The sequence below is a fragment of the Nevskia sp. genome (assembly GCF_021732705.1).
Taxonomy (GTDB): domain Bacteria; phylum Pseudomonadota; class Gammaproteobacteria; order Nevskiales; family Nevskiaceae; genus Nevskia.
This window is the reverse complement of record NZ_JAKFUM010000019.1, coordinates 1-57,133: the sequence shown is the minus strand read 5'-3', so window position 1 is coordinate 57,133 and position 57,133 is coordinate 1. Positions and strand designations below refer to the sequence as shown.

At 64.2% G+C, this 57,133-nt stretch carries 50 protein-coding genes (1 of these 50 cut by a window edge); 15 read left to right on the top strand and 35 right to left on the bottom strand.

Translation table 11 applies throughout. The annotated features are described in order from the left end of the window. Together QZ951_RS18530 and QZ951_RS18525 are read right to left on the bottom strand one after the other, a co-directional pair. Nucleotides 1–420, bottom strand: the 5' portion of a protein-coding gene (locus QZ951_RS18530; protein WP_293003317.1) for a ribulose bisphosphate carboxylase small subunit. 15 nt of this gene lie to the left of the window's left edge; only the first 420 of its 435 coding nucleotides appear in the window; its start codon is at nt 418–420; the stop codon falls past the left edge of the window. 28 nt (nt 421–448) lie between these two features. Then, nucleotides 449–1,930: a ribulose-bisphosphate carboxylase large subunit gene (locus tag QZ951_RS18525; protein WP_366943985.1), complete on the bottom strand. Its 1,482-nt coding sequence runs from the start codon at nt 1,928–1,930 to the stop codon at nt 449–451. Between the two features lie 131 nt (nt 1,931–2,061). Between QZ951_RS18525 and QZ951_RS18520 the strand changes: the two genes are divergently transcribed. Further along, a complete protein-coding gene (locus tag QZ951_RS18520; RefSeq protein WP_293003313.1) occupies nt 2,062–2,985 on the top strand; it encodes a LysR family transcriptional regulator in 924 nt (307 codons plus the stop codon). Nucleotides 2,986–3,008: 23 nt separating this feature from the next. Here QZ951_RS18520 and QZ951_RS18515 read toward each other — a convergent pair whose 3' ends face one another. Next, nucleotides 3,009–3,935, bottom strand: coding sequence for an MBL fold metallo-hydrolase (locus tag QZ951_RS18515; protein ID WP_293003311.1), 927 nt, complete (start codon nt 3,933–3,935; stop codon nt 3,009–3,011). Between the two features lie 159 nt (nt 3,936–4,094). Here QZ951_RS18515 and QZ951_RS18510 point away from each other — a divergent pair, with 159 nt between their 5' ends. Continuing rightward, nucleotides 4,095–4,619 carry a DUF3280 domain-containing protein gene (locus QZ951_RS18510; RefSeq protein ID WP_293003309.1) on the top strand — a complete coding sequence of 175 codons (525 nt, stop codon included), beginning with the start codon at nt 4,095–4,097 and terminating at the stop codon, nt 4,617–4,619. 45 nt (nt 4,620–4,664) lie between these two features. On the opposite strand, the gene QZ951_RS18505 is transcribed toward QZ951_RS18510, so the two are convergent. From QZ951_RS18505 to QZ951_RS18455, 11 genes are all read right to left on the bottom strand, one after another. Continuing rightward, nucleotides 4,665–5,525, bottom strand: coding sequence for a quinoprotein dehydrogenase-associated SoxYZ-like carrier (locus QZ951_RS18505; protein WP_293003307.1), 861 nt, complete (start codon nt 5,523–5,525; stop codon nt 4,665–4,667). A 5-nt stretch (nt 5,526–5,530) separates the two neighbouring features. Continuing rightward, on the bottom strand, nt 5,531–6,466 hold the full coding sequence (locus QZ951_RS18500; RefSeq protein WP_293003305.1) for a quinoprotein relay system zinc metallohydrolase 2: 936 nt from the start codon (nt 6,464–6,466) through the stop codon (nt 5,531–5,533). Nucleotides 6,467–6,473: 7 nt separating this feature from the next. Then, a complete protein-coding gene (locus tag QZ951_RS18495) occupies nt 6,474–6,851 on the bottom strand; it encodes a hypothetical protein (RefSeq protein ID WP_293003303.1) in 378 nt (125 codons plus the stop codon). A 111-nt stretch (nt 6,852–6,962) separates the two neighbouring features. After that, nucleotides 6,963–7,913 carry a quinoprotein dehydrogenase-associated putative ABC transporter substrate-binding protein gene (locus QZ951_RS18490; RefSeq protein WP_293003301.1) on the bottom strand — a complete coding sequence of 317 codons (951 nt, stop codon included), beginning with the start codon at nt 7,911–7,913 and terminating at the stop codon, nt 6,963–6,965. A gap of 214 nt (nt 7,914–8,127) precedes the next feature. Beyond that, nucleotides 8,128–8,472, bottom strand: coding sequence for a cytochrome c (locus tag QZ951_RS18485; protein ID WP_293003299.1), 345 nt, complete (start codon nt 8,470–8,472; stop codon nt 8,128–8,130). A 236-nt stretch (nt 8,473–8,708) separates the two neighbouring features. Further along, nucleotides 8,709–9,560 (bottom strand): S-formylglutathione hydrolase, encoded by an 852-nt coding sequence (fghA, locus tag QZ951_RS18480; protein WP_293003297.1) that lies wholly within the window; start codon nt 9,558–9,560, stop codon nt 8,709–8,711. Next, complete coding sequence (locus QZ951_RS18475; RefSeq protein WP_293003295.1) at nt 9,560–10,669, bottom strand: S-(hydroxymethyl)glutathione dehydrogenase/class III alcohol dehydrogenase; 1,110 nt, start codon at nt 10,667–10,669, stop codon at nt 9,560–9,562. The genes fghA and QZ951_RS18475 overlap by 1 nt, the downstream gene beginning before the upstream one ends. Nucleotides 10,670–10,933: 264 nt before the next feature. Continuing rightward, the gene (locus QZ951_RS18470; protein ID WP_293003292.1) at nt 10,934–12,994 is read right to left on the bottom strand and encodes a sigma-54-dependent Fis family transcriptional regulator; all 2,061 of its coding nucleotides are present in this window, start codon (nt 12,992–12,994) and stop codon (nt 10,934–10,936) included. A gap of 946 nt (nt 12,995–13,940) precedes the next feature. Then, nucleotides 13,941–14,612, bottom strand: coding sequence for a hypothetical protein (locus QZ951_RS18465; protein WP_293003290.1), 672 nt, complete (start codon nt 14,610–14,612; stop codon nt 13,941–13,943). Between the two features lie 80 nt (nt 14,613–14,692). Further along, the gene (locus QZ951_RS18460; protein ID WP_293003288.1) at nt 14,693–15,784 is read right to left on the bottom strand and encodes a serine protease; all 1,092 of its coding nucleotides are present in this window, start codon (nt 15,782–15,784) and stop codon (nt 14,693–14,695) included. Nucleotides 15,785–16,063: 279 nt separating this feature from the next. Continuing rightward, nucleotides 16,064–17,839, bottom strand: coding sequence for a methanol/ethanol family PQQ-dependent dehydrogenase (locus tag QZ951_RS18455; RefSeq protein ID WP_366943984.1), 1,776 nt, complete (start codon nt 17,837–17,839; stop codon nt 16,064–16,066). A 691-nt stretch (nt 17,840–18,530) separates the two neighbouring features. On the opposite strand from QZ951_RS18455, the gene QZ951_RS18450 reads away from it, so the two are divergent. After that, nucleotides 18,531–20,603: a S46 family peptidase gene (locus QZ951_RS18450; RefSeq protein WP_293003286.1), complete on the top strand. Its 2,073-nt coding sequence runs from the start codon at nt 18,531–18,533 to the stop codon at nt 20,601–20,603. Between the two features lie 103 nt (nt 20,604–20,706). Here the strand turns inward: QZ951_RS18450 and QZ951_RS18445 are convergent, their stop codons facing one another. The 6 genes from QZ951_RS18445 to QZ951_RS18420 form a co-directional block, all read right to left on the bottom strand. After that, nucleotides 20,707–21,456: a sialate O-acetylesterase gene (locus QZ951_RS18445; RefSeq protein ID WP_293003284.1), complete on the bottom strand. Its 750-nt coding sequence runs from the start codon at nt 21,454–21,456 to the stop codon at nt 20,707–20,709. Nucleotides 21,457–21,734: 278 nt separating this feature from the next. Then, nucleotides 21,735–22,754 carry a hypothetical protein gene (locus tag QZ951_RS18440; protein ID WP_293003282.1) on the bottom strand — a complete coding sequence of 340 codons (1,020 nt, stop codon included), beginning with the start codon at nt 22,752–22,754 and terminating at the stop codon, nt 21,735–21,737. Beyond that, nucleotides 22,741–24,165 carry an MBOAT family O-acyltransferase gene (locus QZ951_RS18435; RefSeq protein ID WP_293003280.1) on the bottom strand — a complete coding sequence of 475 codons (1,425 nt, stop codon included), beginning with the start codon at nt 24,163–24,165 and terminating at the stop codon, nt 22,741–22,743. The genes QZ951_RS18440 and QZ951_RS18435 overlap by 14 nt, the downstream gene beginning before the upstream one ends. Before the next feature lie 491 nt (nt 24,166–24,656). Then, on the bottom strand, nt 24,657–25,853 hold the full coding sequence (locus QZ951_RS18430) for an acetyl-CoA C-acyltransferase (RefSeq protein ID WP_293003278.1): 1,197 nt from the start codon (nt 25,851–25,853) through the stop codon (nt 24,657–24,659). Nucleotides 25,854–25,970: 117 nt separating this feature from the next. Further along, nucleotides 25,971–26,477, bottom strand: a complete 507-nt coding sequence (locus QZ951_RS18425) for a hypothetical protein (protein ID WP_293003276.1) — start codon at nt 26,475–26,477, stop codon at nt 25,971–25,973. 168 nt (nt 26,478–26,645) lie between these two features. Beyond that, on the bottom strand, nt 26,646–27,311 hold the full coding sequence (locus tag QZ951_RS18420) for a TetR/AcrR family transcriptional regulator (protein WP_293003274.1): 666 nt from the start codon (nt 27,309–27,311) through the stop codon (nt 26,646–26,648). 175 nt (nt 27,312–27,486) lie between these two features. On the opposite strand from QZ951_RS18420, the gene QZ951_RS18415 reads away from it, so the two are divergent. The 3 genes from QZ951_RS18415 to QZ951_RS18405 all read left to right on the top strand — a co-directional run bounded on the left by QZ951_RS18415 (nt 27,487) and on the right by QZ951_RS18405 (nt 30,290). Further along, the gene (locus tag QZ951_RS18415; protein WP_293003272.1) at nt 27,487–28,986 is read left to right on the top strand and encodes an NAD(P)/FAD-dependent oxidoreductase; all 1,500 of its coding nucleotides are present in this window, start codon (nt 27,487–27,489) and stop codon (nt 28,984–28,986) included. Nucleotides 28,987–29,018: 32 nt separating this feature from the next. Next, nucleotides 29,019–29,858, top strand: coding sequence for an SDR family NAD(P)-dependent oxidoreductase (locus tag QZ951_RS18410; protein ID WP_293003270.1), 840 nt, complete (start codon nt 29,019–29,021; stop codon nt 29,856–29,858). A gap of 72 nt (nt 29,859–29,930) precedes the next feature. Continuing rightward, nucleotides 29,931–30,290 (top strand): YajD family HNH nuclease, encoded by a 360-nt coding sequence (locus QZ951_RS18405; protein ID WP_293003268.1) that lies wholly within the window; start codon nt 29,931–29,933, stop codon nt 30,288–30,290. 93 nt (nt 30,291–30,383) lie between these two features. Here QZ951_RS18405 and QZ951_RS18400 read toward each other — a convergent pair whose 3' ends face one another. Next, nucleotides 30,384–33,773, bottom strand: coding sequence for a DUF2126 domain-containing protein (locus QZ951_RS18400; RefSeq protein WP_293003266.1), 3,390 nt, complete (start codon nt 33,771–33,773; stop codon nt 30,384–30,386). A 131-nt stretch (nt 33,774–33,904) separates the two neighbouring features. Here QZ951_RS18400 and QZ951_RS18395 point away from each other — a divergent pair, with 131 nt between their 5' ends. From QZ951_RS18395 to QZ951_RS18375, 5 genes are read left to right on the top strand one after another with little or no spacing between them, the layout of a single operon-like run. After that, nucleotides 33,905–34,954, top strand: a complete 1,050-nt coding sequence (locus tag QZ951_RS18395; RefSeq protein WP_293003264.1) for a Glu/Leu/Phe/Val dehydrogenase dimerization domain-containing protein — start codon at nt 33,905–33,907, stop codon at nt 34,952–34,954. 37 nt (nt 34,955–34,991) lie between these two features. Beyond that, nucleotides 34,992–35,513, top strand: a complete 522-nt coding sequence (locus QZ951_RS18390) for a CinA family protein (protein ID WP_293003262.1) — start codon at nt 34,992–34,994, stop codon at nt 35,511–35,513. Between the two features lie 55 nt (nt 35,514–35,568). After that, nucleotides 35,569–36,300, top strand: coding sequence for a bifunctional 2-polyprenyl-6-hydroxyphenol methylase/3-demethylubiquinol 3-O-methyltransferase UbiG (gene ubiG / locus QZ951_RS18385; RefSeq protein ID WP_293003260.1), 732 nt, complete (start codon nt 35,569–35,571; stop codon nt 36,298–36,300). Between the two features lie 10 nt (nt 36,301–36,310). Continuing rightward, nucleotides 36,311–36,997, top strand: a complete 687-nt coding sequence (locus QZ951_RS18380) for an HAD-IA family hydrolase (RefSeq protein WP_293003257.1) — start codon at nt 36,311–36,313, stop codon at nt 36,995–36,997. Continuing rightward, nucleotides 36,997–37,758, top strand: a complete 762-nt coding sequence (locus QZ951_RS18375; RefSeq protein ID WP_293003255.1) for an SDR family NAD(P)-dependent oxidoreductase — start codon at nt 36,997–36,999, stop codon at nt 37,756–37,758. The genes QZ951_RS18380 and QZ951_RS18375 overlap by 1 nt, the downstream gene beginning before the upstream one ends. Before the next feature lie 36 nt (nt 37,759–37,794). Here the strand turns inward: QZ951_RS18375 and xseA are convergent, their stop codons facing one another. Then, nucleotides 37,795–39,144 carry an exodeoxyribonuclease VII large subunit gene (gene xseA / locus QZ951_RS18370; protein ID WP_293003253.1) on the bottom strand — a complete coding sequence of 450 codons (1,350 nt, stop codon included), beginning with the start codon at nt 39,142–39,144 and terminating at the stop codon, nt 37,795–37,797. Nucleotides 39,145–39,356: 212 nt separating this feature from the next. Here xseA and guaB point away from each other — a divergent pair, with 212 nt between their 5' ends. Genes guaB through QZ951_RS18355 form a run of 3 tightly spaced genes read left to right on the top strand, consistent with a single transcriptional unit; the run spans nt 39,357 to nt 43,455 of the window. Then, nucleotides 39,357–40,841, top strand: coding sequence for an IMP dehydrogenase (gene guaB, locus QZ951_RS18365; RefSeq protein ID WP_293003251.1), 1,485 nt, complete (start codon nt 39,357–39,359; stop codon nt 40,839–40,841). Between the two features lie 5 nt (nt 40,842–40,846). Then, nucleotides 40,847–42,487: a glutamine-hydrolyzing GMP synthase gene (guaA, locus tag QZ951_RS18360; RefSeq protein ID WP_293003249.1), complete on the top strand. Its 1,641-nt coding sequence runs from the start codon at nt 40,847–40,849 to the stop codon at nt 42,485–42,487. A gap of 41 nt (nt 42,488–42,528) precedes the next feature. After that, a complete protein-coding gene (locus QZ951_RS18355) occupies nt 42,529–43,455 on the top strand; it encodes a carbon-nitrogen hydrolase family protein (RefSeq protein ID WP_293003247.1) in 927 nt (308 codons plus the stop codon). A gap of 29 nt (nt 43,456–43,484) precedes the next feature. Here the strand turns inward: QZ951_RS18355 and QZ951_RS18350 are convergent, their stop codons facing one another. Next, complete coding sequence (locus tag QZ951_RS18350; protein ID WP_366943983.1) at nt 43,485–43,712, bottom strand: DUF1161 domain-containing protein; 228 nt, start codon at nt 43,710–43,712, stop codon at nt 43,485–43,487. A 425-nt stretch (nt 43,713–44,137) separates the two neighbouring features. Between QZ951_RS18350 and QZ951_RS18345 the strand changes: the two genes are divergently transcribed. After that, nucleotides 44,138–45,052 (top strand): DUF4394 domain-containing protein, encoded by a 915-nt coding sequence (locus QZ951_RS18345; RefSeq protein WP_293003242.1) that lies wholly within the window; start codon nt 44,138–44,140, stop codon nt 45,050–45,052. Between the two features lie 88 nt (nt 45,053–45,140). On the opposite strand, the gene QZ951_RS18340 is transcribed toward QZ951_RS18345, so the two are convergent. The 12 genes from QZ951_RS18340 to QZ951_RS18285 form a co-directional block, all read right to left on the bottom strand. Continuing rightward, entirely contained in the window at nt 45,141–46,640 is a 1,500-nt protein-coding gene (locus tag QZ951_RS18340) for a capsule assembly Wzi family protein (RefSeq protein WP_293003239.1), read from the bottom strand. Nucleotides 46,641–46,735: 95 nt separating this feature from the next. Beyond that, nucleotides 46,736–47,641, bottom strand: a complete 906-nt coding sequence (rfbD, locus tag QZ951_RS18335) for a dTDP-4-dehydrorhamnose reductase (protein WP_293003237.1) — start codon at nt 47,639–47,641, stop codon at nt 46,736–46,738. Next, nucleotides 47,638–48,216, bottom strand: a complete 579-nt coding sequence (gene rfbC, locus QZ951_RS18330) for a dTDP-4-dehydrorhamnose 3,5-epimerase (RefSeq protein ID WP_293003235.1) — start codon at nt 48,214–48,216, stop codon at nt 47,638–47,640. Before rfbC ends, rfbD begins: the two co-directional genes overlap by 4 nt. Before the next feature lie 27 nt (nt 48,217–48,243). Then, on the bottom strand, nt 48,244–49,116 hold the full coding sequence (gene rfbA, locus QZ951_RS18325) for a glucose-1-phosphate thymidylyltransferase RfbA (RefSeq protein WP_293003233.1): 873 nt from the start codon (nt 49,114–49,116) through the stop codon (nt 48,244–48,246). Between the two features lies 1 nt (nt 49,117). After that, a complete protein-coding gene (gene rfbB / locus QZ951_RS18320) occupies nt 49,118–50,188 on the bottom strand; it encodes a dTDP-glucose 4,6-dehydratase (RefSeq protein WP_293003231.1) in 1,071 nt (356 codons plus the stop codon). Between the two features lie 31 nt (nt 50,189–50,219). After that, complete coding sequence (locus QZ951_RS18315; RefSeq protein WP_293003229.1) at nt 50,220–50,960, bottom strand: glycosyltransferase family 2 protein; 741 nt, start codon at nt 50,958–50,960, stop codon at nt 50,220–50,222. Nucleotides 50,961–50,971: 11 nt separating this feature from the next. Continuing rightward, entirely contained in the window at nt 50,972–52,276 is a 1,305-nt protein-coding gene (locus QZ951_RS18310; protein ID WP_293003227.1) for an O-antigen polymerase, read from the bottom strand. After that, complete coding sequence (locus QZ951_RS18305; protein WP_293003225.1) at nt 52,273–53,220, bottom strand: glycosyltransferase; 948 nt, start codon at nt 53,218–53,220, stop codon at nt 52,273–52,275. The genes QZ951_RS18310 and QZ951_RS18305 overlap by 4 nt, the downstream gene beginning before the upstream one ends. After that, a complete protein-coding gene (locus tag QZ951_RS18300; RefSeq protein ID WP_293003223.1) occupies nt 53,217–54,251 on the bottom strand; it encodes a class I SAM-dependent methyltransferase in 1,035 nt (344 codons plus the stop codon). The genes QZ951_RS18305 and QZ951_RS18300 overlap by 4 nt, the downstream gene beginning before the upstream one ends. Next, entirely contained in the window at nt 54,248–55,732 is a 1,485-nt protein-coding gene (locus tag QZ951_RS18295) for a flippase (protein ID WP_293003221.1), read from the bottom strand. Before QZ951_RS18295 ends, QZ951_RS18300 begins: the two co-directional genes overlap by 4 nt. A gap of 39 nt (nt 55,733–55,771) precedes the next feature. Beyond that, entirely contained in the window at nt 55,772–56,638 is an 867-nt protein-coding gene (locus tag QZ951_RS18290; protein ID WP_293003219.1) for a Wzz/FepE/Etk N-terminal domain-containing protein, read from the bottom strand. A gap of 27 nt (nt 56,639–56,665) precedes the next feature. Next, nucleotides 56,666–57,025 carry a hypothetical protein gene (locus QZ951_RS18285; RefSeq protein ID WP_293003217.1) on the bottom strand — a complete coding sequence of 120 codons (360 nt, stop codon included), beginning with the start codon at nt 57,023–57,025 and terminating at the stop codon, nt 56,666–56,668. Nucleotides 57,026–57,133: the final 108 nt, after the last annotated feature.

Genomic DNA, 57,133 nt, shown 5'->3' with positions numbered 1-57,133 from the left:
TTCCGGCTTGTCGGTGGCGTACGAGTGGACCGTGTAGCGGATCGAGCGGTTGTCCACTTCCTGACGGACGAGCCCGAAACCCGGTTCCTTCGCGGGACGGTTGACGATGTACGACATCGTCGGGGATTCGACGCCGCGCGTGGCATCGAACGCCGTGACCCGGATGTAGTGGCTCGGGAACGTCTTCCGGCAGCTGTTGATCTCCATCAGGATCCCGGCCGGGTCGCGAAGGTCGAACAATGGGTTGCCGAACATCTCCCAGTAGGTGTTGCGCGGATGCGGGTCGTCCGTGTACTCGATGCCGATCGCCCAGCCCTTCTTCAGCGCGTACTCGAGCTGGGCGGTGATCTGGGTATCGGTCAGGTCGGGCAGGAACGAGAACTGTCCCTGGGTCACTCGCTGATTGCTGTTGGTCATCATGGTCGTGGACTCCGGCTGTAGGGGCGGTTCAGACGCTGGCGGTGGCGGTCGGCGCGTAGTCCGCGGTGTCGGTGGATTCGTAGTTGAAGGTGACATCGCCCCAGACATCGAGCGCCTGCTTCAGCGGCGTGCACCACTTGGCGGCGTCGCGCAGGATCTGCGGACCCTCGTTCCAGATGTCGCGGCCTTCGTTGCGGGCCAGCACCATCGCCTCGAGTGCCACGCGGTTGGCCGTCGCACCCGCCTGGATGCCCTGCGGATGGCCGATCGTGCCGCCGCCGAACTGCAGCACCACGTCGTCGCCGAGGTAGGTCAGCAGCTGGTGCATCTGGCCGGCATGGATGCCGCCCGAGGCCACCGGCATCACCTTGTTCAGGCTCGCCCAGTCCTGCTCGAAGAACAGGCCGGTTTCGAGGCTCTGCGGGGTGTGCGTTTCGCGCAGCGTGTCGTAGAAGCCCTTGATCATCAGCGGATCGCCTTCGAGCTTGCCGACGACGGTACCGGCATGGATGTGATCGACACCGGCCATGCGCATCCACTTGCAGATCACGCGGAAATTCATGCCGTGGTTCTTCTGGCGCGAGTACGTGGAATTTCCGGCACGGTGCAAGTGCAGGATCATGTCGTTCTTGCGCGCCCACACCGCCATCGTCTGGATCGCGGTGTAGCCGATCACGAGGTCGATCATGATGATGATGGAGCCCAGGCTCTTCGCGAACTCGGCCCGGGCGATCATCTCGTCCATCGTGCCGGCGGTGACGTTCAGGTAGTGGCCCTTCACTTCACCGGTCGCGGCCGAGGCGCGGTTCACGGCTTCCATGCAGTACAGGAAGCGGTCGCGCCAGTGCATGAACGGCTGCGAGTTGATGTTCTCGTCGTCCTTCACGAAGTCCAAACCGCCCTTCAGCGCTTCATAGACCACGCGACCATAGTTGCGACCCGACAGGCCGAGCTTCGGCTTGGTCGTGGCGCCGAGCAGCGGCCGGCCGAACTTGTCGAGGCGCTCGCGCTCCACGACGATGCCGGTGGCCGGACCCTGGAAGGTCTTGAGGTAGGCAACCGGAATGCGCATGTCTTCGAGACGCAGCGCCTTCACCGCCTTGAAGCCGAACACGTTGCCGATGATCGAGGCCGTCATGTTCGCGATCGAGCCCGGCTCGAACAGGTCGAGGTCATACGCGATGTAGGCGAAGTACTGCTGTTCGGTCTTGGTGCCCGGGCCGGTGTTCGGCACCGGATCGACGCGATAGGCCTTGGCGCGATACAGCTCGCAGGCGGTCAGGCGATCGGTCCAGACCACGGTCCAGGTCGCGGTCGACGATTCGCCGGCAACGGCGGCGGCGCACTCATCGGCCGGCACACCTTCCTGAGGCGTGATGCGGAACAGCGCGATCAGATCGGTATCCTTCGGCACATAGTCGGGCTGCCAGTAGCCCATCTGCTTGTACTTGAGCACGCCGGAGGCATAACGCTTCTTGCCATCGGTGATCTGTTTGTCGTCGCTGGTCATTGCATCGTTGCTCATCGCGGCATCCTCTTGAACGTGGCTACTGATGGGGGCTGTGCATCGCCGATAAACCTTAAGCGCGTCGTGAGATAAGGTAAATTCACGATATCTGCATCGTCGAATAAGGATTTCTGATGCTCAACGTCAGCCTCCGGCAGCTCCGCACCTTCGTGGTCGCCGCTCGTCACCTGAACTTCGCCCGTGCAGCGGAGGAACTGCATCTGACCGCGCCGGCCGTCTCGATGCAGATCCGCGATCTGGAAACGGCCGTCGGCCTGCCGGTGCTCGAACGCAGCGGCCGCACGATGAGCCTGACCACGACCGGCGAATACCTGCTGGTCTACGCCCGGCGCGTGATCGCGACGATGAAGGAAGCCGAGGACACCATCGCCCGGCTGCGCGGCGTGCAGGTCGGGCGGATCACCATCGGCATGGTCGGCACGGCGCAGTACTTCGTGCCGCGGATGCTGGCGCAGTTCCGCAAGCACTACCCGGGCATCGAGGTGCGGCTGACGGTTGGCAATCGCGATCAGCTCGATCGGCAGCTGCATGATCGCGAGATCGATCTGGCGATCATGGGCCGCCCGCCGCGCGAGCTGGACGTGCGTTCCGAAGCATTCGCGGCCAATCCGCTCGCCGTGATTGCCGGCGCCGATCACCCGCTGGTCAACGAGCGCCGCATCCTGCCGGCGCGTCTGGACCGCGAGCTGTTCATCGTGCGCGAAAGCGGCTCGGGCACGCGCACGGCGATGGAGGCTTTCTTCCGCGAGCAGCGCATCGCGCCGCCGGCGATCATGGAGATGTCCAGCAACGAGACGATCAAGCAGGCGGTGATCGCCAACATGGGGCTGACCTTGCTGTCGCTGCACACGCTGGGCCTGGAGCTGCAGGCGGGCCAGCTGGTGATGCTCGATGTCAACGGCCTGCCGCTGCAGCGCGCGTGGCACGTGGTCAACCTGGGCTCGCTGAGCCTGTCGCCGGCGGCGAACGCGTTCCGGACCTTCGTGCTGGAACGCGGCGAGCGGCTGCTGCATTCGATGTTCGGGCTCGCGCGCTGACGCGCACGCGGCGGCGCGCTGCGTCAGCGGAACTCGGCGTCTTCAAGCTGCCGGTACAGGTACTGCACGTTCTGCGGGTGCAGCAGCGCGTACTGCTGCCAGTCGGCAAACGCCGGCAGCGTCACCGCGGCGGAGGCTTCCAGCAGGCTCGCACCGCGTTGGTACTCGGCGCGGACGGCGGCGTCGATCGCGCGCAGGTAGCGCTGCATGTCGTCGATCTGGCGGACATCGCCCACGGGACCGAAGCCCGGCACGATCCGCTTCAGCGGCAGCGTGCGCAGCGCGTCGAGTGCCGCGATCCAGGCATCGATGTGGGCATCGCGCAGACTCGGAATGCGTTGGCTGACAATCAGCCCGCCCGCGAACAGGGTGCCGCTGGCGCGATCGAACACGGCCAGCGTGCCGGGGGTGGTCGCGGCGCTGGCATCGATCAGCAGCAGCGAACGGCCGCCGAGGTCGATCTCGCGATCCAGCGCCACCGCCTGATCCGGCGCAATCAGCGTCGTGCCCTTCATCAGGCCGCCGGGCAGCAGCTCGCGCAGGTGCGTGAGGCAGTTTTCGCAGCGCTGCTGCATCAGCCGCGCGGCCGCCGGATGGGCCATGACCTTCACTCCGTGCTCGCGAAACGCGCCGGCCCCAAACAGGAATTCCTGGATCGGCTGCGTGATCAGCAATGCCTCGATCGGCCGATCGGTGGCGGCTTTCCAGGCCTGATGCAACCGTTCGCCGTGGGCATGCGACACGCCGCTGTCGATCGCCAGCGCCGCACGCGTTCCGATGACGAGACCGCTGTTTGCGATCTCGCCGCGATTGGCGGGTGTGATGGCGTCATGGCTGCCGAGATCGACGACGATGCCCGGGGCCAGCGTGCGCACATCCGCCTGCACGCCCAGGCTTGTGCTCGCCAGCGTCACGGCTGCGGAGAGCGCCGACAGCTGTGCCAGCTTCATCGGATATCGAAGTGCCGAGCCGGCCCTACGCAGCAGCGCGATCATCGGCCGCGTCGCGATTGAAAGCCTAGGCACTCGCCGTATCATCGCGCGGCGCGCCGGTGCCCGACGTGTTCGCCGGCGGCACAGTCACGTGTCCCCATCTTTGCGGAGTAGCCCTTGAACGCGCCCTTGATCCGCCGTCTGCTCGCAAGCTGGCTGCTGCTCGTTGCTGCGCCGCTCGCGGCCGACGACAGCGATCTGAAAACGATCGCGATCCTCGATTTCGAGCTGATCGACGACCAGCGCGAAGCCGCGCCGGATACCGTGATCACGCCGCAACTGCCGGAGATCAACCGCCAGCTGCGGGCGGCCATCGCGGAGGCCGGGCTGTATCGCGTGGTCGATCTCGCACCCGCGGCCACGCTCATCGCCGAACTGAAGTCGACGCAGGATTTCCTCGGCTGCAACGGCTGCTCGACCGATGTCGCGAAGCGGCTGGGCAGTGATCGCGTGATGGTCACGTGGATCCACAAGGTCAGCAATCTGGGCGTGAACCTCAACCTGCAGATCGAGGACGGCCGGACCGGCGAACGCGTGCTCAATAAATCGGTCGAGCTGCGCGGCGCCGATCCGCAGTCCTTCGCCCGTGGCATTCGCTATCTCGTGCGCAGCATGATCGACAAGGGCCAGGGCAACCGCTGAGCGCGGGCCTGACCTGGCCGTTGACCGTCGACCGTCAGCGACTCATCAGTTTGCCGCCACGGCATCCGGCTTGACGACGACATCGCCGTTGAACGTCAGATCCTTGGTGTCGACCACTTCCGCGTGCAGGTCGCCTTCGCCGGTCGGCAGGAAGTAGAAGCGGAAGTTCGGGTTCTCGCTGATCGAGAAGTTGACGTCCGCCGTCATCACCGGCTTGCCGGCATAGCTGACGTTGATCTTGCGAACGAAGTAGGCCGGTTCGTACAGGCGCGTGACCTGATCCAGCACCAGCCCCGATGCATTCGGATGACTGACGGCCAGCTGCGCGAGCGCCGGCTTGCCGGCCTCGATCGGGCCGTCGGTGCGCAGCTTGATCTTGCCGGCGTTGCGCAGCGCTTCCTTCGGGTCCTTGCCGGCGGGCGCCGAGCAGCCGCCGGAGGCTTTCACGAAGCGCGAAGCCATGTGCAGCGAGCCGTCGTTCAGTTCGGCAACCGCACGCACGTCGCTGTACTGCTCGATGCGGATGCGGGTCTCGATGTCGGCGCGACCGCTGTTCGGCGTCATCTCGAACGTGGCGGCCAGCGGCGAGGGATTGTTGTCGACGAGCAGGTAGAGTTTCTTGATGTAGCGATCGGGCGATTGCACGAGCTTGGTGTGGATGCCGATCGGCACGGTGGCGGCGTCTTCGGCGCGGCTTGGCGCCACCAGTTCGACGATATCCGCGGCACTGTCGTTGATCGGGCGGGTGCCGAACAGGCTGACCCGCATGCCCGGCCAGACGGCCGTTGGCGAAGCCTCTGGCGCTTCCGCGGCTGCTGCTGCCATCGGCAGCATCGTGGCCGCGGCCAGGCAGATCATGCTCAGGAAACGCGCCGGCGCGGCACCGACATTCCACTTCTTCGACATGTTCTCTACTCCCACTCCAGCTCGGTATAGGCCGCCGTCAGATTCCGGCGGTGGTAATCATCGAACAGTATCCAGTGCGCGCGCTCGTCCGAATCGGAATCGGAGTCGACGGCCGCTTGCAGTGTACGCCCCATTTCGACTGCACTGCGCATTTTGGTAATAACGTCATTCAAATAATTCTTTTCTGAATCGAAGGCTGTTTCGAATGGACGGTTGATCGGTCCATGTCCGGGAATCAGATGTGCCGGTTTCAGCGCGCGCAGCCGCTCGATCACCTTGACCCAGCCGAGGACCTTGCCGTCGATCACCGGAATCCGGTCGACGAACAGCAGATCTCCGGTCCACAGCGTGGCGGTCTGTTCGTCGAACACGGTGATGTCGTGATCGGTATGCGCGGTCGGCCATGCCTGGACACGAATCGTGCGACCACCGAGGTCGAGCTGCAGCGTGTCATCGGCCGCGACGACGCGGCTCGGTACCACGATGTCGCTGCCGTCGGCGACATCGCCCACGGTCTGTGCGAGACGGCTCTGGTAGGCGCCGCGCCGCGCCGCCAGGGCCGCGGGAAAGCTCGCATGTGCCACGAACTCCGCGCCGCTGTCCTTGAACGCCGAGTCACCGAACGCGTGATCGGGATGAACGTGCGTGTTGATCACGTAGCAGATCGGCAGTCGGCTGGTCTGGCGGATTGCCATCAACAAGTCCCGGCCGATGGCCGCCGTGCCGCCGGTATCGATCACCGCAGTGCAGCGCTTGCCGACGATGAAGCCGATGTTGGCGATGTCGCCGCCGTTTTCAGGGCTGCTTTCAGCCTGCTGGCCACGATGCACATGGATGCCGTCGGCGGCTTGCTCGAGCGCGAAGCGCCCGGCCGCGTGGGCCGGCAGACCCGCCAGCACGCAGGTCATCATGACGATGAGCGCGCGGCTGGCCATGGTCATCGGCGTGTCAGTTCACGAAGCAGGCTTTCTTCGACTTGCCGAGCGCTTCCTTGAACTGATCGGCGAGGCTCTTGGCGACACGCTCGTTGCGGATGACCTGACCGCGCTCGCCGGCAATCGACGACGCGTAGAACGCCGTCGACGCCTCGACGTAATCCTCGTAGTTCAGCTCGTTGGCAATCTTGTCGATGATGCAGGAGCACTTGTAGAGCATTTCCTGCGCCGGCTTGTCGGCGTGCTCGCGCTGACACATGTGGACATATTCGATCCGGTCGACGGTCGGGTAGTCGTAGGTGCTGGCCGCGGCGGCAGGGCCGGAGATCAGGGCCGTGGCGGCAACTGCAGCGGCAGTGATCAGCGCCGCGCGGATGGTGGATGCGTGCATGGAGGCGATCTCTCGATAGGGAAACTGGATTCGGGTCGGTACTGGACGTGCGACACGGATCAGTCGCTGCAGCACCGGGATGAAGCGCTCTGGATGCCGTGGAACGCGCCGTTACTTGCGCTCGCCCGGGCTGCTGGCGTCGCCGCCCGCGGGCGCTGCGACCAGCGGCACGCCGTACTCGGTGAGGATGGCATCGATCTTCGACTGGTTCTTCGCGATCAGGTCTTCGATGGTCTGCTTCCAGGCTTTCTCGCCATAGCGCACGCCCATCGCGATCTCGAAGTCGAACTTGACGTTCTTCTCGGACTGCATCGGCAGCACCAGCAGCTGCGCGTCCGGGTAGCGCCGCGCGTAGTAGCCGGCGATCGGGCCCCAGATGATCACGGCATCGATCTTTCCGGCGATCAGGTCCTGCTCGATGATCTGGCCGGAGTTCTTCTCCGGATCGGCCACCAGCGCCTGATAGGGCACACCGAGATCGATCAGGCCGCGCTTGGCCAGCCAGTCAGCCGCCGGCGACTTGTCGATGACGCCGATCTTGAGCTTCGCCAGCTTCTCCTGCGGCAAGGCCAGGAACTGCTCGATGCTGGTGATGCCGGCCAGCGACTTCGACTTCGAGAACACCATTGCGAAGGTCGAACGGTAATACGGGCTGGTGACATTGACCCCGCCGCCGAAGCCGACCGGCAGATCCATGATCAGATCGCAGGGATAGTCGTCACCGGGCAGCTTGAAGCGCAGCGTGTTGCGCACGAAATTGAAGCGGGCGGGGTAGTCGTAGGCCTGCAGCGGCAGCTTCAGCTCGTCGGCGAACAACTGCGCGATCTTGTCCTCGAAGCCTTCGCCTTTCGCGTTCTGGAACGGCAGGTTGTTCGGATCACGGCAGATGCGCAGCGCCTTGCGCGGCTCGTCGGCCCCCGGCGATGTCTCGGCGTGAACGGCGGATGCCAAGACCATCGCCAGCAGCGCGATCAGCCAGTACAGCCGCAGCAGGCTGCGACGCGAGGATGGCGCTGCGAATGCGATCACGGCGGCATGGCCGCCAGAAACCTGAGTATTCATCGACGTTCCGTGCTCTTCCGACCCACGGGCCTGCCGGATGGCAGACCTGATGATGTATGCGTCATGCCATCGAGGGCACGATCGTTGAAGCCTGCCTGCAACTCGGTGCCGTTGTTCGTGGCATCGCCTCGAGGTCGATGCGAACCACGAAAACGGCTGCGGCAGACAGCCGTCTCGACGTTTGGCGATCGATCGAGACGGCCGTGGAACGCCCTTACTGCGGAATCTGGGTGACGCGGGCGATCGTGATCTTGCCTTCCGAGCGGCCCTTCAGATAGGCGTACAGGCCGTCCATGTTGTTCATCACGGTCGGGTTCGCGCTCCAGTTCGGCATGCCCTTGGCGAGGCGGCCCTCGGTGATCGTGGTGACGAACTCGGCCTTGGTCATCACCTTGAGCGATTCGGTCAGTGCCGGACCGACGGCGCCTTCCTGATTCGCGCCGTGGCACTGCGCACAGTTGGCGGCGCGCCAGGCCTTGAATCCGCCATAGGTCTTGGCATCGACCTGCGATCCCTCGACGACGGTGTAGAGCGGCGCGTCTTCGGCTGAGGCGCTCATCGAAAAGCCTCCGGCGAGTGCCGCGGCGGTGCACAGTGACATCAGAAAACGGTGCTGCATGTTGAAACCCTCCAGATAGTAGTGATGCGTAGCCGGTATGCGCTGCAGGCGCTGAACCTGACCTTAACTTCTCGCAGTGCGGCCGCAGTACGGGCACGCGCACCGCATGAACGGTGTCGCGTGCCGCGTCAACGGCTCTTGTCGCGTCCGTGCCGGACGACGTCTTCGATGCTGCGTCAAACCGCGCCGAGCGTGCTCGCGTGATGCACGAGGTGGTCCGCGACGAAGGTCTGAATGAACCAGTACGAATGGTCGTAATCGGCATGCAGGCGCAGGGTCAATCGCTGACCCGACGCTCGCGCCGCGACATCCAGCGCTTCCGGCTTCAGTTCCCGGTTCAGGAAATTGTCCGCCAGTCCTTGATCGACCAACAGCAGCCCCGGATAGGGATTTTTCCTGATCAGCAGGCTCGCGTCGTACTGCTCCCATGTGGACTCGTCGGAGCCCAGATAGTTTCCGAACGCCTTCTTGCCCCACGGCACCGCGACCGGATTCGAGATCGGCGCGAAGGCCGACACCGAATGCCAGCGCGTCGGATTGCGCAGCGCCGTCACCAGCGCGCCGTGACCGCCCATCGAGTGACCGAAGATGCCGCGCTTGCCCGCGATCACCGGGAAGTTCGCCTCGATCAGCGCCGGCAGTTCCTCGTTGATGTACGAACCCATGCGGTAGTTCGTCCTCCACGGGTCCTGCGTGGCGTCCAGATAGAAACCGGCCGCGAGCCCGAAATCCCAGCTGTCGGCTTCACCGGGCAGGTTCAGGCCGCGCGGGCTGGTGTCGCAGGCGATCAGCGCGATGCCGAGTTCGGCCGCCACGCGTTGCGCGCCGGCCTTGATCAGGAAGGTTTCTTCGGTGCAGGTCAGGCCGGCGAGGTAGTACAGCGCCGGCACCTTGCGATGCGCAGCCTGCGGCGGCAGGTAGACGCCGAACTTCATCGGCGTGCCGGTCTCCTTCGAGGCATGGGTGTAGAAGCCCATGCGGCCGCCGAAGCAGGCCTGGTCGCTGCGCTTTTCGAGTGCTCCCGACATCAGTAGAGCACCACGCCGCGGATCGATTCACCGCGCGCCATCAGGTCGAAGCCGTCGTTGATCTTTTCCAGCGGCATCGTGTGCGTGATCAGGTCGTCGATGTTCAGCTTGCCATCCATGTACCAGTCGACGATGCGCGGCACGTCGGTACGGCCCTTCGCACCACCGAAGGCGGAGCCGATCCAGCGACGGCCGGTGACCAGCTGGAACGGACGGGTGGAGATTTCCGCACCGGCCGGCGCCACGCCGATGATCGTCGACATGCCCCAGCCCTTGTGGCAGCACTCCAGCGCCTGGCGCATCAGCTTGACGTTGCCGGTGCATTCGAACGTGTGATCGGCACCGCCCTTGGTCAGCTCGACCAGATGGGCGACGAGATCGCCCTGGACTTCTTTCGGGTTGACGAAGTGGGTCATGCCGAACTTGCGGGCCATGGCTTCGCGGCCCGGGTTGATGTCGATGCCGACGATCATGTTGGCACCGACCATCTTCAGGCCCTGGATGACGTTCAGGCCGATGCCCCCCAAGCCGAACACCACGCAGTTGGTGCCGTACTCGACCTTGGCCGTGAACAGCACCGCGCCGATGCCGGTGGTGACGCCGCAGCCGATGTAGCAGATCTTGTCGAACGGGGCGTCTTCGCGAACCTTGGCGACGGCGATTTCCGGCAGCACCGTGTAGTTGGCGAACGTCGAGCAGCCCATGTAGTGCAGCACCGGCTTGCCCTGGAAGCTGAAGCGGCTGCTGCCGTCGGGCATCAGGCCACGGCCCTGGGTGGCGCGGATGCGCTGGCAGAGATTGGTCTTGCCGGACAGGCAGTAGTCGCACTCGCGGCATTCCGGCGTGTACAGCGGGATCACGTGGTCACCCTTCTTGACGCTGGTGACGCCGGCACCGACGTCGACGACGATGCCGGCCCCCTCGTGGCCGAGGATCACCGGGAACATGCCTTCCGGATCGTCGCCGGACAGCGTGAATTTATCGGTGTGGCAAAGGCCGGTGGCCTTGACCTCGACCAGCACTTCGCCGGCGCGCGGGCCATCAAGCTGCACGGTTTCGATCGACAACGGCTTGCCGGCTTCGAAGGCAACGGCGGCGCGTACATCCATGGTCTTGCTCCTGTTCTGTTGTGCTTTGTGGGGTTGGGGTCAAGCCCCGATGGTTCGGTACTGCCGGAACTGCTGTCAGGGCACGATCGGGCTTCGACGCCGGGCGCGGTTCGATGGATGCCGCGATCTCGAACCGGTGCGCGGAGCAGGAGCGCTGCCGACTGCGTCCTGGTGTTGTGGTGACGGTTTCCCGCGAATCAGCCGCTGCCCGCGCAGCGGTACTGCCGCGGGTTCAAGGGCCTCATCGCGGCGTGCATCGAATGCTCAATCGGCCATGACCGGCCGGGCGCTGCGCGGCCGACTGGCGGACGTCCTGCCGTGGTCGCGAGCCGAGCTTTCGGACCCGCCCTGCACGGCGTCGGCCATCACGCCTTCGCGCCGCGTGATGCCATGGCGAAACATCTTCCGGTACAGCGTCTTGCGGCTGACATGCAGCTGCACGGCGGCGGCGCTGACATTCCAGCGGCAGCACTCGAGCACGCGGCGCAGCGCTTCGCGTTCGGCTTCGCCGAGCACGTCGTCGCCTTCGAGATCGAGTTCGATCGCATCGTTCGGCGCTGGCGCAGCCGCCACGGCGCTGCCGCCGGACAGCCATTCGTCATCGAAATCGGCCACCGTCAGGCAATCGCTCTCGCACATCGCGATCATCGTGCGCAGCACGTTGCGCAACTGGCGGATGTTGCCCGGCCACGGTGACTGCAGCAGCCGGCGCATCGCCGCTTCCTCGATGTCGAACAGGCCGCCGCGATCGCGCGATTCCTCGCGGATCAGGTTGTGGATCAGCTCGCGCGCATCGTGGCGATCGCGCAGCGCCGGCATCCGCAGCGCGAGGCCGTTCAGACGGTAGTAGAGGTCTTCGCGGAAGCGCCGCTCGCGCACCTGCTGCAGCAGGTCGCAATGGGTGGCGCTGACGATGCGGATGTCGACCGGGATCGCCTTCGAGCCGCCGAGCGGAATCACTTCGCGATCCTCGATCACCGACAGCAGGCGCACCTGCAGCGGCAGCGGCATGTCGCCGATCTCATCCAGAAACAGCGTGCCGCCATTGGCCTGCACGACGCGGCCGGAATGACCTTCGCGGGTCGCGCCGGTGAACGCGCCGGCCTTGTAGCCGAACAGTTCGGATTCAATCAGCGTTTCCGGAATCGCCGCGCAGTTCACCGTCACGAACGGCTTGTCGGCACGGCGGCTGGCGGCATGGATCGCCTTGGCGAAACAGCCCTTGCCGGTGCCGGTCTCGCCGAGCAGCAGCACCGGGATGTCTCGGTCGATGACGCGGCGGACGATCCGCACGTTGTTGGCCATCTGCGGATCGCCGTACTCCATCGTCGCCAGCGGCCCGCAGGTCGACACCGGCGGCGCTTCGATCTGCTCGCGGCGGCCCGGCTCGCTGCGCGTCTCACGCTCCGGCGGCTGGATCGCGCTCCACAGCCGGGTCTGGCTGGCGCGTGCCATCAGCGGCGCGGCGCGGAAGGCGCGGCGCGAGGCCAGCTGCATCTGCGTCGACAGCGTGGTGTCGAACACCGACTCCAGCGCCTGTCCGCACAGCGCGCGGTGATCGGGCATGCCGAGCAGTTCCAGCGCGCTGCGGTTGGCACCGACGATCATGCCGTTGTCGTCGAAGGCGACGATGCCTTCGCCCGGCGTGGAAATGAACTCCTGCTGGCGATGGAAGCGCAGCAGGTAGTGGCGCTTGCAGCTTTCCAGCAGCGCGCGGTTCTCGATGTTCTGGGCGGCGATCTCGACCAGCGCCAGCGTGTGCGTCTGCGCACGGCTGAAGCTGCCGGAGATGTCGAGTGCGGCGACGACGCGGCCCTGCTGGTCGAAGATCGGCGCTGCCGAGCAGGTCAGCTCGGTGTTCTGCGCCAGAAAGTGTTCGTGCTGATGAATCACCACCGAGCGCTGCTCGACGATGCAGGTTCCCATGCCGTTGGTGCCGAGCTCACGCTCGCTCCAGACGGCGCCTTCGCGCAGCCCGCTGCGACGTGCCGTGGTCGCAAAGCCGGGATCGCCGACGTAATGCAGGATCACGCCATCCGAGTCGGTCAGCATGATGCCGAAATCGTTCTGCCCGAGCCGCTGTCGCAGGCCGAGCAGTTCCATCCGCGCGATCGACAGCAACAGGCCATGCTGATCGCGCCGCGCCTGCAGCTCAGGTCGATCGACGACGGTCGCCTTTTTCGGGCTCTGCGGGTCGAGCGCATAGTGCTGGATGCAACGGGTCCAGGAATCACGCACCAGATGGTCAATGCTCGCGGCAGGCTCCAAGCCCTGCACCGCAGACTCGACCAACGATGCATGACGCGCCGCTTTCTGCGTGGTCAACATGCTTTCCTCCTGCCGCGCCATCGAGCCCGTGGGCGCGAGGTCATTATCGTCATGGCGTTCACCCGCCATGCATGTGCGTTCAGTGCCATCCGCACGCGATATCGTGGGCAGGGCAGCACCAAACGTCGGAAGACTAACGCCGTCGTCAGTGCCATACAACAATCGGTTTCCGTGTGCCGGTTTATTGACGGAAGCTGCAGAAAAACGCTGTATCAGAACGCCCGATTCGGGTCGCTCCGACGGGTCATGAGGGTCTTCCGGAACGGCCAGCCAGTAAGCCGAACTGAGGCTGCTGCTCGGCGGATGAACGCGGTCGCGACCGTCGCCTCGCTCGTCGTCTTGGGGGGCGCTTGAGGGCGCCATGCCTGATGCCGACAGACCCGGCGCATCGTCATCCGCTTCCAGATCAGGTGCGGCGGGGGCACGCTCGCGCAGCCTCTCGAGCGTCGCTTGCGGCAGGCGCGGCGTGGACCGCCGGCGACCGCGCCTCACGGTCGCGCCCCGATGCCGGCATGCACCCGATCACATCGATGCCGCTGCAGCATCGGCAGTGGGATCACGCGTGCGGGTTGGCGGTCGAAAGCGGTCACGGGGCGCGCTCGTCAGTCGTTGACATCCGCGCAGGGAGGCGCGCGGCGCAACCGTCAACGCAGTTCGCGTGCCAGCACGAGAACCAAAACTACCGTTTCAAAAACAATGATTTGGCGCTGCATCTGAAGGCCCGGCCCGGGCGCTGCCGCGGTGGTGTTTCGATCCTGACCCACCAGTGTGGCCCGCCGGATTCAGCGCGGAAGCTCCGCAACAGCCGCTTCAACGCGGCGGCGTCAATGGCGCCGTTGCGGTTGCCGGGCCAGGTTCGCCCATCGCGTTGCCGGATGACGCTCGGCGAAAAGCGCCTGCCGCAACGATGCAGGCAGGCGCGTTCCGGGGCGAGGTGTCGCGATCAAGCTGGCGCGTCGTGAAGCTTCAGCGCCGTCTTCAGCACCGGCGTCGCCGGCGGCGTGGTCGTCGGCACGTCGGTATGCAGTTCGTAGACGCCGCCGGGCACGGCATCCGACACCGTGAAGACATAGACCTTACGCGTGTAGACGCCGAAACGATCCTTCAGCGGATCATTGGCATACGGTTCGATGCGGATTTCGTTCGCGGAGACCGGCTTGCCGCGGTAGGTCACCGTCACCGGCGTGACTTTCGCCGATTCGGCCAATGCGAGGCGAATGCGCTTGCGGAAGTAGGCCTGCTGTCCGCCGAGGATGCCGTGCATGTCGCGGATGTCCTTCTCGAGGAAGTACAGGATCACCGGATTGGCGGTGCCGCCTTCGATCGTCGGCAATTCCACCTTGTTCGGGCCGCTCAGGTAATCGACCGAGATCTTGCGCTCGGTCTTGGCGCCAGCGCCGATGATCACTTTCACCTTGTCCGCGAAGGTCTGATCGGGCTTGCCGCTCTGCTGATAGTCGTACTCGATCTGCGCCGCCTTCGCGATTGACTTCAGATGGTCATCGAGAAAGATGCGCTTCTCGGCCACGGAGATCTCGTCACCGGCCATCGCCGCCGACAGCACTGCGGAACCCATCGCCAGCGACAGCGCAAAACCTTTCAGCACGTTGTTCATCGCTCCTCCACAGAGCCATTTGTTGTTCATCAGTATCCCTGGTTGCCGCACGACCGCTGACCGAGGCCTGCGGGCAGACATCAGGGCTTGGATTCGACTGTCGGCTTCGCGGCCGACCGTTCGGACGATGCCAGCTTCATCGCCAGCTCGACATCGAGCTTGCCGAGGGTCGTCAGCGTCTGACGGACATCGTCCGCCTGTCCGCGTGACAGCTGCAGCTTGCCGAGTTCGAACCAGGCCTGAGCATCGTCCGGTTGCAGCGTGATCGCGTGACGATACGCGTCGAGCGCGGCGTCGCCCTGATCGAGTCGTGTCAGCGCCTGTCCGCGCATGAACCAGGGCTCGGCACTGCGCGGTTCGGCATCGGCCCAGTCTCGCGTCAGCTCGGCCAGTTCCGTCCACAGGCCGCGCGCTTCCAGTGTCGATGCCCGCATGAAAAACGGAAGCTTTTCCGGTGGTTGCGCCCAGAACGGGCGAGGCCCGTCGAGCACGCCGATCGGCAGGAACGCGTCGCTGCGCGCGAGTTCCTCGTCGATCCAGTCTGCCGGGATCGAAAAGTAGTAGGCCTCCGCGCCCTTCAGCCGGAAGGTCAGGATGCCGGCCAGTCGCCCGTCGAGCGTGAACAGGCCGCCGCCACTGGCGCCGGAGTTGAAGTATGTGGCGCTCTGGATCACCACGCCGCCCGCCACGGCATGCAGTGAGCGAACGGTGCCGCCCTGCACCGACAGGCCCTGGCCGAAGGTGTAGCCGAGCGCGGCGACATCGTCTTCCACATGCAGATCGCGTGAGCTGCGCCGTGCGAGCGGCTGGACATCGTCGAGCCCCGGCACGCGCAGCAGGCACAGGTCGCGCTCGGTGTTGGCCCGCTGTCGCGTCGCGCGCCAGCGCAGGCCCTGATAGATCATCGTGATCGATGCCGCCTGCGCGGTGACGTGGCAACTGGTCGCGAAGATTCCCGGCGCGACCGACAGCGCGCTGCCGAGGGAATAGGCGCCGGATTCGGTCGTGACCTCGACCTTGACGATGCTGCCGATGATCGGATTGAACAGCTCCCGGTCTATTTCCGAGGCGCGCGTCGGCAGCAGCGGACACAGCAGGGCCGCGGCAAGCGTGATCGTGGCGGCCAGCGCTGCCGCGCGGCGCACGAGCGGGGATGCGTCAGGATCAGGCATCGGAAGGACCAGTCAAGGACGATGAATTCGGGGAATGCCATGCCATCCATTCGGCACGGCCGCCGCATCGCGTGGCGCGACACGGCAAGGATTCAAGAGAAAGCAGCGATCGTCGCGCTTCTGCGGCGTGCCGCACAACGCGGCATCGTCGACGACCCGGCGGCAGGGCAGGGCGCTGTGCCCAGGCCTGCGGCCAAAAAAAGTGGCACCACCAACTTGCGTCAGTGGTGCCACATCCAGCGAACAGCTGCTACGAGTCGGCTCTTGCGAGCGCGAACCTTATTCGCTCAGCGCGAACACCGTCAGCGAGCCGCCCAGTTCCGTGTACGAAGCGAGGTCCTTGTAGCCGCCGACCGCGCCCAGACCATCGGAGTCCTTCTCGAGGCCAGCCGCCATGCCGATGCCGGCCCAGCCGCCGATGCCCGAGTACACGCCGACATACTGCTTGCCCTTGTGCATGTAGCTGAACACGTTGCCGATGATGCCGGACGGAGTCTTGAACTTCCAAAGCTCCTTGCCATCCTTCAGGCTGACAGCCTTCAGGTAGCCTTCCAGCGTGCCGTAGAACAGCACGTCGCCCGCCGTGGTCAGCGCGCCCGACCAGACCGAGAACTTCTCCGGCTTCGACCAGACGATCTTGCCCGCGCCAGCATCCCACACCGTGAAGTTGCCCATGCCGCCATGGCTGTTCGGGGCCGGGTACATCGCGAGGGTCGCGCCGACATACGGCTGACCGGCGGTGTAGTCGACGGCGAACGGCTCATAGTCCATGCAGACGTGGTTCGTCGGGATGTAGAACAGGCCGGTCTTCGGGTTGAACGCCGCCGGCTGCTGGTCCTTCGAACCCAACGCCGCCGGGCAGATGCCCTTGGTGTTGACGTCCGGACCGTTCTGCGCGGTGGAGTACTTGGCGACGACCTGCGGACGGCCCGTCTTCATGTCGACGTGCGTGGCCCAGTTCACGGCCGGGTCATACTTCTCGGCGACGAGCAGCGCGCCGTTGGTACGGTCCAGCGTGTAGCCGAAACCATTGCGATCGAAATGCACGAGCGCCTTGGTCGGCTTGCCCTTGACGTTGATGTCGGCAAGGATCATTTCGTTGATGCCGTCGAAATCCCACTCGTCGAACGGCGTCATCTGATAGACCCACTTAACCTTGCCGGTATCCAGGTCACGCGACCAGATCGACATCGACCACTTGTTGTCGCCCGGACGCTGCGACGGGTTCCAGGTCGACGGGTTGCCGGTGCCGTAGAACACCTGGTTCAGCGCGCGATCGTAGCTGTACCAGCCCCAGGTCGTGCCACCGCCGATCTTCCACTGGTCGCCCTTCCAGGTCGACAGCGAGGAGTCCTTCTTGACCGGCGTGACCTTGCCATCTTCCCAGGTCGTGGTCTTGCCCGGCTCGATCAGCATTTCGGCATCCGGACCGACGCTGTAGCCCTTCCAGGCCAGCGTGCCGTCCTTCAGATTGTAGGCCGCGAGGAAGCCGCGAACGCCCCACTCGCCGCCGGAAATGCCGGTGACGACCTTGTCCTTGAACACGTGCGGGGCGTTCGAGTTGACGGCGCCGAGCTTCGGATCACCATTCTTGACGCTCCAGACCAGCTTGCCGGTCTTGGCGTCGAGCGCGATGAGGTTGGTGTCAGCCTGCTGCAGCAGGATCTTGCCGTCGCCGAAAGCGAGGCCACGGTTGACGGTGTCGCAGCACATCTGCGGAATCACGGCCGGGTCCTGCTTCGGCTCGTACTTCCAGAGAATCTTCTGCGTATCCAGATCGACCGCGAACACCTTGTTCGGGAAAGGCGAGTGGATGTACATGACGCCGTCGATGACGAGCGGCGAGCCTTCGTGGCCGCGCAGCACGCCGGTCGAGAAGGTCCACGCCACCTGCAACTTGTTGACGTTCTTGTCGGTGATCTGGCTCAGCTTGCTGTAGCGCTGGTTGTATTCATCGCCAGCCTGCGCTGCCCAGTTGCCCGAATTGGCAAGTGCCTTGTCGAGCGCGGCGTCGGCGTGAACGCCGGGCGCTGCGACGAGGGCAAACGCCGCCATGGTGATGCCAGCCTTGTAGCGTAAATTCATCTTGTTTCTCCTCCGCATTTAGGAAATTACGGTTGTAGCTGTTCGATTACACTCGGAACGCATGGCGATATCGCATCCGGCGCATCTTTCTTCTGACTCCGCGTGCCGATGACCCGACCCGCGGAATGGTGCAGCTTGAATCGACTCCGCGACCAACCGCTTCGCCGTGTTGCCGTCAATAACCGAACCCGCAGGCTTGTCAGCAACAGCCGTGCCACTCCGGGCAAGATTCCCGGAATCGCATAAACATCAACAAAATCAGTGCTGTTGCCCCGGATTCAATTGCTGCAATTGCACAATTAAATGTTGATATTGACGGGGCTGGCGCAGTTTTGACCCACCTGTTTCCGATGGCTCCAGACGGCGGCGTTCAAGCGACGGAAGGCTGACACCTGGGCCAGCTGCGGACCGGGTTCAAGCCGACGCCGACGTGCCTGCCGATCCCGCCACCGAATCGCGGATTCTGCTGTCATCGGCACGCTGGACGCGCCTTGCAGGGCGCCAAAACTGGCGTTTTCCGGCCGTTGTGCGCCGATTGCTGCCGAATTGCCGCGAGGCCGTGCAATATTCCGTCATCGGCCCCGGCCGACGACCGAGGTACCGGAGCCGATCCGGCCCGCCGTCGATCGCGCCGGGGCTTTCCATTCATGACGGGGATCGCATGTACAACATAAGAGGAGTGGCCGCCGCGCTGTTGCTGGCGGCCGGCACTGCGCAGGCTGCGGAAGGCATGTGGACGATGGACAACCTGCCGATCAAGCAGATGCAGGCGCGCTACGGCTTTTCGCCGACGCCGGCCTGGGTGACACATGTGCAGAAGTCCGCGGTCCGACTCGCCGGCGGTTGCTCGGGCTCGTTCGTGTCGCCCGATGGGCTGGTGATGACCAACCATCACTGTGTCAACGCCTGCATCCAGCAGCTGTCGAGCGCGAGCAGCGACTACATCAAGAAGGGCTTCAATGCCAGGCAGCCGGCGGACGAGCAGCGCTGCCCGGAGATCGAGCTGAACCGGCTCGACGAGATCAAGGACGTCACCGCCAACGTCCGCAAGGCGACTGCCGGGCTCGACGGCGAGGCCTATTCGAAGGCGCAGAAGGCCGAGCAGTCGCGTCTGGAAGCCGAGTGCGTCGGCAAGGACAAGGCGACGACGCGCTGCGACATCGTCGACCTGTATCACGGTGGCCAGTACCACCTGTACAAGTACCGGCGCTATCAGGATGTGCGTCTCGTGTTTGCCCCGGAACTGGCCATGGCCTTCTTCGGTGGCGACCCGGACAACTTCAATTTTCCGCGTTACGACCTCGATCTCGGCCTGCTGCGCGCCTACGAGGACGGCAAGCCGGCCAAGGTCAAGGATTTCCTGCCGTTCAGCGCGAACGGCGCCGAGGCAGGTGAACTGGTGATGACGGTCGGTCATCCGGGTACGACCCAGCGTCTGCTGACGATTGCCCAGCTCGAGACCCAGCGCGATCTGGCGCAGCCGCAGCGGCTGTTCCTGAGTTCGGAGCTGCGCGGGCTGCTGACCCAGTACCGATCGCAGGGCAGCGAGCAGGCGCGGGTGGCGCAAAGCGATCTGTTCGGCGTCGAAAACTCGATCAAGGCGCGCAAGGGTCAGCTGGAAGCGTTGCAGGATCCGGAAGTGTTCGCCTTCAAGCGTCGGCAGGAAACGGCTCTGCGCGACTACGTGTCGAAGGATCCGAAGCTGGCTGCCGACACCGCGAATGCCTGGGACGAGATCGCCAAGGCCGAAACCGTGCTGCGCAACATCTACTGGCCGCACCGGATGATCGAACTCGGAACCGGCTTCCAGTCCGACTATTTCGGCATCGCCCGCGCGCTGGTGCGGGGCGCGGCGGAACGCGCGAAGCCGAATGGCGACCGTCTGCGCGAGTTCACCGAATCGGCGCTGCCGGCAGCCGAACAGCGCCTGTTCTCGACCGCGCCGATCACCCCGGACTACGAGCGCACCAAGCTCGCCTGGTCGTTGACCAAGCTTCGCGAATATCTGGGTACCGATGACCCGAATGTGCGCCAGTTGTTCGCCAAGGAATCACCCGAGCAGCTCGCCGAGCGGCTGGTGCGCGACACGAAGCTCGGCGATGTCGCCGTGCGCAAGGCGCTGTGGGCCGGCGGTGCCGACGCGATCGCCCAGTCCTCCGATCCGTTCATCCAGTTGGTCGCCGCGATCGATCCGGCAGCGCGGGCCTTGCGCAAGCGTTACGAGAGCGAGGTTGATGCCGTCACTGCGAAGAATGCCGAGAAGATTTCGGCTGCGGCCTTCGCCAAGGACGGCACCGGCACCTATCCGGATGCCACGTTCACGCTGCGCCTGTCGTACGGCGAAGTTCAGGGCTGGACCGAGAAGGGCAAGCCGGTCGCGCCGTTCACCGATGTCGCCGGCGCGTTCGCGCATCACACCGGCTACGAGCCGTTCAAGCTGGCGGACAGCTGGCTGGCAGCGAAGGACAAGTTGAGCCCGACCCAGCGCTTCAACTTCGTCAGCACCAACGACATCATCGGCGGCAATTCCGGGTCGCCGATGATCAACCGCAACGGCGAAATCGTCGGTCTGGTGTTCGACGGCAACATCCGCTCGCTGGGCGGAGCCTACTGGTTCGACGAACGCAACAATCGCACGGTGGCCGTGCACAGCGGCATCCTGCTGGAAGCACTCGACAAGGTGTACGGCGCCGAGCGCGTGCTGAAGGAACTGCGCGGCGCGCAGAAGCGCTGAAGCACGCACCGTCGGGACGCCGCTCGGCGTCCCGACGCTTGGCCTCGATGCGAGGCGGGCCGCTCCGACCGGGCGGAACCGCCTTGTCGCTCGTGATCGGCGATCAGCGCGGCGACGGATACGCCGCCGCGCTCTCGATCCGCTGGCGCCACAGATCGGCCGCCATCATCTGGCCACTGGTGGCGAGATGGCAGCCGTCGAAGCGGACACTGGGGCCCAGGGTGTCGGTATCCGCTCCGGCGAAAAAGCCGTTCGGCGGATCGACGAGGCCACGCTGCGCCATCGCCAGCGTCATGTCCTGCTCGCTGCCGCAGCGGGTGTGGACGGCGATCAGCACCTTGGTCTGGCCCGGCGCGCTGCCGGGCAGCAGGCCGTACGGGGCAACCGATCGGATCATGCTGCGAAACCGCGTCTGATAAGCCTCCACGGTGCTGCCGCGGTCGGCAGAGCCCTGATGCCACAGGACGTACGAGAACTCAAAGCCGGCGTTGCGCGTCGCCTGCACGGCTGACGTCAGGCGCGGGTTGAGGCTGCCGCCGACATCCCACTGGGCGATGCTGCTGCCGCCCACGCCGATCGTGACGAAGGCCGTGTACGGCATCGCGTCGACCGGCAAGGCATCGGCCAGGAACGACCACATGCTGCCCCCTAGACCGTCGGCTCCCAGCATCGGATCGCGTGCCTCGTAGCAGCGTCCTCGATCAATGGTGTAGGCAGCGTGAGTTGGTCTGTACGCTCGCTCGTTTGCGTTCGAGGCGATCGACTGGCCGAACGCGAGGAACACGATCGGCCGCACGGCGACGAGATCCGCGCAGCGCACTTCGTTGTAGCCATCGGCCGTGGTGCCGATCACCGCGAGCCGCGGTGGTGGCGCTGGCGGCGGTGTCGGCGGAGGTGACGGCCCCGGCCCCGGCCCCGGTGCTGGGCCCGGGACGGGTGCCGGCGCAGGCGATGGACCCGGTAATGGTGTCGGCGGCGGGCCGTTCGAGATGGGCGGCACCGGCGAACCCGCTGCCGTCTGCGGACCGCCGCCGCAGCCGGGCAGGCTCGCTGCGCACAGCAGGACGATGGCCGCCGCCGGCGCACGGCGGGAACCGACTGGGTGACGACGTTGCCGGCCCTGCGCTTCGGTCATCGGCTCACCAGCGCGTGGTCACCATTGATGGCGTTGATGATCGGCTCGCTGTTGCGCACGGCATGGGTCCTGAGCAGGTGGGCGTTGGTGTCGCAGAACTGCGTGCTGTCGCTCTTCAACTGCCACTCGCGATCATTGTCGATGAACGACAGCATGTGCAGTTCCTGCTTCAGGTCGCCAATCTGGGCTTCCCAGCGGCTGCGGTCGCGCTCGCGGATCAGCACCGTCGGCAGCATGAACTGTGCCTTCACGCCGCGCTCGGTCATCCGCGCGGCGAAGGCCGTCGCCATCGCGTGGAAATCGCGGGATCGGGCCAGCAGCTTCGGGTCGAAGTCGAGCGGCTTGGCATTGGTCGAGGTCGTGCAGTCGATCCAGTCGCCCTGATGGTTGACGATTACCGAGCGGTTGCCGGCGAGGCGGACGCTGTGATCCTGTTGGCTGCCGGCCGTGGCGAGCACTTCGATCGGCGACGACAACGACTGCCATTGGCGGTAGTTCGACAGGCTGCGAACCAGCGTCACATTGTCGAACAACTGCATCACGGACAGATTCAGGGTGCCGAGCGGCGTTGGCAACGAAATCCGGTGCGACGGCACGCGCCAGGTCCCGCTGGCGAAGGTCACCCGATCGCTCTCGGGGGTGGATTCGCGGTGGCTGAGCAGGCTCAGCGCCGAAATCACCACGTGGTCGCCGGGGCGGGCGCGGGCCTCGACGACATCGAACAGGTTCTGGACGTCGAGGCCTTCACCGAGCACGCCGAGGTTGTAGACCGGCAGGCCGGTGCGACGCGAGATGGCATCGGAATCGAAGCTGCTGATGGCGTTGGACCCTCCCGCCAGCAGGATGCGCGGGCCATCGGCCGGGTTCATCCGGGTATCGAGCTGGGCGCGGGACGCTGCCAGCGTTTCGATGAAGCGGGCATTCACCGCGTCGTTGACGGTGCCCTTCAGCAGACACGACGCCGGCACCGCCAGCGCCAGAAACAGCCACAGCATCATGGATTTACTGGCGCGCATAGATCATCCCCTCGGAACCGTTGCTGGCCATCAGTAGGATCGCGGCGATCACCACGACCATGCGCCAGCCGAAGAACAGCGAGTACGCCGGCAGCTTGCGTTGCACGTTCTGCCACTCGGTGAACAGCACGAAACCAATGCCGGCGATCAGCATCTGCCAAGTCCCGGACGGCGCCAGCTGCAGCAGGCGATGCATGGTTTCCGTCGGCGAGCCGATGATCGCGGTCCACTGCCACGGATCGATCAGCGTGCCGAACTTGGTCAGAAGGCGCGGCAGGTCGTCGTCCATGAACAGCAGGCGGCCGAACAGCAGCACGGCGAAGAACGCCATCCAGCCGACCAGCTTCGGCCACTGGTAGCGACGCAGGACATTCGCGTACAGCAGGAAAGCGCCCGCGTGGAACAGGCCCCACAGGAAGAAGTTCGGGGTGATGCCATGCCAGGCGGCGGAGACGAGGAACACGCACAGCGGCGCGTACTTGGCCCAGCGCGCGCCGACGCTGGACGCGCGGAACGGCTCGTAGACGTACAGATGGAACCAGCGGCCGAGGCTGATGTGCCAGGCGCGCCAGAAATCGCGGACATTGCCGGCGAAGAACGGATGGTTGAAGTTCAGCGTCAGCTGCGGGCCCAGCATCAGGCTGATGCCGTAGGCCATCAGGCTGTAGCCGCACAGATCGAAATAGACGCGCAGTTCGAACGCGATGATGCCGATCGACAGCGTCAGTGTGTCGTCGGCCACTTCCGGAAAGTAGAAGCGGGCGAGCAGCCGGCCGACGATGAACTTGTAGAACGCACCGAGCAGCAGCCAGCGCGCGCCGCGATCGAAGCGCGCCCAGTCGATGGTGAAGCGGAAGTTTTCGAGCACGGCGAGAAACGCCGGACGCTCGATCGGACCGCTGAGGAATTTCGGGAAGTAGGTGACGTACAGCAGATACAGGCTGAACTCCGGCTTCGGAATCTTCCGACCCAGCACGTCGGCATTCACCGCGGCCATCGACAGCACGTAGAACGGCAGCCCCAGCGTCACCGCCCACTGGTCGATCAGCGAGGCGCTGTTGCCGGTCAGCGTGCCGACGGCACCGGTCAGTTCCAGGGTCACGAAGCTGACGGTCCAGATCGTCCAGTTGCCGCGGATCGCCCAGTGCCGGAGTCGCTCCGGCGCGGCGGCGTGCTGCAGGGCATGCTCGGTCAGCGTCAGCGCGCCGTGGCTCGTGGCGACGGTCAGCAGAATGAAGGCGAGGATATGCGGGGAGCCGGCGAGCAGCGCCAACGCGACCGCCGACAAGGCCAGCAGGCCGTACCGATGGCCCAGCGCGATCGGCAGGTCCGATCGCGTGGCGCTGTCAGCACCAGATCGGGGGAGTTCGAACGTCGATTCGGCGATCGACGGCAGTCTGACGGGAGGCATGTCGTGAGGGTGTCCGGCGGTTTCGCGCCCTGATCGCGCCACCCGCCCGTACAAGCCCTGTTCCAGCGCTTCGTGTGGTGGCGTACCCGCCGATTCCCCGGCATTCGCGGCCACAACGCTGACGCGCAGGCGGCGCCCACGTCCCCGTGTCGACATAAGTCTCTCCCTGACATGTGCCCGGCTACCGATCCTGGCGGCCGTTGATGCAAGTTAAGTCGGGATGTCGGGCAGCGACAAGCCCTTGTTTCGTCAGCGAATGGTCTCAGCGAGACTTGGCGCACGAAATCAGACCTGATTTGCGTTCCGCAATGACGGCGGCAGCGCCCGAAACAAAAAGCCGGCGGCGTCCGGAACTGGTCCGTTCGCCGCCGGCCGGGAGCCGCCGTAAAAACGTCGCGCCATTCAGGCGGTCCGGTGACGACGCGCCGTCACCGGGCGTGCAGTCGCGAAGCAGCCGTCTGGGGCAGCCCGCGCCGCCCGCGGGCCGATGATCAGATCATCTCGATCGCGACCGCCACCGCTTCGCCGCCGCCGATGCACAGCGAGGCGATGCCGCGCTTGCCACCGGTCTTCTTCAGCGCGCCGACCAGCGTTGCGAGGATGCGCGCGCCGCTGGCACCGATCGGATGGCCGAGCGCGCAGGCGCCGCCGTGGATGTTGACCTTGTCATGCGGCAGGCCGTGATCCTTCATCGCCGCCATCGTGACCACGGCGAAGGCTTCGTTGATTTCCCAAAGGTCGACATCGGCCGCCGTCCAGCCCAGCTTGTCGAGCAGGTTCCGGATCGCGAATACCGGGGCAATCGCGAACTCGCCCGGCAGGCGCGCGTGCGAGGTGTGGCCCAGGATGCGCGCCAGCGGCTTCAGGCCGCGGCGGGTGCTTTCGGCTTCGGACATCAGCACCACGGCGGCCGCGCCATCCGAGATGCTCGACGAGGTGGCGGCGGTGATCGTGCCGTCCTTCTTGAACGCCGCCTTCAGTGTCGGGATCTTGTCCGGACGGCCCTTGGCCGGCTGCTCGTCGTGGCGAATCAGTTCGGGGCCATTCTTGCCCGGCAGTTCGACCGGCGTGATCTCGAAATCGAAGCTGCCGTCCTCGTTCGCGAGCTTGGCGCGCGCCAGCGACGCCACCGCGAACGCGTCCTGCTCCTCGCGCGTGAAGCTGTAGTTGCTGGCGCAGGTTTCGGCGAACTGGCCCATCGACTTGCCGCGTTCGTAGGCGTCTTCCAGGCCATCCAGCGCCATGTGGTCGTAGATCGTCGCCGCACCGTAGCGGATGCCGGTACGGCCTTTCGGCAGCAGGTGCGGCGCGTTGGTCATCGATTCGAAGCCGCCCGCAACCATGATCGTGTTGCTGCCGGCCTTGATCAGGTCATTGGCCAGCATCACGGCCTTGAGGCCCGAGCCGCACATCTTCGAAATCTGGGTCGCGCCGACCGAGTCCGGAAGGCCGGCACCGCGGACGGCCTGGCGGGCCGGCGCCTGACCCTGACCAGCAATCAGGCAGCAGCCGAGAATCGCTTCGTCGACGTCGGACGGGGCGATGCCGGCCCGCTCCACCGCCGCCTTGATCGCCACCGCGCCGAGCTGGGCGCCGCTGAACGAGGACAGCAGGCCCAGCATGCCGCCCATTGGCGTGCGGGCGACCGAAACGATGACCACGGAATCGTGGCCGGTGGCAGCTGACATCGAATGACTCCGGTAGTGGACGAGGGGCGTCGCCGATTATCGCCGATCAGGCGGCGTTGTCGGAGCGTCGCTGACGTGTGGGCTGTCCCGGAGTGTGTCCGAAATGATCCGGCCGGCTTACTTCTTCAGTTCCTCTTCGATCGCCGTGACCTTGCCGTCGGCGAACACGACCCGGATGTGATCGCGTTCGCGTCGACCTGCAGCGCCGGCGAAGTACGGAAAGAACGCGCCGGACGGGCGATAGAAACCACCGTACGGGTAGCCGAAGTTGCCGTAAGGATAACCGAACCCGCGGTGATAGAAGCCGGTGTACAGCGGCGCGCCGTATTCGTCTTCGTACTGGGTGTAACGCCAGACCGTGCTCTTGCCCTTGGCATCGGTCCGCTGCGTGATGCGGTCCGGCTCGCCGAGCGCAAGCTTCACCGCCGGTTCCTCGAAGCCGATACCGACCTTGCCTTCCTTGATCAGCGCCTGCTGCTCGGCCGGCAGCGCCTTGAAAATGTCCGGGTTCTTGTCGATCCGCGCCTGCGGCGATGCGCAACCGGCCATCAGCAACAGGATGCCAAGGCCGCCGACCAGCGCCGGCCGCAGGCGGGAAAGGGATCGGGGGGCGAAGTTCATCATCGAAAGCACTCCAGTCTCAGGGTTCGGGACCCGTTCGAAAACATTGCCGATGCCGTTACGTCGGGCACCCAGCCTTGGATTCCGGCGGGTCGGTCCAGGTTCCCGACGAGTGTGTCAGCACGAGGCTGAGCGCTACCTGAACGCGCGATGAATCGACGACAGCCGCCGTCAAGGCGTCGTCTGCGGAAGCGGGGCAGGCGTGCTCCCCGCCAGCCGCGGCCAGTACGCGCTCATGGCCTGATAGATCGTCAGATTGTTGCGCAGCACCACCTCGAATGGCGTCTTCAGGCCCTCGCGCACCCAGTGCGTGGCGATGTGGATGTTCGTGCCGAGCAGCCCGGCGGCCATGATGTCGATGTCGACGCCGTGCGCGCGGGCGTTCGGGAACAGCAGTTCGATGAAGCTGCGGGTCAGTTGCTGGTAGTCGTCGGTGACGGCGGTCGAGATTCGCTGGATGTCATGACTGATGCTGACCGCGTCGATCAGCATCACCCGGGCGCGACGCGGGTCGTCGCGAATGAATTCGAGCAGGACCCGCAGTGCGGCCTCGGCGAATCGTTCGACCCGGAGCCCGGCGGACGCCGCCGACTGGCGCTGGACCTCTGCCAGCGCCGCCAGCGTCGCCGACTTCAGCTGGCCGTTCAGGTCCAGATACAGCGCGCTGAACAGCGCTTCGAGGCTCTTGAACGACTCGTAGAAGTAGCGCTCGGTCAGCTTCGCGCCACTGCAGATCTCGCGCACCGTGACCGCGTGGTAGCCGCGGGTGCCGAAGGCCTCCAGCGCGGCGGCGAGCAGCATGGCGCGGCGCTGCGCCACACGGTCCGGCATCGCCATGCCCTTGAAGGCACGCCGGCGCGGAGCCGCTGTCGGCGCCGGCGGGCGAGATTCTGCGGAGGCCAAATCGGGCGAATCGGGAGTGGAAGAAGACGTCATGGCGCCATCTTGACATGGCTCGTTGTCAAAATGTAGATTGACAACGTACATTGTCAAACACGAGGGGAACACGACGATGGCGTACGACGCGGGCAAACCGGTTGAAGCGAAGCAGGTCCTGATCATCGGCAGCGGCTTCGCCGGGCTTGGCATGGCGATCAAGCTGCGCGAGGCGGGCATCGAGGACTTCCAGATCCTCGAACGCGGCAGCGACGTCGGCGGCACCTGGCGCGACAACCACTATCCGGGCTGCGCCTGCGACGTGCAGTCGCACCTGTATTCGTTCTCGTTCGAACCTAACCCGGACTGGACGCGGATGTTCGCCCGCCAGCCGGAAATCCGCGCCTATCTCGAAAAGTGCGCGAGCAAGTACGACCTGCGCCGCCACATCGTGTTCGGTGCCAACGTCCGGAATGCGCGCTACGACGAAGCCGCCGCCGTCTGGACGGTGACCACCGAAGACGGCCGCAGCTTCAAGGGGAACGTGCTGGTCTCGGGCATGGGCGGCCTGTCGAACCCTGCGATGCCGAACGTCAAGGGCCTGGAGAAGTTCAAGGGCAAGGCTTTCCATTCGGCGCACTGGGATCACAGCTACGACCTGACCGGCAAGAAGGTCGCCGTGATCGGCACTGGCGCCAGCGCCATCCAGTTCGTGCCGCAGATCCAGAAAGTGGCGGGCCGGGTCGATCTGTACCAGCGCACCGCGCCGTGGATCATGCCGAAGCCGGACCGCGAGATCGGCCAGATCGAGCGCGTGCTGTACCGCAAGTTCCCGGCGCTGCAGAACGCCTATCGCACCGCGATCTACTGGATGCTGGAATCGCGCGTGCTCGGCTTCGCGGTCAACCCGAAGCTGATGTCGATGGTCGAAGGCATCGCCCGCGGCCACATCAAGAAGCAGATCAAGGACCCGGCGCTGCGCGCCAAGGTCACGCCGGACTACACGATCGGCTGCAAGCGCATCCTGATCTCGAACGACTACTACCCGGCGCTGGCACAGGACAACGTCGAGGTCATCACCGACAACATCGCCGAAGTGCGGGCCAATTCGATCGTCGACAGTAACGGCGTCGAGCGCAAGGTCGACGCGATCATCTACGGCACCGGCTTCAAGGCGCAGGACCCGATGCCGCGCGGCGCCGTGTTCGGCCGTGGCGGGGTGGACCTGCTCGACGCCTGGAAGAACGGCCCGGAGGCCTACCTCGGCCTGTCGGTCGCCGGCTTCCCGAACTTCTTCATGCTGGTCGGCCCGAACACCGGCCTCGGCCACAACTCGATGGTGTTCATGATCGAGTCGCAGGTCGCCTACGTGATGGACGCGCTGAAGACGATGAAGGCGCAGAACCTGCGCGCCGTCGATGTGAAGCCGGATGCCCAGGTCACCTTCAACAAGGGCATCCAGGGCCAGTTGTCGAAGACGGTCTGGACCTCCGGCTGCAAGAGCTGGTACGTCGACGCCAACGGCAAGAACACCACGCTGTGGCCCGGTTTCACCTTCGTTTACCGGGGCAAGACGCGCCGCTTCAAGACTGGCCAGTACCATCTGGAAACCGCCGCTGCGGCGGTCGCTGCCTGATCACATAACGCCATAGAACAACGGGAAAGACGATGAAATCATTTGCAAACAAGGTGGCCGCGATCACCGGCGCGGCATCGGGGATGGGCCGCGAACTGGCCGTCGAACTGGCGTCGCGCGGCTGCGCGCTGAGCCTGTCGGACGTCAATGTCGCGGGGCTCGATGAAACCGCCGCGCTGGCCCGCAACAAAGGCGCCAAGGTCACCACGCAGAAGCTCGACGTGTCGAACCGCGACGCGGTCTATGCCTGGGCCGACCAGACCGCGAAGGATCACGGCGGCGTCAACCTGATCTTCAACAACGCCGGCGTGGCGCTGAATTCGCCGCTGGAAACGATCAGCCAGAAGGATTTCGAGTGGATCGTCGGCATCAACTTCTGGGGCGTCGTCTATGGCTCCCAGGCGTTCCTGCCGTACCTGAAGGCCAGCGGCGACGGCCACATCATCAACACGTCGAGCCTGTTCGGCCTGATCGGCACGCCGGGCACCGGTGCCTACTCGGCAACCAAGTTCGCGGTGCGCGGCTACACCGAATCGCTGCGCATCGAGCTGGACCTGATGAACTGCGGCGTCTCGGCCACCTGCGTGCATCCGGGCGGCATCCGCACCGCGATCAACGCCAACGCCCGCATCGGTGACGGGGTCGAGAAGCTGATGGGCGTCAGTGCCGAAACCGCGCGCGAAAAGTTCGACAAGCTGCTGAACATCACCACCGCCAACAAGGCGGCGCGGACGATCCTGAAGGCGGTCGAGAAGAACGCGCGCCGCGTCGTCGTCGGCCCGGACGCCAAGACGATGGACGTGGTCGTGCGCATGCTCGGTTCGGCCTATCAGCCGCTGGTGACGTCGAACATGAAGCGGATGATGCGCTGAACCCTCGCCGGGTCAGGAAGCGAAGGAGGCCGCCCATCGTGGCGGCCTTTTTCATTGCGTAGACTGTTCGCCATGAGCACGAACAAGACGCCGGACCGGTCGAAACTCGACCAGATCATCATCGACACCCGGCGCAATGCCGAACAGCGCGAACTCGGCTACCGCGAGCAGGCGCTGAAGCTGTATCCGTGGGTCTGTGGCCGCTGCGCCCGGACCTTCGATCGCGCCAACCTGCGCGAACTGACGGTTCACCACCGCAACCACAACCACGACGACAACCCGTCGGACGGCAGCAACTGGGAACTGCTGTGCCTGTACTGCCACGACAACGAACACCAGCGCTACATCGACAAGACCACGGTCGGCAACGCCAAGGACAAGGTGTCGACCGGCAATCCGTTTGCCGATCTGAAGTCGTTGCTGAAGAAGTAGTCGGCGGGGCTCACCGCAGCGCGCGAGCCGAGGCTTGCAACGGCATCGGACCCGTTCCGGGCGGCGGCCTCGCCGAGCGGCGAGGCCGGCACCTTACAGCCCCACCGGCCGCCGCAAGTCCAGCGTGTGCGGGTAATCCGGATTGATCCTTTCCTCAGGCGGCCAGTACGGGTTCGGCGTGTGGCCGAACGGCACGAAGCGGCTCAGGAAACGCGCTTCGGCCTCGTAGGCGTTGACCGGGAAGGTCTCGTAATTGCGGCCGGCCGGATGGGCGACGTGGTAGGTGCAACCGGCCACCGGGCGCTTGTTCCAGGCGTCGTACAGATCGAACACCAGCGGCGTGTGGACGCCGATCGACGGATGAAGGGCGGACGGCGGATGCCAGGCGCGGTAGCGCAGGCCGGCCACGTATTCGCCGCGCACGCCGGTGTTCAGCAGCGGCAGACGACGGCCGCCGGCGGTGACGAAGTGACGGCCTTCGGTGAGGCCCGTGACCCGCACCTGCAGGCGCTCCATCGACGAATCGACATAGCGCGCGGTGCCGCCGACGGCGTTTTCCTCGCCCAGCACCGGCCACGGTTCCAGCGCGTGACGGATCTCCAGTTCGACACCGCCGTGACGCACGGCGCCGTGGCGCGGAAAGCGGAACTCGAAGTGCGGCGCGAACCAGTCGAGCTTGAACGGGAAACCGGCGCGATTCAGGTCGCCGACGACATCGCCGAGATCGCTCCAGACATGGTGCGGCAGCATGAACTTGTCGTGCAGCTGCGTGCCCCAGCGGACCAGCGGCTGCGTGTACGGCTGCTCCCAGAACCACGCGATCAGGCTGCGCAGCAGCAACTGCTGGGCGAGGCTCATCTGGGCATGCGGCGGCATCTCAAAGGCACGGAATTCGACCAGCCCCAGGCGCCCGGTCGGGCCATCCGGCGAATACAGCTTGTCGATCGAGATCTCGGTGCGGTGGGTGTTGCCGGTGAGGTCGACCAGCAGGTTGCGCAAGGTGCGATCGATCATCCACAGCGGCACCTGCTGGCCCGGCGGCGGCAGCTGACTCAGTGCGATCTCAAGCTCGTACAGCGATGAATCCTGCGCCTCGTCGACTCGCGGATGCTGGCTGGTGGCACCGATGAACAGGCCGGAAAAGAAGTACGACAGGCTCGGATGGTTCTGCCAGTAGCGGATCAGCGACCCGAGCAGGTCCGGACGGCGCAGGAACGGCGAATCGGCCGGCGTGGCGCCGCCGACGACGAAGTGGTTGCCGCCGCCGGTGCCGACCGACCGGCCGTCGATCAGGAACTTCTCGGTGCCGAGGCGGGCGAGGCGGGCTTCCTCGTAGACGGTGAGCGTGGTTTCGCGCAGTTCCTCCCAGCTGTGCGCCGGGTGGATGTTGACCTCGATCACGCCCGGGTCCGGCGTGACTTTCAGCACGTTCACGCGATGGTCGCTCGGCGGCGGATAGCCTTCGATGCGCACCGGCGTGTCGAGCTCGGCCGAGGCATCCTCGACGGCCGCGATCAGCTCCAGATAGTCCTCGATCGACTCGGTCGGCGGCAGGAACACGCACAGATGACCTTCGCGCGGCTCCACCGTCAGCGCGGTGCGGACATTGCCGCCTTCCAGATAGGCGCCGCGACGCACCGGTTCCGGCTGGTCCTTCTCGGCCGTCAGGCGCTGTCGACGTTCACGCAGTCGCGCGGCGATTTCCGATTCGCGGCTTTCGCGCGGCGCATCGCCGGACGACTGCAGGAACGGCTGGCGCTGGCCGTCGAAGCTCGGCAGCGGCTTCGACGTGCGCAGGTCGACCGCCATCGGGTCGTACGGGATCAGGGTCGGCGTCCGCGACGGCGGCAGCCACGGCAGGGCATCGAGCGGCAGGCGGAACCCGATCGGGGAGTCGCCCGGAATCAGGAACATGCGCTTCTGGCGGAAGCTCCACCGTTCGGAAATCCAGGCCTTCGACTGCCAGCGCTGCACCGGCAGCGCGTAGCCGCGCGGCGTGTCGAGTCCGCGCTCGAAGACCTTGGCGATGCGGGCGCGCTCTTCCGGGTCCTTCAGCTTGTTGTCTTCCGGCAGCACGTTGTCCGGCAGCTGCCGTTCGCGGTGCAGGTAATAGAACGCGTCCTCGTAGCCCGGCACGGCGTTTTCCGGGCTCACTTCCAGGCGCTGCGCGATGCCGCGCACCAGTTCGGCGGCCGCTTCGACCGTCGGCGGCGTCTTGCCATCGGCCAGGTCGGTCCGGACAATCGGCTTGCCGTCGCCGCGCCAGTACAGCGCGTAGGCCCAGCGCGGCAGCGACTCGCCCGGATACCACTTGCCCTGGCCATAGGTCAGCAGGCCCCCGCCCTTGCTCTGGGGCGCGAAACGGTCCCGCAGGCGGCGAATCAGGTTGTTGGCCAGCCCCTGCTTGGTCGGGCCGACGGCTGCGATGTTCCACTCCGCGCCCTGCATGTCGTCGATCGAGATGAACGTCGGCTCGCCGCCCATGGTCAGACGCACGTCGCCGGCCTTGAGCCGCGCATCGACGGCAAGGCCCAGCGTGTCGATCGCGGCCCACTGCTCCTCGGTGTACGGCTTGGTCACCCGCGGCGACTCGTACAGCCGGGTGACGACCATCGAGTGGCCGAACTCGGTGTCGAGCTCGCCCTTGCCCTCGAAGCTCAGGGTGCCGGTGATCGGCGCGGCACTCGACGGTTCCGGTGTTGCGCACAGCGGGATGTGGCCTTCGCCGGTCAGCAGGCCCGAGGTCGGATCGAGGCCGACCCAGCCGGCGCCCGGCAGATAGACCTCGCACCAGGCGTGGAGGTCGGTGAAGTCGTGGTCGGTGCCGCTCGGGCCGTCGAGCGACTTCACGTCCGGTGTCAGCTGGATCAAATAGCCGGAGACGAAGCGGGCGGCGAGGCCGAGCTGGCGGAAGATCTGCACCAGCAGCCAGCCTGAGTCTCGGCACGAGCCGGACGCGAGGGTCAGCGTGTCTTCCGGCGTCTGCACGCCCGGTTCGAGACGGATCAGATAGCGCACCGCTTCCTGCACGCGGCGGTTCAGCTCGACGATGAAGTCGATCGTCCGCATCTTCTCCTTCGGAATCGCCTTGATGAACGCCGCCAGCCGCGGCGTCGCCGAACCATGGCGGAGGTACGGCTTCAGGTCTTCCTTCAGCTCGTCGGAATATGTGAACGGGAAGTACTCGGCCTTGTCCTCGATGAAGAAGTCGAACGGGTTATAGATCGACATGTCGGCGACGAGGTCGACCGTGACCTTGAATTCCGTGACCTTGTCCGGGAACACGACGCGCGCCTGCCAGTTCGCGAACGCGTCCTGCTGCCAGTTCAGGAAGTGGCCTTCCGGCTCGACCTTCAGCGAATACGACAGCACCGGCGTGCGTCCATGCGGCGCGGGGCGGAGGCGGATGATCTGCGGCGACAGCGATACCCGCCGGTCGTACTGATAGGTCGTTTCGTGATGCAGGACGGCGTGGATCGACATGAGGCGGGTCGGCGGTTCCGAAAGGTCGGTTCGATTGTGACGCAAGAAGACTGCCGACGCGCCCGACAGGCCTGCGCATCGGGTCGGGCGACTGTCGGTAAACTGCAGCATTCCACTACGGTTGCCCCGACATGTCGGTCTTCTCGCATCCAGAATTCGACGGCCACGAGCACGTCGCCTTTCACCATGACGCCGCCAGCGGCCTGCGCGCCATCATTGCCGTCCACAACACCCGACTCGGCTGCGGCCTCGGCGGCTGCCGCATGTTTCCGTACGGCTCGGACGACGAGGCCCTGACCGACGTGCTGCGCCTGAGCCGCGGCATGACCTACAAGGCCGCCCTCGCCGGACTGCCGCAGGGTGGCGGCAAGTCCGTGATCATCGGCGACCCGCGCCGCGACAAGACGCCGCAGCTGATCCGGGCGATGGGCCGCTTCGTCGACATGCTCGGCGGCCGCTATGTCGTCGCCGAGGATTCCGGCACCAGCGTGCCGGACATCCGGCTGATGGCCGAAGTCACGCGCCACATCGGCGGGCTGGCGGACGAGGCGTCCGTCGCCGCTGGCCGCACTGGCGACCCGAGCCCGGCGACGGCGCTTGGCACGTTCATCGGCCTTCGCGCAGCGGTGCGTGCGGCGCTCGGCCGGGACGACCTGCGCGGCCTGCGCGTCGCCATCCAGGGCGTCGGCAATGTCGGCTACCGCCTGGCGAAGCATCTGCACGATGCCGGCGCCGTGCTGTGGGTGACCGATCTCCACGCGCCTGCGGTCGATCGCGCCGTCGCCGAATTCGGCGCCACGGCGGTCGCGATGGACGCGATCCACGCGCTCGATGTCGACGTCTTCGCGCCGTGCGCGCTCGGCGCGATCCTGAACGAGCGCTCGATCCCGCAGATCCGCGCCAAGGTCATTGCCGGTGCCGCCAACAACCAGCTGGCGACGCCGGCCGACGGTCGTCGCGTGCTCGAACAGGGCCTGCTGTACGCGCCGGACTACGTGATCAACGCCGGCGGCATCATCGACATCCACTACGAAGGCCCGGGTTACGACGAAGCCGTGGTCCATGCCCACCTGCAGCGGATCGGTCTGACCCTGAGCGAGATTTTCGAGCGTTCGAAGACCTCCGGCCAGCCGACCGGCGAAATCGCCGACGTCATGGCGGAAGCCATCTTCCGCCGCTGAAATCGTCCCCAGCCGACGCACCATCCCGAAAGCACCCGTGTCCGACTCCGTGATTCCTGACGACGCCATCCTTGATCATCTGTGCCAGCGCCTCGGCGAACGTCTGGTCGCCCGCGGCGACAGGATCGGCACCGCGGAATCGTGCACCGGCGGGCTGATCGCCAAGGTCATGACCGACATCTCGGGCAGCTCGCGCTGGTTCGAACGCGGCGTCGTCACCTATTCGAACGAGGCCAAGGGCGAACTGCTCGGCGTGCCGGGGGCGAAGGAAGACGGCTTCGTGGCCGTCAGCAGCCGCACGGTGCTGGCGATGGCCGACGGCATGAAGGCGAGCGCGCCGGTGCAGTGGAGCGTGGCCGTCAGCGGGGTCGCCGGCCCCACCGGCGGCAGCCCGACGAAGCCGGTCGGCACGGTCTACATTGCCTGGGCCGGGCCTGGCATCGCGACCTCGTCGAGCCGTTTCCAGTTCGGCGGCGATCGCGATGCCGTGCGCCGCCGCACTGCCGAAGCCGCGCTGCGCGGCCTGCACGACCTGCTGGATGCGCTCGACGCGGCTTGAGCCTGTCGGCGGCCGGCAAGCAGGGCGGGTCGCTGCCGTTTGGTAAACTTCGACGATGAATCACACTGAAGCTGGCAACGTCGATCACGACGAGATTTCGCGCTTTGAAGCGCTTGCCGCCCGCTGGTGGGACCTCGGCGGCGAAATGGCGGCGCTGCACCACATCAACCCGCCGCGGATGCGCTACATCCAGCAGCGCGCCGGTGGCCCGACGGCCTCGATCAAGGGCAAGCGGGTGCTCGATGTCGGCTGCGGCGGCGGCATCCTGACCGAAGCGCTGGCGCTGGCCGGAGCCGATGCCACCGGCATCGATCTGGCGGACGCCTCGATCATCGTCGCCCGCCAGCACGCGGCGGACTCCGGCATCACCGCGCGTTACGAGGTCATTGGCGCGGAGGATCTGGCCGATGACGCGCCGGAAAGCTTCGATCTGGTCTGCTGTCTCGAAATGCTCGAACACGTGCCGGACCCGGCGCAGACCATCGAGGCGATCGCGCGTCTGGTCAAGCCGGGCGGCGATGTCGTGTTCTCGACCATCAACCGCAACCCGAAGTCGTATGCGCTGATGATCGTCGCCGCCGAGATGGTGGCGAAGATCGTCCCTCGCGGCACGCATGACTACGCCAAGTTCATCCGGCCGTCCGAGTTGGATCGCTGGGCGCGCGATGCCGGTCTGGTTCCTCAGGATGTCACCGGTTTGCGCTACAACCCGCTGCTGAAGTCGGCCTCGCTGAACGCGAGCGACCTCGACGTGAACTACCTCATGCACTGCCGGAAACCGGCCTAGGACCGAAGTCTTGACCCCTGAAAACCCCGGCGTGCTCCAGGCGATCCTGTTCGACCTGGACGGCACGCTCGTCGACAGCGCGCCCGACCTGGGCTATGCCGCCAACCTCGTCCGCGAATCGCTCGGCATGCCGCATCTGCCGCTGGCCGACTATCGCCCGCAGGCCTCGAACGGCGCTCGCGGCCTGCTCAAGGTGGCGCTGAACATCGGCATGGACCATCCGGACTACGAACAGCGCAAGTCCTTGTTCCTGAAGTTCTATGAAGCGAATCTGACGACGCACAGCCGGCTGTTCGACGGCGTGGTCGAGATGCTGGCGGCGATCGACGCCGCCGGGCTGAAATGGGGCATCGTCACCAACAAGGCTGGCTGGCTGGCCGAGCCGGTGGTGGCGCAGCTGGGCTTTGCGGCGAACTGTGGCGCGCTGGTCAGCGGCGATTCGACGCCGCATCCGAAGCCGGCGCCGGACGGCCTGCTGCTCGCCGCGCGCCGGATCGGCGTGGCACCGGAAGCCTGCGTCTATGTCGGCGACGACGTGCGCGACATCGTCGCCGGCCGCGCCGCCGGCATGCCGACCATCGCCGCCGGCTGGGGCTATCTCGGTGCCGAGCCGGATCTGTCGAAGTGGGACGCGGATTTCATCGCGCCGACGCCGGCCGACGTGCTGCCGCTGTCGCTGCGGCGGACGGCGGCCTGATGTCGGTCGTCGCGACGATTCCGGCCGGCTATGCGCCGCGCGCCGACCTGCTGAAGGACCGCGTCATCCTGATCACGGGCGCCGGTGCCGGGCTCGGCCGGGTCACCGCGCTGGCCTGTGCGAAGGCCGGCGCCACCGTCATCCTGCTCGGCCGCACGGTGAAGAAGCTCGAGGCCGTGTTCGACGAGATCGAAGCCGCCGGCGGGCCGCAGCCGGCGATCTACCCGATGAACCTGCTGGGCACGACCTGGGCCGACATCTTCGAGCTGTCCGAAACCATCGAGCGCGAATTCGGGCGGCTCGATGGCCTGGTCCACTGCGCGGCGCACTTCGCCGGCTTCACGCCGATCAGCGAGGAAAAGCCGAAGGACTGGCTCGATGGCCTGCAGGTCAACCTGACGGCGGCAATGGCGATCACCCGGCACTGCCTGCCGCTGTTGCAGCAGGCGCCGGATGCCAGCATCGTGTTCGTGACCGATGCCGTCGGCCGCGATCCGAAGCCGCTGCGCGGCGGTTACGGCGTCGCCAAGTACGCGCTCGAAGGGCTGGTCAAGGGCTGGTCGCAGGAGCTGTCGGTGTCGCCGAACCTGCGGATGAACACCTACGATCCGGGCCCGATGCAGACCGATCTGCGCGCCAAGGGCTTTCTGGCCGAAGAGGTTCAGAAGCTGCCGTTCGCCACCGTCGCCGTGCCCGGCCTGCTGTATCTGCTGGGGCCGGACAGTGCCGGCGTCACCGGGCAGGCATGGTCGCGGGAATGACGCGGTCCTGATGCTGCGGCGTTCCGGTGCCGTGGCTCAGCGCGTCTCCACGATGTCCGCGTCGAAACCGCCGCGTCCCAGCCTGATCGTCACCCGTTCGCCGGCCGCCACTGCGGCGGCATCGCGCAACACGCGGCCGTCCGCCGACAGCGCCAGCGCGTAGCCGCGTTCGAGCACGGCCGACGGGTTCAGGCTGTTCAGCAGCGCCTCGGCCTGTCGCAACCGGCTGCTGCGGTCGGTCAGCAGATTCCGGCCCTGCAGGCGCAGCCGGGATGCCAGCATCGCGACGCGCTCGCGCCGCGCCAGCAGTTTCGGCAGCGGGGCCGCGGTGTCGAAACGCCGGCAGGCGCGCAACAGTACGTCCCGCTTCGATGCCAGCCGCCCGCGCATCGCGTGTCGCAGGCGCTCGTCCAGTTCGTCCAGCCGCTGCGCGCGCTCGTGCAGGCGACGGCCCGGATGCAGCGTCTGCACGCGGGCGGACAGCTGCATCAGGCGCTCGCGCAGTGCCAGCAGGCGACGGCGGGTCAGGGTGATGAGCGCGATGTCGAGCGTGTCGACCTGCGCGTAGCGCTCGCCGATGTCCGGCGTCGCCAGTTCGGCGGCGGCGGTCGGCGTGGCGGCACGAACATCGGCGGCGAAATCGGCGATGGTGAAGTCGATCTCGTGGCCGACGCCGCTGACCACCGGCACCGGACAGGCGCGGATCGCCCGCGCCACGCCTTCATCGTTGAACGCCCACAGGTCTTCGAGCGAGCCGCCGCCGCGCGCCAGGAGGATCACGTCGACCGGTGCCCGCACCGGCAGTTCGCGCAGCGCGCGGATGATCGCCGGCGGCGCTTCCTTGCCCTGCACCGGCACCGGATACAGCGCGACCTCGGCCAGCGGCCAGCGCCGGCGCAGCGCGTTGAGAATGTCCTGCAGTGCCGCGCCGGTCCCCGACGTGATGATGCCGATTCGTCGCGGCAGCTTCGGCAACGGGCGCTTCAGTGCCGCGTCGAACAGGCCTTCGGCGGCCAGCTTGGCCTTCAGCTGCTCGAAGGCGCGGAGCAGCGCGCCGGTGCCGGCGGCTTCGAGATGCTCGACGATCAACTGCAGCTCGCCGCGCGCCGGGTAGATGCCGACCTTGGCACGCACCAGCACGGCGTCGCCGTCCTTCGGCTGCGGCCGGACGTAGTAGTTGACGTTCTTGAACATCGCGCAGCGCAGCTGAGCGCGATCGTCCTTCAGCGTGAAGTACCAGTGACCGGACGCCGGCCGCGAGAAGTTCGAGATCTCGCCGCTGACCCAGACGCTCGGCAGGCTGTCCTCGATCAGGCCGCGCAGGATGTCGGCCAGTTCGGACACGGCGTAGACGGTGCGGGCGGTACCCGACGGCTGTGCGCTCATGCGCTGGCATCCGGATGGTGATGGAAGCCCTCGCTGCCATTGGCTTGCGCCATCGCCCGCATGGGACCGTCGACGAAGCCTTGACGCTGTTCCAAGCGTGATTCCCTGTCCGGGAATTCATCAAACGTCATCTTCGGCAGCGGCTGTGGGCGAGCCATGGTGCGGTCCGGCGCTTGGGGGCCGCGTATAATAGGCCTTTGACGGAGCCATTTATGTCGCTTGTCGCTGACTCGCGCATCGATCTTGAAGCCCTGACGTTCGATGACGTTCTGCTGCAACCCGCCTATTCCGAAGTGTTGCCGCGCCAGGTCGACCTGCGCACGCCGCTGACGTCCCGCATCACGCTGAACATTCCGCTGCTGTCGGCGGCGATGGACACCGTGACCGAATCCGGCCTCGCGATCGCGCTGGCGCAGGAAGGCGGCATCGGCATCATCCACAAGAACATGACGCCGGCTCGCCAGGCCGCCGAAGTGCGCGCGGTGAAGAAGTACGAGAGCGGCATCATTGCCGATCCGATCACCGTGCCGCCGGCCATGACGATTGCCGAAGTGCTGGCGCTGACCCGGGCCAACCACATCAGCGGCGTGCCGGTCGTCGACGGCGACAAGCTGGTCGGCATCGTCACCAGCCGCGACCTGCGCTTCGAAACGCGCATGGACCAGCCGGTGTCGAAGATCATGACGCCGCAGCCGCGTCTGGTGACGGTCAAGGAAGGCGCGCCGCGTACCGAAGTCATCGAACTGCTGCACGAGCACCGCATCGAGAAGGTGCTGGTAGTCAATGAAGCCTTCCAGCTACGCGGCATGATCACGGTGAAGGACATCCAGAAGTCCACCGAGCATCCGCTGGCCTGCAAGGACGAGCATGGCCGCCTGCGCGTCGGTGCGGCGGTCGGTACCGGTGGCGACACCGACGAGCGCGTTGCAGCACTCGTCGAAGCCGGCGTCGATGTCATCGTCGTCGACACCGCCCACGGCCATTCGAAGGGTGTCATCGATCGCGTTCGCCAGATCAAGCAGACCTACGGCGATCGCGTGCAGATCATTGGCGGCAACATCGCCACCGGTGCCGCAGCGCTGGCGCTGGTCGAAGCGGGTGCCGACGCGGTCAAGGTCGGCATCGGCCCGGGCTCGATCTGCACCACCCGCATCGTCGCTGGCGTTGGCGTACCGCAGATCAGCGCGGTGATGGCAGTGGCCGAAGCGCTGAAGGACAAGGGCATTCCGCTGATCGCCGATGGCGGCGTGCGCTACTCGGGCGACTTCGCCAAGGCGCTCGCAGCAGGCGCCTACGCGGTGATGGTCGGCTCGATGCTGGCCGGCACCGAGGAAGCGCCGGGCGATGTCGAGCTGTATCAGGGCCGCTCGTACAAGAGCTATCGCGGCATGGGCTCGCTCGGCGCGATGGCGCAGGGCTCGAAGGATCGCTACTTCCAGGACACCACGGCGGAAGTCGAGAAGCTGGTGCCGGAAGGCATCGAAGGCCGCGTGCCGTACAAGGGCCCGATGGCCGCGATCGTCCACCAGCTGATCGGCGGCCTGCGCGCCAGCATGGGCTACACCGGCTGCCAGAACACGCAGGAACTGCGCACCCGGACGCGCTTCGTGAAGATCACCTCGGCCGGCATGCGCGAGTCGCACGTCCACGACGTGACGATCACGAAGGAAGCGCCGAACTACCGTACCCAGAGCTGATTCCGATGACCGCCGTTGCAGCCGCTGCGAAGCCGACCCCGACACTGGACATTCACGCCGACCGGATCCTGATCCTCGATTTCGGCTCGCAGTACACGCAGCTGATCGCTCGCCGGGTGCGCGAACTCGGCGTCTACTGCGAACTGCACCCGTGGGACATTTCCGACGACGACATCCGCGCGTTCGCGCCGAAGGGCGTGATCCTGTCCGGCGGTCCGGAGTCCGTGACGCAGCTGAAGGCGCCGCGCGTGCGCGAAGCCGTCTGGGCGCTGAAGGTGCCGGTGCTCGGCATCTGCTACGGCCTGCAGGCGATGGCGCACCAGCTTGGCGGCCGCGTCGATTCGCACGATTCCAAGGAATTCGGCTACGCCGAGATTCGTGCGCGCGGCCATTCGGAACTGCTGCGCGGCATCGAGGACCGGGTCAACGAGGAAGGCCACGGCCTGCTCGATGTCTGGATGAGCCATGGTGACCGCGTGGTCGAGATTCCGCCCGGCTTCAAGCTGATCGCTTCGACACGCGATGTGCCGATCGCCGGCATCGCCGACGAAGAGCGCCGCTACTACGGCCTGCAGTTCCATCCGGAAGTCACGCACACCACGCAGGGCACGCGCATCTATTCGCGCTTCGTGCATGACCTGTGCGGCTGCAGCCGGGAATGGACGCCGAACAACATCATTTCCGATGCGATCGACAAGGTTCGCGCGCAGGTCGGCAACGGTGGTGTGCTGCTCGGGCTTTCCGGCGGTGTCGATTCCTCGGTCGTCGCTGCGCTGTTGCACCGCGCGATCGGCGACCAGCTGACCTGCGTCTTCGTCGACCATGGTCTGCTGCGTCATCACGAAGGCGATCAGGTGATGCAGGTCTTCGCCAAGAACCTTGGCGTGAAGGTCATCCGGGTCGATGCGGAAGCCCGCTTCCTCGGCGAGCTGAAGGGCGTCACCGACCCGGAAGCCAAGCGCAAGATCATCGGCCGGCTGTTCGTCGAGGTGTTCGACGAAGAAGCGCAGAAGATCACGGGGGTGGCCGCCGCCGAGGGACGAGGCGGTTCAGTCGAATTCCTGGCGCAGGGCACCATCTACGCGGACGTGATCGAGAGCGCCGGTGCCAAGTCCGGCAAGGCGCACCTGATCAAGAGTCACCACAACGTCGGCGGGCTGCCCGAGCACATGAAGCTCAAGCTGGTCGAGCCGCTGCGCGAACTGTTCAAGGACGAGGTCCGGCAGATCGGCGTGGAACTCGGCCTGCCGCGCGAGATGGTCTACCGCCATCCGTTCCCGGGTCCGGGCCTCGGCGTTCGCATCCTCGGCGAAGTGACCAAGGAGGCGGCCGACATCCTGCGCATCGCCGATCACATCTTCATCGAGGAACTGCGTGCTGCCGGTTGGTACGACAAGACCTCGCAGGCGTTCGCGGTGTTTCTGCCGGTGAAGTCGGTCGGCGTGACTGGCGACGGTCGCCGCTATGCCCCGGTGATCGCGATCCGCGCCGTGGAGACCATCGACTTCATGACCGCCCGCTGGGCGCGGCTGCCGTACGAACTGCTCGAAAAAGTGTCCTTGCGCATCGTCAACGAGATCGGCGGCGTGTCGAGAGTCGTCTACGACATCTCCGGCAAACCGCCGGCGACGATCGAGTGGGAATAGGCGGCACGGCGCGCAGCGGCTGATTCGATGCTGACGCCCCCATGCTGACCATCGCTGCGCTGCAGATCGGGTCCGACCCGCGCGGCAAGGCGGCGACACTCGAACGAATCCTCGCGTTCGAAACCGACATCGTCGTCGCCGGTGCCGCGGTCGTCGTGATGCCGGAAGCGCTGCTCGGCGGCTATCCGAAAGGCGAGACGTTCGGCGCGCAGCTCGGCTTTCGCCTGCTGGAGGGGCGCGAAGCGTTCCGCGAATACTTCGACAACGCGATCGATCTCGATGGCCCGGAAGTCGCCGCCCTCGCGGAACTGTCCGCGCGCACCGGGGCCAGCCTCGTCGTCGGCATCATTGAACGGGCAGGCAGCTCGCTGTATTGCAGCGCGCTGTTTCTCGATCCGCGGATCGGCGTCGCCGGCCTGCACCGCAAGCTGATGCCGACCGGCACCGAGCGCCTGATCTGGGCACAGGGCGATGGCTCGACGATGCCGGTGGTGGCCAGCCGGGCCGGACGGCTCGGGGCGGCGATCTGCTGGGAAAACCAGATGCCGCTGTTCCGCACCGCGATGTACGCGAAGGGCGTCGAGATCTGGTGTGCGCCGACGGTCGACGAGCGCGACATCTGGCGCGCTTCGATGCGCCACATCGCGCATGAGGGACGTTGCTTCGTGATCAGCGCCTGCCAGGTGCAGCCGTCACCGCAGGCGCTCGGACGAACGGTGCCGAACTGGCCGGACGCGCGGCCGCTGATGGCAGGCGGCAGCCTGATCGTCGGCCCGCTGGGCGATGTGCTGGCCGGGCCGCTGATGAACGACACCGGCCTGCTGTGCGCCGCGATCGACCCGGCCGATCGGGTTCGGGCGCGCTTCGACCTCGATGTGGTCGGCCATTACGCGCGGCCGGACCTCTTTCAGCTGAAGGTCGACGAAACGCCGCGAGCCAGCGTCTCGACATTTCGCACGCCCGACTGACGGCGGAACCCGCCGCGGTTCCGGCGAACTCAGGATCGCGAATAGACGATCTTCTTCGTGCCGCCCTCGCAGCGGCCCACTTCCTTGCGTTCGCTGGCGGCGTCGGCCGGCAGGATTTCCAGCGTGTAGCCCTTCACGCCCTTGGCGTCGAGCTTGGCGGCGATTTCGCCTTTCAATTCCTCGCAAGCCTTGCCGGCAAATGATGGACCCGCAGCGAGCAGCGACAGGGTGACGATCAAGATGGACAGTGGACGCATGGCGATATCTCCTTCGTTGGCGATCAGCAGCGTGAGCGGTGGTGCGAGCAAGGGTGATGCGGGCCGGTGGACGGGCTGCGCGAGCCTGTCGACGTGACCCTGATGGGTGAATGCTGGCCGATGAATCCTGAGCGGTCGTTCGAATGCTTGCCGAGAACCCGATCACAGCGATCGAATTCCATTTGCCGACGAGAGTTGGGAAGGCTCCATTTCCGCATTGGCTCCGTTGACAAATAATTCATGCATGCTGCTGATTGTTAAAGAATTTGCCTGTTCGGATTCGCACGTAGATATTTCGTATCATCTGAACTGAAAGCAACGTCGGCTTGCATCCGAATCGTCGCGTTGCGGGTAGGGTAGACAGTGCTCAGTGCATCGTGCCCCCGGCACGCCATCGATAACGGAAAGAACAGGAGACGCATTCCATGAAGTACTCCCGCAAGTTGCTGCTCGCCGTCGCGGCCTTCGCCGCCGGCATCACCGCTGCATCGCCGGCGATCGCCCAGAGCGGCGGTCCGGTTCGTGACCTTCTCGGCCGTATCCTGAATCCGCCAGCGCCGGCCAATCCGGGTCTGACGGTGTTCGGCATGACCACCGACGGTCGTCTGATTTCGTTCAGCGTCAACACGCCGGGCAGCTTCCAGTACGTCGGCTTCCTCGCCGGCTTCACTGGCGGCGACACGTCGGTGGTCGGCATCGACTACCGCGTGCAGGACGGCCTGCTGTACGCCGTCGGCAACGCTGGCGGTGTCTACACCGTCAACACCAACAACGCCGTGCTGACCTTCGTCAACCGCACCACGGTTCCGCTCAGCGGCACCGCGTTCGGCGTCGACTTCAACCCGGCCGCCGACCGTCTGCGCATCATCAGCAACAACGGCCAGAACCTGCGCCACAACGTCAATGCCGGCGGCGTGACGCTGCTCGACGGCCAGCTGTCGTATGCGCCGACCGCCACGCCGCTGGTGGTCGCCCAGGGTGTGGTGTCGGCTGCCTACACCAACAACGATCTGGCTGGCTCGACCGGTACCACGCTGTTCGACATCGACAGCACGCTCGACCAGATCGTGCTGCAGATTCCGCCGAACAGCGGTGGTCTGACGGCCACCGGCCTCGCCGGCCGCAACTTCTCGGCCCCGGTCGGCTTCGACATCTACAGCAGCCGCGATGCCAACGGCACCACGGTCGCCAATACCGCGTTCGCCTCGGGTGTCAACGCCAACGGCACGTCGAGCCTGCTGTCGGTCAACCTGCTGACCGGCCTCGTCACCGAGCTCGGTGCGCTGCCGGAAGGTGTCGTGCTGTCCGATATCGCGCTGCCGCTGAACCAGGTGCCGTAAGCACCGGGCGGTTCGCCGCCCACGAAAAAGCCGCGGCTGGAGTCATCCAGCCGCGGCTTTTTTTCGTCCGGATTCCGGGCGGCGCCGATCAGAAGCGGTACTGCACCCCGAGTTCGACATTGACCTGCGAGCCGACGTCCGGAAACGGCTGCTTGTCCTGATAGCGCGCCCCCAGATCGAAGGTGAAGCCGCGCCACGGAATGGTCACGCCGGCCTCGAACTGGTTCACGGTGACTGGCTGGGCGCTGACGACATTGCGCAGATAGCTGCCGCTCGCCTGGAGGGCGGCCAGCTCGGCCGTGGTGATGTGGGAATTGTGATAAGCAGCCCGCCACGTCCAGCCATTGGTCGTCGCCAGCAGGCCGGACAGCGTGAACAGGGTCGAATCGCTGTCTTGCGAGAAGCCGAGCGTGCGGCCGCGGTAGCGGAAGCCGTCCGTGTACTGGTCGTTGTTGTAGGCGAAGCCGGGCAGGCGGGTCTGGAAGCCGAACGCATCCAGCGTCGCGCGACTGTCCGTGTATTCGGCCACCAGCCGCCAGCTCGTTCCGTCCGTACCCCACGGCCCGGCCCAACTGAAGCCGCCGAGGTAGGTCTCGTACGAATGCGTGAACGGGCCGGTGTCCTCGTTGCTGATCTGCAGGTACGGCGAGAAGCTCAGCACGTTGAAATCGTAGGTGTACTTGATCTCGAACGAGCCTTCGTCGTTGCTGGCGTTGCGGTCGTTGTCGGTGTTGTTGATGCCGAACGCGGCGCGGAACGGCTTGCAGACATTGTCGCCACCGCAGAACTGCGAGAGCCGCGACACCGTCAGCTCCAGATCCTTGACCGGCTCGATGCTGATCCGCAGCGCGCCGAAGCCGGTGTTGCGGTCCTCGCGCGAATCCTCTTCGAGCAGGCCGACGAAGAAATCGATCTGGAACTTCCCGAGCCAGCTCAGCCAGGGCGTCTCGAACGCTTTCGGGTTGTTGCGGGTGATGCCGATCTTCGGAAACGGCCGCGCATTGTTCGACAGGATCAGGCTCGATACATGGCCCGGCCCGTACCACTTGTCGACCCAGCCGCCATATAGCTGCAGGTTGCCGAGCAGTGCGGTGGCGTAGGTGCCGTCCAGCGCGAACCGGCTGTCGTTGCCATCCAGCCGGGTGATCGTGCCGACGCGCAGATTGGCCGCGAAGGCGTCGCTGTCGTAGTTCAGGCCGACCCGGGCATCCAACTGGTCCTGCGCGCTGCGGCCGAAATCGCGAATCAGGTTCGGCTCGCTTGCAAAGCGCACTTCCGCGGCGGGCGTCAGGCCAGCGCTGCGTGACGATGCCCGCAGCTTTGCGAGCACGCGCGCGGCGGCGAACTGGATGAACTCCGGCTGCTTCGCCAGACGTCCGGCGTCCTGCAGCGGAGCCAGGAAGCCGACGGGCAGCGGCCATGTGGTGGTCGGTCCTTCGATCAGGCCGCGGGCTGCCAGCAGCTCGATATCGCTGCGCAGCGCCCGATCCCCGACTTCCGCCCACGGCGCTGCCGTTGCGGGCAAAGCCGCTGCCAGCAGCGAAGCGGCGGCGAGCGACAACAGGGTTCGGCGCACAGGTGTAGTCATTCGGGGGCTCTCAAGCATTGGGGTCAGGCAAACGTACCAGACGCACACGCACGCTCGCCGACGAGCGGATCAGGTGCCGTGACGCCGTGCAAGGTTCAGGCCGCGTGGGCGGCCGCCAAGTCATCCAGACACAGCGCAAGACTGGCCTGCCAGTCCGCCAGCACGAAGCCGGCGGCGGCACGCAGCCCGGCGTTGTCGAGCCGTGAATTGGCCGGGCGCTGCGCCGGGGTCGGGTAGTCCGCGGTGGTGATGCCGTCGACCGGCACCTGCCGCGTCAGCCCGCGTGCGGCGCCGAGTTCGACGATGGCGGACGCAAAACCATGCCAGCTCGTATGGCCGGATGCGGTCAGATTCAGCAGCGCGGCGGGCGGCGCGTCGTCCGGCGGAAAGCGGCGCAGCAGTTGTGCGGTGGCGTCGGCGATCGCCCGGCTCCAGGTCGGTGCGCCCACCTGATCGGCCACCACGCGCAGCCGGTCACGCTCCCGGCTCAGTTTCAGCATCGTCAGCAGGAAGTTTTTGCCGCGCGTGCCGTAGACCCAGCTCGTGCGGAGAATCAGGTGCCGGCCGCCCGCGGCGCGAACGGCCTCCTCGCCGGCCAGCTTGGTCCGGCCATAGACCGAGACCGGCGACGTCGCGCTGGTTTCGGTGTACGGCGTGCCGGCGCCGCCATCGAACACGTAGTCGGTGGAGTAATGGACGAACAGCGCGTTCAGGTCGGCGCAGGCGCGGGCGATCGCGCTAGGGGCATCGGCATTCACGCGCTGCGCGAGATCGGCGTCCGTTTCCGCCTTGTCGACTGCCGTGTAGGCCGCCGGGTTGACCACCAGCGATGGCTTCACGCGCCGCAGGTAGGCGGCGGCGGCGGGGGGGTCACTCAGATCGCACTCGGCGCGTCCGGGCGCGAGCACTTCACCGAACGTCGACAAGCTACGCCGCAGCTCCCAGCCCACCTGGCCGGTGCCGCCGGTGACGACGATCCGGGCCGGTTCCGGCACGCTCATGCAGCACCTCGACCAAACGTGTTCGGGAACAACTCAGCCTCGCTCAGGCGTTTGCCGTCACGGTCCTTGGCCGACAGCAGCGGCTCGGCGAAGCCTTCCGGCAACGGCCAGTCGATCGCCAGGGTCGGGTCGTTCCAGACGATCGCGCGCTCATGGGCCGGCGCGTAGTAGTCGGTGGTCTTGTAGAGGAACTCGGCGAACTCCGACAGCACCAGAAAGCCGTGCCCGAATCCGGCAGGCACCCAGAGCTGACGCTTGTTCGCCGCCGACAGGTGCACGCCCACCCAGCGGCCGAAGCTCGGGCTGCCGCGCCGCAGGTCGACGGCCACGTCGTAGACCTCGCCGTGGGTCACCCGCACCAGCTTTCCCTGCGCCTGCTCGATCTGATAGTGCAGTCCGCGCAGCACGCCGCGAGCCGAGCGCGAATGGTTGTCCTGCACGAAGGCGGTCTTCACGCCGGTGGCCGCCTCGAAGCTGCGGGCGTTGAAGCTCTCGTAGAAGAAGCCGCGGTCATCCCCGAACACGCGCGGTTCAAGGATCAGCACATCGGGAAGTTCGGTCGGAATGCAGTTCATGGTATCGAGCACTATCGAAGCAAGCGCTCAGACCGGCTGCGCGAGCACATCGAGGAGGTATTGGCCGTAGCCGCTCTTGGCCAGCGGCTTGGCCAGCGCTTCGAGTTCGGCATCGCTGATCCAGCCATTGCGCCAGGCCAGTTCTTCCGGGCAGCACAGCTTCAGGCCCTGCCGCTTTTCAAGCGTCTGCACGAACTGGCCGGCCTCGATCAAAGAATCATGCGTGCCGGTATCGAGCCAGGCATCGCCGCGGCCGAAGCGTTCCACCGTCAACTGCCCGCGCCGGAGGTATTCGACATTGACATCAGTGATTTCCAGCTCGCCGCGCGCCGACGGCTTTACCGCCTTGGCGATCTCGACCACCTGCCGGTCATAGAAATACAGGCCGGTCACGGCGTAGCGGCTGCGCGGCTTCGCCGGCTTTTCCTCGATGCTGATGGCACGGCCGTCCTGATCGAACTCGACTACGCCGTAGCGTTCCGGATCCTGCACCGGGTAGGCGAACACGGTGGCGCCGTCGGTCTTTTGCGCGGCTTTGGTCAGGCGCAGCCGCAGGTCGTGGCCGAAGAACAGGTTGTCGCCCAGCACCAGTGCGCAGCCATCATCACCGATGAACGACTCGCCGATGATGAAGGCCTGCGCCAGACCATCCGGCGACGGCTGCACGGCGTAGTCGATCTTGCAGCCCAGCCGGCTGCCATCGCCCAGCAGCTGCCGAAAGCGCGGCGTTTCATCCGGGGTGGAGATCACCAGGATTTCGCGGATGTTCGCCATCAGCAGCGCCGACAGCGGGTAATAGATCATCGGCTTGTCGTACACCGGCAGCAGCTGCTTGGACACGACATGCGTCAGCGGATACAGCCGGGTGCCGGAGCCCCCGGCGAGGATGATGCCCTTCATGTCACGCGCTCCGGGTGCTGTACTGGGTTTCGATCCAGCGCCGATAGTCGCCGCTGGTCACGCCGCGCACCCATTCAGGGTTGTCGAGGTACCACTGAACCGTCTTGCGCAGCCCGGTCTCGAACGATTCCTGCTGGCGCCAGCCCAGCTCCGTTTCGAGCTTCGTGCAGTCGATGGCATAGCGCCGGTCATGGCCCGGCCGGTCCTTCACGTAGGTGATCAGGCGCCGATGCGGGCCGCTGGACGGATGCAGCTCGTCGAGCAGGTCACAGAGCGTGTGCACTACGTCCAGATTGGTGCGTTCCGCCCGCCCGCCGACACAATAGGTTTCGCCAACCCGCCCGCGCTCCAGCACCGTCCGGATCGCCCGCGCGTGGTCCTCCACGAACAGCCAGTCGCGCACGTTCAGGCCGTCGCCGTACACCGGCAGCGGCTTGCCGGCGACGGCATTCAGGATCATCAGCGGGATGAGCTTTTCCGGGAAGTGATACGGCCCGTAGTTGTTCGAGCAGTTCGTCGTCACCACCGGCAGGCCGTAGGTGTGGTGCCAGGCGCGCACCAGCTGATCCGACCCGGCCTTGGACGCCGAATACGGCGAATTCGGCGCATAGGCCGTGGTTTCGCTGAACGCGCCTTCGTCGCCGAGGGAGCCGTAGACCTCGTCGGTCGACACATGATGAAAGCGGAACGCGGCCTGCCGATCACCCGGCAATTCCCGCCAGTAGGCGCGGGCCGCTTCGAGCAGGGTGTAGGTCCCGACCACGTTGGTCTGGATGAACGCACCCGGCCCGGTGATCGACCGGTCGACATGGCTTTCCGCCGCCAGATGCACGATGGCATCCGGCTGCACCCGGGCGATCAGCCCGGCCACCGCCGGCGCATCACAGATATCGATGATTTCCAGCGAAAACCGGGGGTTATCGCGGACTGGCGCCAACGATTCGACATTGCCGGCATAGGTCAGCTTGTCCAGCACGACAATGCGCCAGTCGGTTTCCGCCAGCCATTGGCGAACGACACAGGAGCCGATGAAGCCGGCGCCGCCGGTGACGATGACGGTTTTTAAAGTCATATCTGGTGGGAATTAACGGGGACTGAGGATATCAGCGGCTTTTAGGCGATAACCGGAACCACAAGACACGGGGAAGGCGCAGGATGAAACATGTTGCGAAAGCGAACCGCCGCTGCAGCATCACTGAAGCCGACGAGCGAGCCATCGTCGTTACGTTACCGCCGTGCCGACGATACCGGATCAAGGGTTCTGGCAAGAAAACCACCTTTCCCGCAACCGTTGCCAGCATGCCCAGCCACTGGTCATGCATATAGATCGCGGACGGGAATGGAACGGCAACCATGGCAACATCTCGACGAAGTGCCATCGTGCAGCCCATAAAACTATTACGCAGCCAGTTCCGTACAAGGCCTGGGCGAGACTGGCGCCATTCAAAGAAGGTCTGGTTCAGCGAGATGTCGTCGCCGTCAACGAGCAAAGCGTCCGACAGGATGCACGCTGCGCCTGTCGTCGTGAACGTTTCCAAGGTGCGCTGCACCTTGTTGTCTGCCCAGATATCGTCTTGGTCGCTGAGGAAGACCAGATCGCCGGTCGATTCTGCCAATGCGCGTTCGAAGGTTTTAACCACGCCCAGATTTCGCGGGTTACGGATATAGCGAATTCGAGCGTCGCCGAAACTCCTGACGATCGCCTCGCTGTTGTCGCATGAGCCGTCATCGACGGCTATCAGTTCATCCTGCGGGCCGAGCTGCGTGAGGATCGAACGGATTTGGGGCTCAATGAACTGAGCACCGTTGTATATGGCCATACAGACCGAGAGCCGGTGAGTCATGGGATAACTTCCTAACTGGGCGCACCAAAATGGCTGTGCTCAGCAGGCAAAGATGCCCAGCGTGCAAGCGAGGCAATCGTAAGCGCAACCAAAATCTGCGGAATCATCCATGGGCTAGAAAGCCCATTGTCAGCAAACCATTGAATGATGTTTTGTCCAACGAACGGATAAAAGCAAATCCCAAAATAATCGCCAGAGTTAAAACGTTTGAACATGTATCCGCAGAACAGCCCATAGAGTGCGAAGTAGAAAACTGAAAAATACCCCCAATCAAGGAAAGCTGTACCAAAAACACTGAGCCAAATGAACTCCGGATTAAGTCCATTACTTTCCATCGCTGCAAACTGGCCTAACCAGTTTATATGTCGGGATTCAGGAATATCGAACGATCTAAACACATCTAAACTGTAAACATCGACTCCAGGAATTGAAAAAAGAAAACCAAACGTATAATAGCCTACTCCTTCGTTCGGCATGATGAGGCCGCCCGATAGTGCCAAGGCCAAGCGGTTGTACGAGGAAAAGAAATAGCCTAATAAGCCGTACACTGCGGAATCGATATCGCTGCCGCTACCGGCAACAGACAAATTCCCTCGTGCCAAGCTGGTAACAAAGAAAAGCAAAACCAAACCTAAAAAAAGTAGGCCTAAGTTTCTAATCAGTTTTCCTGTCGAGAAGTTGACGGATTTTTGAAAGAAATGCAGTTTGACGATCGTCAAAGAAAACAGCATCGGTATCAAAAGGCTTCGCTGCATCAATACGATCAGTAACATTACGCTGGCAATCGCCGTTAACACGAAAAGCTTGTTAATGCGAGGGCAGGGTTGTCCAGCGTGCGATCGTGCATTGATAAAATAAAAGCTAAAGATAATGCTACAGTTGCATATCGGGAGAAGATGATTCAACCGACGGAACTCATCAGTGATGTCTTGCCGGAACTCTTTACCGAGCCCCGACAGGGCGTATGAGATCAAATCAGGAAAAGATGTGATCACAGCATAAGTATAGAAAATTGAATAGGCGGTGCTCAAGATAAGAAGAGCGCCGACTAACCGTGTATCGACATTTTTAATATCGAACCTTGGACTTCTTGACGGGAACTCACTTCTGCTCGACGCCCAAATACCAAAGTAAAAAGCGGCGAGGCAGAAAACTAGGAACAGAAAAGTAACGCCATCACCGCAGATGTAGCACTCTTCCTCCATGATCCTCCCGTAGTAACCCCGCGGCATGAATACCGTTGCGAGCGCATAGGTGCCACTTAGCAATCCAAGGCTGAGCGGCGATACTAATGAACGGAATCCTCGTTCGATCATTGGCTTGGGAAAACACGAGAGTTAATGTTCCAGCGCGACAAGTCGGCAGCGCTTACGGAAGACGACCGGGAAAAAGCGCGAAAAAATCCAGAGAACCACGCTTTAACTTTAATTACTCGATCTGATTCATAGATGATTATTTTTAAAATCCTCAATACTTCACGAGTCGAAAGCTTTAAGCACATCCGTGGCGAACGGAAACTGTGGCGGAAAATAAGTTTCATCATATTGTGGCCACTCGCGAACAGACGACCCGGGGAATGGTGGGTTGTCACGAAGCTTTTACCGAAAAAACTCTTTCGCTCACCCTTGCCAATGCTATGAATGAGTTCGATTGGCAGTGATCGTGCCTCATGCCCTGTCTGGTTCAGCCTTAGCATGTAGTCATGGTCGACAAAGTCAATGAAGAAACTTTCGTCGTAACCGCCCAACGCCAAGAACGTCGAGAGCCGAACGAATGATCCAGAGGTAATGGCTTCCTCAACCATGGGATAGCGTTCGACATCCGAATTTTTGGGCCGTTGATAGATGTTGCCGCTATCGGCAAATATCGGCGCGAACAAGGCAACTTGTGCATGGTCAGCAGCCCATTCGATGGCAGCAAAGCCGACATCAGCGAAACCATCCGGACAAATGCTGTCTTGATCAAAGAGTGCTGCCCAAGCGGCGCCAGCCACGGCAGCAGCCCGCACGCCGGCATTGATCGCGGCGGCGATTCCGGCGTTGCCATGCATATCGATCACCAAGGCCGAATGGCGCTGCGAAGATGACGGGATTACTGAAGGTAGATTCAATGGATCGCCGTTATTGACTATCCATACCTTTTCGAACTGGGTGGTGAGGCGCGCGAGGCGATTTGAGAAATCAGGGTCTGGGTTGAAGGCTACCACTACAGCATGCAGATGCCTTGACGAGCCCTTGCTCGAGACGAGGTTTGTAGTCACGGCTTTCTCGCCGTGAAGGTGATGAATTCTCGGGATTCCGGGAGCTTTCTCGCCTTTGCTTCCGCATGTCTTGTCTCCACCGCTACGTCGGCCGCGTAGGGATTCAGTACACCCTGAGTATCTAAGGCTGCGATTTGACGACTTGCGATTGCAAGCGGTTTGAACTCGGGACGCCATGGCGCTGGTTCAATGTCAATGAATCCCGCTTGTTCAAGCGAGGACTTGAGAGACATCCAAGTGAAGAGCACCAGATGACGCGGCGGTTCCAAGCCGCGCCAGTTGCGGCCGTACAGGCCATGCCCGGTGCTTTCAAGATTGGGCGTTTCTATCCAAAGCTTTCCTCCGCTGCGCAAGAGACGGAAGCATTGTTTCAGCGCCTCTACCGGGTTGTAGACGTGTTCGATCACGTGACTGAGCGTGATCGCATCGAGGGCATCTTGCTGTCCGGAAAGGATGTCGAGCCCTCCAAGATCGACATCGAGTCCGAGCTGACGCGCGGCAGCCACTGCCTGGGGATCAAAGTCGATACCTTTTACCTGCCATCCCGCATGCTTTATGAGGAACAGAAACTGCCCGCTGCCACAACCCACATCCAACAGATGCTGGCCTTTGGGAGAGTGCTTGAAGCTGCGCATGAGTTCATGATCGACCTTGGCCTTCATGGCTGGGATGCACGCGACGACGGCTCCCAACGCGGCAGAAGCTGGTTGGAGCTCGGCATTCCAGTGCCGGTTGATATAGCCATTGCGCGCACGCCGGGAAAGTTGTTTCAATAGACCTACTGCATCGTTAATAGAATGTGTGTAGTAACTGGAATACGCACGGCCGATGCTTTGTGGTGTTGGCCGAGGATCGAGATAGGCGCTTCCACAGGCGCTGCATGCATAAAGATTCCAGTTGCCTTGTGCCGAGAACAAATGGTCGCGGAGCCGATTATGCAGCAGTCTTCGTTCAGTGCCGTTGCAGACTGGACAGGCTGACACTGGCTCGCATTCTTCAGCGGGCCATTCTGTTTCGCGCCGATTAATCATGAGTTAGTCCAGCCGCGCAAGCTTTTGCGGCGCGTCATGGCGATGACTGCAGGGGTGATCTGAAGTCGCGCGGTCAGGAAAACAAAGATCAGGAGCGTGACGACAGCGGCTATGAGCTTCGAGGTCAAATCGTGCAGCAAGGTAATTGTCGCGAGCGATAGAACGACGATGACCAGCCTAGGCACCGTCTTTTTGAGGTAGGCGGAAAAGCCTGGGACGATGCTGCTGGCGATGCCCGAGAGCAACAGGCAATCGAGGAATGTTCGGAAAGCCCAGACCTGCGCTGCACCATCGATCCCGCCGGCTTGTAGCGCCCACCAAAGCAATGGCAGGTAAACCAGCAGCTCAAGAAAGTGAGCTTTTGCGCTGAGATCTGGGCGGCCCGCTCCCTGAATAAGTGCAAATGGAAGATGTGCAAGCGCGTTGAACAGTATTCCGATGGATAGCCACTGCAGTACAGCCATACTGTTCTTCGAAAAATCTGGACCAAGCCAGATCAGAAGCGCTTCATTTGCGAAAACAACAGAAATCAAGATGATGGGTAGTAGAAGGACGAGCACAGACTCCCACCCGCGAATCAGCAGTTTGAGCGTTGCCGGCGGATCAATTTGATGCAAAGCCGCAAAACGCGGGAAAAGTGTAGCGGAGATTGCGCCAGGCAGAATCAGTAACTTGGTCGCCATCTCGTAAGGCGTTGCGTAATACGCCACAGCCGTGACCGAAAGGGTTGCGCCGATCAGAAATCGATCGAAGTAGATCATTAGCGGACCAATGATGTTGGTGACTGTCATCCAGCTACCGAATCGGAACAAGGCCAATACGTCTGCAGAGTTGAAGCTGAAGCCGTTGGCAAGCGCCGGCATGACTCGAACGCACATCGCAGCTTGAACGACGGCTGCCATCACACGTAATACGACCAGACTGAGGGTGATATCGATGAGGCTGTGGCTAAAGGGCAGAACAACCAGCGGCGCAGCGAAGTTGCTGATGCCAAGCGGAGTTCTTACGAGATTAATTAAATCAAAGCGATCGTAAGCGGTTAGCAACCCCACCAAGCCGGCTGATACGACAACCAAAGGAATCGCGGCAGCAAGAATGAGGAACGTTACTCGCGCTTCCTGTTGCAGTTCAGGCGGGATTTTGAACACATCAACTGCCAGATAGGAAGCTGAACTACTAGCCAGCAGACCCCCGAGCAAACCCATGACTGCCATGAGGGCTAATGCAGTCCATGTAGTCACGGCAAGCTTTACGTCTGATTCGCTTGTCCTGCGACCTGAGATTATTTGGGTAAGTGCGCGTCCGAGTCCGAGATCGAAAAGGCTGAAGTAGCCAATGACCAGCCACGCTAGCGTGAGGATGCCGAAGCGATCTGTCCCAAGTCCGCTAATGATCTTAGGGATTGCGAACAACGCGAACGCAATCGGAATTGCCTGCCCCGCAAGGTTGATCAGGGTATTGCTGGTGATAGAGCGACTCACAGTGTGTTGGAGCAAAAACGGTCGAGGTTCCGAGCCACTTCAACCCTGCGTAGCAGCATGGTTCTTGCGAACTACAAACGCAAGCGACAATGCTCCGCCGATCAAAAATCCGAGAATCGCAAACAGAGAACGCTTGGGACGTAGCTTCTTCTCGGGTACTACGGGCGGGTCTATGACTTTGAATGCGTAATCTTCATTAACCTGAGCAAACATCTCGCGTTTTAATTCAGAGTCGATCAGTTTGAAGACAGCTTGTCTTACTTCTAGTTCGCTGCTTTTCTTTGCTTGTTCTTGAAGAAAGGTAAGACTTTTTTGCGATCTTTCAATTGCAGTGGAACGTAGTAAGGCATTGGCGCGGTTTACTAACTCGGAAGCCCACTCGGCAGATTGTTCAGGGTTCGACCATTCGATACTCAGCGTGACCAAGCCCGAACGCCGATCTTCTTCGACACGACGAATCTTCTTATTGAAACGTTCGTAGCCATCGTTGGCGGTAGGAACGCCATCGAACAACCCAAGAATGGTTGAATCTTGCGACTTCCATCGCCCGTTTTTAGCGTCCCAACGTTCGTTGAACAGAACTGGTAAAAGCTTCTTATCAGCAATGAACTGGTCGATCAGTGCACGAGATTTCAAGATCGCGATGGCTTCCTGCGTGTTGCTATCTGAATTGGGGTTAAGTCCGGCAAGCGCCGCCAGACCCGCGCCAGAGCCACCGAGCCCCGAAAGCAGACTACTGCCGCGCTTCTCTGCTGGGGAGTTGAGCAGTAAAACCTCGGCCTTGAAAACGGGTGTAATTAGGAAGCTAGATGCGACGGCGATGAGCGCAGTAACCAAAGCTGCAAACGCAATAAAACGTTTGTTTTGATTAGCAAGTCTGCCGATTTCAGGGGCTGGTGGAATCATTTTTCGCAGCAGTGAGAGAATGGCAGATCAGGCATTGCGCCAGTAGTGTGGGCTGGCGCTCAACCTACGCTTGGTCGATAGGGACAGGCTGTTTTCCATCAATCCTAGCCGGTATCCAGCGTATTTAAACAGTGTTCGAGCCAGTGCGTTAGGTAACTGCATGGGGGCATTTACTGCCAAGTAGCGCAACTCTGATAATAAGAATCGTTTTCCTTCGCCTTCTGGTTTTCCGAATTCGTCGGTTATCCAGCGATTGCGACTGTGAAATACACCGACGTCAAAGTACCGGCGGAAATCTTCGCCTATCGTGTAAGCATGTGAATGATATACACGTGCATCAGCGACATAAGCTTTTTTGTAGCCTGCTTTTATTGAGCCGGCATTCAAATGTTGAACTCAAGCGGCATACCGAACCGGCTCGTGTTGGAAGTAGCGCTTGATGCGGTCGGGCTGCCGCTGCACGCTGCGCAGGTGTCGGGCCGCCGCCTTGACGAG

What these genes read in the sequence shown, in the direction of transcription:
- QZ951_RS18400 (WP_293003266.1), bottom strand. Translation starts at nt 33,773, where the DNA reads ATGTCGATCCACGCCGTCCTGCATCACGAAACGACCTATCAGTACGAC.
- QZ951_RS18485 (WP_293003299.1), bottom strand. Translation starts at nt 8,472, where the DNA reads ATGAGCGCCTCAGCCGAAGACGCGCCGCTCTACACCGTCGTCGAGGGA.
- ubiG (WP_293003260.1), top strand. Translation starts at nt 35,569, where the DNA reads ATGAATCACACTGAAGCTGGCAACGTCGATCACGACGAGATTTCGCGC.
- QZ951_RS18315 (WP_293003229.1), bottom strand. Translation starts at nt 50,960, where the DNA reads ATGACTCACCGGCTCTCGGTCTGTATGGCCATATACAACGGTGCTCAG.
- QZ951_RS18455 (WP_366943984.1), bottom strand. Translation starts at nt 17,839, where the DNA reads ATGGCGGCGTTTGCCCTCGTCGCAGCGCCCGGCGTTCACGCCGACGCC.
- QZ951_RS18520 (WP_293003313.1), top strand. Translation starts at nt 2,062, where the DNA reads ATGCTCAACGTCAGCCTCCGGCAGCTCCGCACCTTCGTGGTCGCCGCT.
- QZ951_RS18415 (WP_293003272.1), top strand. Translation starts at nt 27,487, where the DNA reads ATGGCGTACGACGCGGGCAAACCGGTTGAAGCGAAGCAGGTCCTGATC.
- QZ951_RS18375 (WP_293003255.1), top strand. Translation starts at nt 36,997, where the DNA reads ATGTCGGTCGTCGCGACGATTCCGGCCGGCTATGCGCCGCGCGCCGAC.
- rfbA (WP_293003233.1), bottom strand. Translation starts at nt 49,116, where the DNA reads ATGAAGGGCATCATCCTCGCCGGGGGCTCCGGCACCCGGCTGTATCCG.
- QZ951_RS18465 (WP_293003290.1), bottom strand. Translation starts at nt 14,612, where the DNA reads ATGAACAACGTGCTGAAAGGTTTTGCGCTGTCGCTGGCGATGGGTTCC.
- guaB (WP_293003251.1), top strand. Translation starts at nt 39,357, where the DNA reads ATGTCGCTTGTCGCTGACTCGCGCATCGATCTTGAAGCCCTGACGTTC.
- fghA (WP_293003297.1), bottom strand. Translation starts at nt 9,560, where the DNA reads ATGTCGGGAGCACTCGAAAAGCGCAGCGACCAGGCCTGCTTCGGCGGC.
- guaA (WP_293003249.1), top strand. Translation starts at nt 40,847, where the DNA reads ATGACCGCCGTTGCAGCCGCTGCGAAGCCGACCCCGACACTGGACATT.
- QZ951_RS18505 (WP_293003307.1), bottom strand. Translation starts at nt 5,525, where the DNA reads ATGTCGAAGAAGTGGAATGTCGGTGCCGCGCCGGCGCGTTTCCTGAGC.
- QZ951_RS18350 (WP_366943983.1), bottom strand. Translation starts at nt 43,712, where the DNA reads ATGCGTCCACTGTCCATCTTGATCGTCACCCTGTCGCTGCTCGCTGCG.
- QZ951_RS18515 (WP_293003311.1), bottom strand. Translation starts at nt 3,935, where the DNA reads ATGAAGCTGGCACAGCTGTCGGCGCTCTCCGCAGCCGTGACGCTGGCG.
- rfbD (WP_293003237.1), bottom strand. Translation starts at nt 47,641, where the DNA reads ATGAGCGTGCCGGAACCGGCCCGGATCGTCGTCACCGGCGGCACCGGC.
- QZ951_RS18435 (WP_293003280.1), bottom strand. Translation starts at nt 24,165, where the DNA reads ATGCCTCCCGTCAGACTGCCGTCGATCGCCGAATCGACGTTCGAACTC.
- QZ951_RS18430 (WP_293003278.1), bottom strand. Translation starts at nt 25,853, where the DNA reads ATGTCAGCTGCCACCGGCCACGATTCCGTGGTCATCGTTTCGGTCGCC.
- QZ951_RS18300 (WP_293003223.1), bottom strand. Translation starts at nt 54,251, where the DNA reads ATGATTAATCGGCGCGAAACAGAATGGCCCGCTGAAGAATGCGAGCCA.
- QZ951_RS18475 (WP_293003295.1), bottom strand. Translation starts at nt 10,669, where the DNA reads ATGGATGTACGCGCCGCCGTTGCCTTCGAAGCCGGCAAGCCGTTGTCG.
- QZ951_RS18490 (WP_293003301.1), bottom strand. Translation starts at nt 7,913, where the DNA reads ATGAATACTCAGGTTTCTGGCGGCCATGCCGCCGTGATCGCATTCGCA.
- QZ951_RS18290 (WP_293003219.1), bottom strand. Translation starts at nt 56,638, where the DNA reads ATGATTCCACCAGCCCCTGAAATCGGCAGACTTGCTAATCAAAACAAA.
- QZ951_RS18355 (WP_293003247.1), top strand. Translation starts at nt 42,529, where the DNA reads ATGCTGACCATCGCTGCGCTGCAGATCGGGTCCGACCCGCGCGGCAAG.
- QZ951_RS18450 (WP_293003286.1), top strand. Translation starts at nt 18,531, where the DNA reads ATGTACAACATAAGAGGAGTGGCCGCCGCGCTGTTGCTGGCGGCCGGC.
- QZ951_RS18345 (WP_293003242.1), top strand. Translation starts at nt 44,138, where the DNA reads ATGAAGTACTCCCGCAAGTTGCTGCTCGCCGTCGCGGCCTTCGCCGCC.
- xseA (WP_293003253.1), bottom strand. Translation starts at nt 39,144, where the DNA reads ATGAGCGCACAGCCGTCGGGTACCGCCCGCACCGTCTACGCCGTGTCC.
- QZ951_RS18500 (WP_293003305.1), bottom strand. Translation starts at nt 6,466, where the DNA reads ATGACCATGGCCAGCCGCGCGCTCATCGTCATGATGACCTGCGTGCTG.
- QZ951_RS18425 (WP_293003276.1), bottom strand. Translation starts at nt 26,477, where the DNA reads ATGATGAACTTCGCCCCCCGATCCCTTTCCCGCCTGCGGCCGGCGCTG.
- QZ951_RS18395 (WP_293003264.1), top strand. Translation starts at nt 33,905, where the DNA reads ATGTCGGTCTTCTCGCATCCAGAATTCGACGGCCACGAGCACGTCGCC.
- rfbB (WP_293003231.1), bottom strand. Translation starts at nt 50,188, where the DNA reads ATGACTTTAAAAACCGTCATCGTCACCGGCGGCGCCGGCTTCATCGGC.
- QZ951_RS18420 (WP_293003274.1), bottom strand. Translation starts at nt 27,311, where the DNA reads ATGGCGATGCCGGACCGTGTGGCGCAGCGCCGCGCCATGCTGCTCGCC.
- QZ951_RS18495 (WP_293003303.1), bottom strand. Translation starts at nt 6,851, where the DNA reads ATGCACGCATCCACCATCCGCGCGGCGCTGATCACTGCCGCTGCAGTT.
- QZ951_RS18460 (WP_293003288.1), bottom strand. Translation starts at nt 15,784, where the DNA reads ATGCCTGATCCTGACGCATCCCCGCTCGTGCGCCGCGCGGCAGCGCTG.
- QZ951_RS18310 (WP_293003227.1), bottom strand. Translation starts at nt 52,276, where the DNA reads ATGATCGAACGAGGATTCCGTTCATTAGTATCGCCGCTCAGCCTTGGA.
- QZ951_RS18340 (WP_293003239.1), bottom strand. Translation starts at nt 46,640, where the DNA reads ATGACTACACCTGTGCGCCGAACCCTGTTGTCGCTCGCCGCCGCTTCG.
- QZ951_RS18440 (WP_293003282.1), bottom strand. Translation starts at nt 22,754, where the DNA reads ATGCGCGCCAGTAAATCCATGATGCTGTGGCTGTTTCTGGCGCTGGCG.
- QZ951_RS18410 (WP_293003270.1), top strand. Translation starts at nt 29,019, where the DNA reads ATGAAATCATTTGCAAACAAGGTGGCCGCGATCACCGGCGCGGCATCG.
- QZ951_RS18525 (WP_366943985.1), bottom strand. Translation starts at nt 1,930, where the DNA reads ATGACCAGCGACGACAAACAGATCACCGATGGCAAGAAGCGTTATGCC.
- QZ951_RS18405 (WP_293003268.1), top strand. Translation starts at nt 29,931, where the DNA reads ATGAGCACGAACAAGACGCCGGACCGGTCGAAACTCGACCAGATCATC.
- rfbC (WP_293003235.1), bottom strand. Translation starts at nt 48,216, where the DNA reads ATGAACTGCATTCCGACCGAACTTCCCGATGTGCTGATCCTTGAACCG.